This is a genomic window from Streptomyces sp. NPDC097107 (genome assembly GCF_044762405.1).
Lineage (GTDB): Bacteria > Actinomycetota > Actinomycetes > Streptomycetales > Streptomycetaceae > Streptomyces > Streptomyces thinghirensis.
This window is the reverse complement of record NZ_JBIWEF010000009.1, coordinates 170,413-226,024: the sequence shown is the minus strand read 5'-3', so window position 1 is coordinate 226,024 and position 55,612 is coordinate 170,413. Positions and strand designations below refer to the sequence as shown.

Here is a 55,612-nt window from a genome sequence, read left to right as displayed (position 1 = left end):
TACACGTCCCAGTACTGCTCGGCGAGGTCGTCGGGGCCGACGGACGACCGGCAACTCCGCGCGTGCCAGAACCCGCGACCCCGGCAAGATCCAAACGACACCCCTAGGCGCGCAGCAGCCGTTGGGTGATCTCCCGGTACTGCCGCAGCGCGATCCGGAGTTCTTCGGCCTGCGTCTCGGGGTCGCGGTCCTGCCAGCTCTCATGAAGGGCACGGCGTCGTTCCGCGAGGGCGTTCGCGAGGTGGGCGGCGGCGTCGTCGAAGGCGCCCTCCGCTTCTTCCAGCGCCTGAAGCGGAGTGTCGGCGAAGGTGTTCATGGCCTGGCGGAGGCGCCGGAGGACCGCGTCCCGCTCGTCCGACGGCAAGAGCGCGCCCGGCGCCGCGGACCGGTGTTCGGGGTGGCGCGGGGGCTGATCCGACGGCTGCTGTGCGCGCGTCTGGTCGTACATCATCGAGTGCCGCTTTCCTGGGTTGCTTGGATCACCGGTTCCCCGGAGCGGCCTCGCTCTGCGCCGTACTGGTAGTCAACGCCCGATGGCGGTGTGTGTCAACGCGGTGACTTCCGGACGCCCTGGTCAGCGCTGGGTGAGGGATTGGGGGTAGTCGGTGATGATGCCGTCGACGCCGAGGGTGGTCATTTTGCGTATGGTGCCGGGTTCGTTGACGGTCCAGACGTTGATGTCCATGCCGAGTTGGTGGATGCGGTCGACGAGGTTCTGGTCGGTGACGGTGTGTTGGGGGTTGACCTGGTCGGCCCAGGTGCTGAGTTCGAGGAGTTCGGTGTCGGTGGGGCGGTCGGCGTCGAGGAGTCCGATGGGGATGTCGGGCAGGTGGGTGTGGAATTCGTGGGCGTCGTCGGTCTGGAAGGACTGGACGGCGAGTTGTTGGCGGGCGAGTGCGCGGCGGACGTAGCGTGGCTTGTTCTGCAGGTGGTTGGCGAGGTCGGTGGCGATGCCGGTGTAGTGGCCGCAGGGGCTGATTTCGGCGAGGAGTCCGGTGCGGGTGTTGTTGATGCGGGAGATGACGTGGTCGATGGTGATGAGGGGTTCGCCGGTGTAGTCGTGGTGGAACCAGGAGCCGGCGTCGAGTCGGCGGAGTTCTGTCCAGGTGAAGTCGGAGACGCGGTAGCGGGGGCGGTCGGGGTAGACCTCTTCGATGTCGGTGGTGCGTTCCATGGTGCAGTCGTGGAAGTTGACGAGTTTGCCGTCCTTGGTGCGTTGGACGTCGATTTCGACGAAGTCGGCGCGTTGGTCGATGGCGAGGTCGATGGCGGCGGCGGTGTTCTCCGGTGCCATGCCGGATGATCCGCGGTGCGCGATGGCGTCGGGCCGGTCGTCTGCGTGCGCGGTCGTCGATGCCGCCGCGGCCAGGGCCAGACCGCTCAGCACGGCCACCACGACACCGACGCGCCTGTTGTTCGCATGCTTCACTGCAGCCTCCCGCGTTCGAATGACTCCCTGGAGGCTGTCGGACGGTGGTTACGGGAAACCTGCCGCGGCCTGGCGGCACCGGAATCAGCCGGTGGACCGTAACGGCTAACCGGCTGATCCGAGGCCGAAGGGACGATTACGCGCATTCGCGTCCGTCCCTCCGCACGAACGGGACGACGCGAAAGGGGCGTTGATCAGCGGGCGAGGTGATCAACTGCGACGGCACCCGTCACCCGCCGAGGATGCCCTCGGGCAGCAGCGACTGCGGGGACGTGGCCGGGTGGCCCACCTCGAGCGACCCGAGGAGACTGTCCAGGAGAGGCCCGCCGGGGACCCCGGCGGACGGGCCGGGCACGGGGGATGCCTCAGCGGCAGGTGCGGACGCCAGGAGAGCAGTGGCCATGACGGAGACACAGGCAAGCTTCTTGATCATGTCCGCCTTAACGAATGACAGCCCGCGGAGCAACGCTCGCCGTCAGCCGACTGCCCCAGTCGGGCTACTCGGGACTCGATCGGGCCGGCACCGGCACCCTGGCCCCCCCCGATCCTCACCGGTACTTACCTTCGGGGTAATCGACCGGTCTCCCCTCCCCGGACAGGATCAAGTGCGTCGACCGGAACCCCCGCACCCCCGCGGACCCCGGCAGGACCAGCCGCAGCAGCGAGGAGAGCAGCATGTCCGTCAAGCCCACCGTCACCACGTCGAGTTCCGCCGGCGCCGCGAGTTCGGTGGCCGAGGCCACCCGGGCCGTGGTGCAGGACTTCCTTGCCGCCCGCATGGCCGGGGACACCGGGCGGCTCGTCGACCTCTTCGCCGGCGAAGTCGACTGGCTGCTCGCCGACAACCCCGCCGTTCCGTGGATCCGGCCGCGGTCCACGGCCGCCGAATGCGCCGCCCAGTTCACGGAGTTGATGGAGCACACCGTGCCCGAGGACGCGCGTGCCTCACTCGACACCTTTCTCGTCGACGGCACCGACGCCGTCCTGATGGGGCACCTGTCGGGGACCGTACGAGCGACGGGCAAGTCCTTCGAGGGCCCGTTCGCCCTCCACCTCACCGTCGAGGACGGCCGGATCACCCGCCACCACCTCTACGAGAACAGCCTCTCCATCGCCGAGGCCTGCGCCCCGTAGGGTGTGCCCCGCCGGTTCCCTCAGCCTTCTCCAGCCGTCGGCCCGACGTGGTCCCCCAGGTCGGGATCGTCGTCGGCACCCGTCGAGTACTCGGCAGCGAGGGTCCGCGCCCCCCGACGCCGCGAGAACCCTGGCCGTGATGCGCTCGACGTCGCCACGCTCGGCCTCGGGGAGCGGACCGTGCCGGTGCAGTGCGAGGGCGCCGGGGGCGTCGCCGCGTCGTTCGGCGAGGGAGCCGAGTTCGGCGTGGATCTCCTCCGCCGCGAAGCCGTGTACGGCCGTCCGGACCTTGTGACGGAGCTCGGCGGCCGGCGATGAGGTCACCGGTCAGGAGGGGGCGACCCCGCCGAGCCCGGTGACCGGCCGGCGGCGGCCGTCCGGGCGTGCCTTCACCGCCCACCGGCGTGAACTGGAAGTGATGGCTCCGGCCCACGGCTTCGGAACCGGCCCCGGCGCGGCGGAGGTCCACGACCCGGCCCTGCTGGGCACCGGCTACGCGCCCTCACCGGGTTCCTGCGCTCCGCGGCCCTGCTCGCCTCGGTGGGTACCGCCCCCGAGCCGTTCGCCCGCCGGCTCCCCGCCGACTGCACGGCATGGCCGAGTTCCTGCCGGAACTGGCGCGTGAGGCCGGAACGGCGTCGTACACGGACGGACTCTCCACGGTCGACCTGAACCGGGCCGGCGTCGACAGCCTGATCGGCCTCAGCAGATACGCCGGGACGGCCTCCGACGTCCATGAGCCGCTGAAGGTCCTGCTGGACAGGCGGTCGGTGGACGGCCACGGGCAGGACAGCCTCCGGCGTGTACGAGCTGCCGGGAGGCGCACGTCGCGCTCCCGGCGCCGAGCCGGCCGGCAGCGGCGCAAGCGGCCGCCCGGGCCCCTGGCCGCGCCCCGAGGCTTAGCGGCGTGGGTACCTGGAAACGACTACTCCCGAACGGTCGTCGCAACGACGGTCGGCCGACACGGGGAGGGGTCTTTCGTGGATGTGCCCTTATATCTGAGGCCGCGGGTGGATCCACCGCTCGCCTCACTGCTGGGGGCCGCACCATTCCTGCACTCGCTCGTCGACGCGCTCGGCTCTCCACTCAACGTGCTGCTCCCCGAGTCGGTCGCCGCGAACGCCGAGCGCTTCCGGGCCGTCTACCGTCGCCACCATCTGGCCGGGCGCGTCTACTTCGCGCACAAGGCGAACCGGTCCAGCGCCCTGGTGCGGAGACTGGCCGCCGAGGCACCGGCCGCCGTCGGCGTCGACGTCGCCTCGCTGGACGAACTGCGGCACGCCCTGAGCTGCGGCTTCACCGGGGACCGTGTCATGGCCACCGGTCCCAAGGACAGGGAGTTCCTCTGGCTGGCGGCCCGCGCGGGCGCGACGGTGAACCTGGACTCGATCCGCGAGCTGGAACAACTCGCCGGCCTGGTACGGAAGTACGGCCTCCCACGGGTCGACGTGCTGGCGCGCCTGTCCGGATTCGAGTCGGCCGCCGAGCACGGGGGAGCGGGCACCCGGATGCTGTCGCGCCGCAGTCGCTTCGGCACCCCCGCCGGGGAGGCGGAGGAGCTTCTGGCGGCCGTCGAACGGCACGCGGACGCCGTGGAACTGACGGGTCTCGCCTATCACTTGGACACCACGGGTCTGGAGGAGAAGGGCCGGGCCCTGGAGCAGTGCGTGCTGCTCATGGACCGGTGCCGGGCCCGGGGCCTGGCACCTCGCGCGGTCGACATCGGCGGCGGATTCGGCGTCGGCTACGTCGCCGACGCCGAGGAGTGGGAACGCTGGACGACCGCGCTCAGTGAGGCGGTCCTCGGTGGCCGCCCGCCCCTGACCTGGCGCGGCCACGGTTACGGGCTGCGCAACGAGGGCGGCACGGTGCGCGGGTCCGTCGCGCTGTACCCCGGCCACCGCCCCGACGCCGGCCCCGGCTACCTCGACGAACTCCTCTCGCTCCCCGCACCGGTGCTGGGCCGGGGGCCCGGCCCCCTTCTGCTGGAGCACCTCCACGATCTCCACATCGAACCCGGCCGTTCCCTGGTCGACCAGTGCGGGCTGTCGCTGGCCCGCGTGCTGGACGTGCGCCGCACGGGGGAGGACTCGGCGCCCTACCTGGTGCGCCTCGGGATGAACGCCGGGGACGTGAGCCTGGAGGAGCACGGAGTCCTCGTGGACCCCGTACTGCTGCCGCGCGGCGAACCGGAGAAGGACGACGAGGGGCCGGTCGGCGTCCACCTCGTCGGCAACCTCTGCCTTGAGGCCGATCTGATCACCCGTCGCCTGGTGTTCCTCCCCAGGCTGCCGCGCGCCGGTGACCTGCTGGCCTTCGTCAACACCGCCGGGTACGCGATGGACTTCCACGCCCACCAGGCGCAGCGGCAGCCCCTCGCGCGGACGGTGGCGGTGGAGAAGGAGGGTGACTTCTGGCGCTGGTGCCTGGACGAGGACTACTGGCCGATCACACACCCGGGGGGAACGCCCGCATGAGGTACGACAGCATCACGGAGGCCATCGGCAACACACCGCTGGTGCGCATCGACCCCGCCGTGCACGGGCTGCGCAACATCGACCTCTACGCGAAGCTGGAGATGCTCAACCCGTTCGGCTCCGTCAAGGACCGGCCCGCCTGGCACATGGCGCGCCCCCACCTGGTGGACGCGGCCGAGGGGGAGGGGACGGTGGTGGAACTCTCCAGCGGGAACACGGCCAAGGCGCTCGCCCTGCTGGCGGGCATGCACGGGATGCGGTTCAAGAGCGTCACCAACCGGATGCGCGTACCGGAGGTCAAGGAGCTGCTCCTGCTCCTCGGCGCCGAGATCGAGGAGCTGCCGGGGCGCAGCGAGTGCCTCGACCCGACCGACACGGACGATCCGCTGACCCACTTCCACCGGACCCTCTCGGAGCCGGGAAGCACGTACCTGCACACCGACCAGTACTTCAACCCGCGCAACGTCGAGGCCCACGCGGAGGGCACCGGGCCGGAGATAGTCAAGGACCTGGACGGGCGGGCGCCGGACTGGTTCGTCGCCTGCGTGGGCACGGCCGGTTCGTCGACCGGTGTCGCAAGGGTGCTGCGCGAGCACGACCCGGAGGTGCGGGTACTCGGCCTGGTCGCCCACAAGTCGGACTTCATCCCCGGCATCCGCACCATCGACGAGGTCCACCAGGTGGGCCTGTTCGATCCGGCGACGTACGACACGATCGAGTCCGTCACCTCGGGCGAGGCCATCGACGGGATGCTCACCCTCATCCGCCGCTGCGGACTGCTGACGGGACCGACCGGGGGCGCCGCCTACCAGGGCGCGGTGCGGCATCTGGGAGATGCCGACGCCGCGTTGGAGGGGTCGGGCCGCCGGGAGACCGCCGTGTTCATCGTGTGTGACCGGGCGGAGAGCTACCTGAGTTACGTCCGGGCACGCCGCCCCGGGTTGCTCGGCAGGGCGAGCCGCGGGCCCACCCTCGCGACGCTCACCGAGGAAGAGGTGCGGGCAGGCGGCCGGTCCGCGACCGTGGGCGAGGCCCGCCGCCGGCTCGCGGAGGGCGATCCCCGCCCGCTCGTCGTCGACCTGCGCAGCCCGCACGCCTACGCCGCCCTGCACATCGAGGGCTCGGTCAACATCGTCGACGAACTGTTCGAGGAGCTCGTCCGCGGCGGGCTCCCCTTCGCCAAGCGGACGCCGGTACTGCTGGCCTGTCCCGTCGGCGAGAGGTCACTGCGCTACGCCGCCCTGCTGACCCGCATGGGACACCCCGACGTGCGAAGCCTGGCCGGCGGAATCGTCGCCTGGCGGGACGCGGGCGCACCGCTGGTGCGGGAATGAACGCGGCGCTCTGGCAGCGGGAACTGAGGGAGCAGTTCCCCATCGTCACCGCCCATCCGGAGTCGGCCTACCTCGACAGCGCGGCGACGTCACAGAAGCCGCGGGCCGTGCTGGAGGCCGTCCAGACCTACCTCACGACGTCGAACGCCAACGCGGGCCGCGGCACCTACCCCTGGGCCAACCGGACCACGGAGCTGGTGGAGGGGGCCCGGGACCGGGTCAAGGAGTTCCTCGGCGACCCGGAGCCGGACCACTCCACCGTGCACTTCACCAGCGGGACCACCGAGGGCCTGCGCACCGTCGCCCGTGACTGGCTCGTGCCGCACCTCAACGACGGCGACGAGATACTCGTGCCGTTCGCCGACCACCGGGCCAACCTGGACCCCTGGGTCGAAGCGCAGCGGCTGCTGGCCGACCGCGGCATCCGCGTACACCTGCGCGCCCTGCCGTACCAGGCGGTCTCGGGCGACTACGACCACCGCGCCCTCGGCGACCTCGTCGGCCCGCGGACCCGCTTCGTGGCCGCCACGCACATCCACCACGTCTACGGCGGTGACATGAACGTGGACCGCATCCGCGCGGCGGTCGGCCCGGACGTGCCGATCTGCCTGGACGCGGCGCAGAGCGTCGGTCATCTGCCCGTCGACCTGGCCGATCCCGCGCTCGACGTCGACTTCGTGGTCTTCTCGGGGCACAAGGCGATGGCCCTGCCCGGTTCGGGAGCGGTGTGGGCGCGCAACGCACGGGGGCCCGCCTTCCGGCCGGCCGGCTGGCAGGGCACGCCCAACACGGTGGGCATCGTGTCGCTGAGGGCGGCACTCGACTGGCTCGACATGGCCGGTCGCGACCGGATCGCAAGCTGGACGGCCGGCCTCACGACCCGGCTGACCGACCGGCTGAGGCACCTCGACCCGTACGAGATCCTCGGCTGCCCCACCAGTCTGGCCGCCGACTCCGCGCTCCCCGCGGCCCAGCGCCGCCACGGCATCGTCACCTTCCGGCACCAGGACATCCCGTCCGACGACCTCGGGTTCATCCTCTACAGCCACGGCTTCATGGTGCGGGCCGACAGCCTCTGCCAGGCCGGCGCGGGCGAGAAGGACGGATCGGTGCGGGTGAGCCTGCACGTCTACAACACGGTGGAGGAAATCGACCGTCTGCTCACCGTACTGGCGTCATTGGCGTGAAGGACGAGCGATACGGCAAGTGATAACCGTTTCCACCTGTAGATTCGGTCGCGTCCACTACGGGTGAGGAACGGAAGAGGTGGCGCGACGAGATGGGCATCAGCATGGCGGTGGCCAGGACATGGGTGGAGCGCTGGGAGCGACAGCAGCAGCGCTACGCCGTGGACCGCGAGGAGCGCTTCACGGTGATCACGGATGTCGTCGAGTACGTCACGGCCGGCCGTCCGCGGCCGCTCCTGCTCGACCTCGGCTGCGGCCCGGGCTCCCTGGCCGCCAGACTCGTGGACCGGCTGCCGGACGCGGAGATCGTCGCCGCCGACATGGACCCCCTGCTGCTGGAACTGGGACGGACCCACCATGCGAACGCCGCCCGCTACGTCGACACCGTGATCGGCGCCGACGGCTGGACCGACGCCCTCGGGCTGGAGCGCCCCCTGGACGCCGCCGTCTCCACGACGGCCCTGCACTACCTCCCCGAGCCGGTACTGCTGGACACGTACCGCCGTCTCGCCGCGCTGCTGCGCTTTGGCGGTGTACTCGTCAACGGCGACCACTTCCCGCCCGGCGGGGCACCGTGCTCGGACATCACCGGCTACGTGGGCCGCCGCCGCGCCGAACGGACGGGTGGCCACGCCCACGAGGACTGGCAGGAGTGGTGGACCGCGGCGGCCCGGGACCCCGAGCTGGCCGACCTGCTCGCCGAGCGCGCCCAGCGCCACGCGGCCCACGGGGGGAGCGGGGCCGGGGAGGATCTCGCGGTGGACCGCCACACCGAATTGCTGCGCCGGGCGGGTTTCCGCCACGTCGCGCCGGTCTGGCAGTTCGGCGACAGTGCCGTCCTGGTGGCGGTCAAGGGCGACTGAGCCCCAGCCGGTTCACAGGGCGAGGCTCATCAGGATCTCGTCACGGTCGTCACCGGGCGCCACGCGCAGCGCACCCGGCCATCGGCCGACCTCGGTCCAGCCGGCCCTGCGGTAGAAGTCCTCGAGCCCCAGACCGGCCCGCGCGGTGAGCCGCAGCCGTTCCATGCCCATCTCGTCGCGGGCGATCTCCGGGAGACGGCGCATCAGCGCGGCGCCGACGGCCATGCCGCGGAAACGGACGTGCGTCTGAAGGTGGTTCACCGTTCCGCAGTGCGCGACAAGAGGGTGCGGCTCGCGGCGCAGGAGTACCCAGCCCGCGATTGCGCCGTCGACGGTGGCGAGGAGGATCCGGCTGCGCTGCGGAGCGAGCCCCCGGACGATCTCGTCCAGCGCCGGCTCGACCTCCGGCGAGGGCACCGGCGGCAGTGAACAGCCCGTGGGGATGACCGCGCCCCCGGCGTTGATGACCGCGGTCCAGCAGTCCCGCAGATCCCGACGGAGGGCCGCCGTGGCGTCCTGCGCCCGGACGATCTGCGCGAACACGGGTGCACGCACTGCCCCGTGAGCTGTCACGTACGCCAGTTTGCCAGGCCACTCGCCGGCCGCCGAAGATCATGAAACGCCCGAACACACCTGCACGCTGAGGTCAGTGGGTGTTGGCCTTCGGCGCGCCGCCGTGCGCATGCTGACCCGCCGGGCTTGCGATCGGCGGCTCCGTGGCGCACCGACGACGCCCGTCCCGGCGGGAACTGCCGCGCTGGGCGGGAAAATGCCGGGCCGATACGGCGAGGGGAGGCGAGGGGGCCCGCGCCGGTACGATCCGTCCGCATGCTGCCGTTGCGCCCGTCTTGCGCCTTGTCCCGCTCCCCGCCTTCCCCGCACGCTCGCGTCCATGGGGGATACACACGAACCGAGCCGCTTCCCGGTACCCGGCCCCGACAGCCACCGGCAGCCGCCCGTCGACGCCGTACGGCCCTGGGAGAGCGCCGACAGGGGGCAGGCCGCCCGAGACGGCGCCACCGGGCCCGAACCGCCGGCCCGGCCGGTCTGTCCGCACTGCGGCCTGGTCGGCGAACGCCGTCCCACCTACACCGGCCGGCACGTCCTGCTCGAGCCCCTGCCCGCCATGCCCGCTCACCTCGTCCCCGGCGGCCACCGCTGGCACATCGACTCCGGCGGGCAGGCCTGGAACAGCGGTCCGAACGAGCCTCCGCCCGGCACCACGTGCCGCGTCCCCCACCAACTCGCCTGCCCGGGCCTCACCCTGGACGAGATCAAGCCGTGGTGGTGGCTGGCGGCGGTGCGTGAGGAGAACGCCCGCCGGGCACGGCGGCAGGCGGACGAGGACGGCTCCCCCGGGGCGCTGCCCGACGCGGGCTGACAGGAGGCGATCGTCACCGGCGGCGTCGTCCTCCCCGGCCGGCCGCGCGATGCGGGGAGCCCTGGCCCGCGCCGTCGCCTCCGCGCTCGGTATCGACACCGTGCTGCACGCCGGGCCGGGACACGCCGCCCACCTGCCGGCCCGCGCCGACCACGAGGGCGCCCACCTGACAGCTCGGCTCGGCCGACCCGCCTCCGGCGGCACGACCTCCTGCTTCCGGATCACCCCCGTCGGCCTCCGGTGTCCAACGAGCCTCCGCATCCACGCGCAAGCTAGCCCAACCAGGTCACATCCCCGCCCAACCCTCCCTCGGCCGGTGCGTCCACATGACCGGCGCGGGCCCCTCGGACGATGTTGGTGCCAGGTGTGCCGCGCCGTAGGGCTGCGTCGGCACCGGACAGGTACGAGTGAGGGAGCCTGCGATGCCGGAACTGTTCATCGACGGCGAGTGGACGGGTGCCGTGGGCGGCGCGCGGTGGGACGTGATCAACCCCTTCGACGCGTCCGTCATCCAGCAGGTGGACGACGCCGACGAGGCGGACGTCGACCTGGCCGTACGGGCCGCCCGGCGGGCCTTCGACCGGGGCGACTGGCCGTCGGCACCCACCCGGGAGCGGGCCGACGTGCTGCTCAGGGTGTCGCGGTTCCTCCTGCGCGACCAGGAGGAGATCGCCCATGTCGAGTCCCTCGACACCGGCAAGACGCTCGCCGAGGCACGCATCGACGTCGAGGACGTCTCGAACGCGTTCCGCTACTTCGCCGAGATCGCCGACAAGGACGGCGGCCGGGTGGTCGACGTCGGCCCGGACGTGCTCAGCCGGGTCACCTACCATCCCCTCGGCGTCTGCGCCCTCATCGCGCCGTGGAACTACCCGCTGCTCCAGGCCTCCTGGAAAGTGGCCCCGGCCCTGGCGGCGGGCAACACCTTCGTGCTCAAGCCCAGCGAGACGACACCGCTGTCCACGATCCACATGATCCGGCTGATCGCGGAGGCGGGAGCGCCGCCCGGCGTCGCGAACCTGGTCCTGGGGCCCGGCGGCACCGTGGGCGCGGCGATGTCCTCCCACCCCGAGGTGGACCTGGTCTCCTTCACGGGTGGCCTGGCCACCGGGCGCCGGATCATGGAGGCGTGCGCGCCGGGCGTGAAGAACCTCGCCCTGGAGCTCGGCGGCAAGAACCCCAACGTGGTCTTCGCCGACTGCGACTTCGACGCGGCCGTCGACCACGCCCTGGAGGCCTCGTTCCTGCATTCGGGACAGGTCTGCTCGGCCGGCTCGCGGCTGCTCGTGGAGGACGGCCTGCACGACCGGTTCGTGGAGCGGCTGGCCACCCGCGCGCAGTCCATCCGGCTCGGCAGCGGGCTCGAACCGGCGACCGAGAGCGGGCCGCTCAGCTCCGCGGAACACCGGGCGAAGGTCGAGAAGTACCTGGAGATCGCCCGCGACGAGGGCGCCCGCCTGGTCTGCGGCGGCCGCCGCCCCGACGACCCCGAGCTGTCCCGCGGATTCTTCCTGCTGCCCACCGTCTACGCCGACTGCGACCGCTCCATGCGCATCGTGCAGGAGGAGGTCTTCGGTCCGGTCGTCACCGTGGAGCGCTTCCGCACCGAGGACGAGGCCGTCGAACTGGCCAACGACACCCGCTACGGCCTGGCCGGCGGCGTGTGGACGAACGACGCGAGCCGAGCCCAGCGGGTCGCCGGCAGGCTGCGGCACGGCACGATCTGGATCAACGACTTCCACCCCTACGTGCCGCAGGCCGAGTGGGGCGGCTTCGGCCGTTCCGGCTTCGGCCGGGAACTGGGGCCCACCGGCCTGCGCGAATACCAGGAGGCCAAGCACATCTACCAGAACCTGAGGCCGGCTCCCTCCGGCTGGTTCAAGGGCTGAGCGGGCAGGGCGAGAGAGAAGGCGACGCCATGGACGACGAGACGACGACCTACGACTACGTGATCATCGGCGGCGGTACGGCCGGCTGCGTACTGGCCGCCCGGCTGAGCGAGGACCCGGCCTGCCGCGTGTGCGTGGTGGAGGGCGGACCCAGCGATGTCGGCGACGAACGGATCCTGCGGCTCCGGAACTGGATCAACCTGCTCGGCTCCGAGTTCGACTACGGCTACACCACCGAGGAACAGCCCCGCGGCAACTCGCACATCCTGCACTCCCGCGCCCGCGTTCTCGGCGGCTGCTCCTCGCACAACACGCTGATCAGCTTCCTTCCGTTCCCGCAGGACCTGGCCGAGTGGGCGGAGCGCGGCTGCACCGGCTGGGAGCCGGAGACGATCCTGCCGTACCGGACACGGCTGCAGAACACGATCGTGCCCGTCGGCGCCGCCGACCGGAACGCGATCGCCGAGGACTTCGTCACGGCGGCGACCACCCGGCTCGGTGTGCCGGTCGTCGAGGACTTCAACGCCCGCCCCTTCACCGACGGTGCCGGCTTCTTCTCCGTCGCCTACGACCCGCAGACCAACACCCGCTCGTCCGCCTCCGTCGCCTACCTGCACCCCGTACTGGACCGCCCGAACCTGACGCTGCGCCTGGAGACCTGGGCATACCGGCTGACGCCCGACAGCGAGGGCCGTTTCACCCGCGTCCAGGTCCGCAACCCAGACGGCTCCCTCTCGACACTGGAGGCCGACGCCGAGGTGCTGCTGTGCGCCGGAGCGATCGACACGCCCCGGCTGCTCATGCTCTCCGGCATCGGCCCGGCCGACCGACTGCGGGACCTGGGCATCGAGGTCCGCGCCGACCTGCCGGGGGTGGGCGAGAACCTGCTGGACCACCCCGAGTCGGTGATGGTGTGGGAGACCCGTGAACCACTGCCGCCCAACTCGGCCATGGACTCCGACGCCGGGCTCTTCCTGCGCCGCGATCCGGCGGGAGGTCCGCGCCCGGACCTGATGTTCCACTTCTACCAGGTGCCGTTCACCACCAACACCGAACGGCTGGGCTACCCCGTCCCCGAGCACGGCGTCTGCATGACCCCGAACGTGCCACGCGCCCGGTCCGTCGGCCGCATGTGGCTGCGCAGCGCCGACCCGGACGTCAAACCGGCCCTGGACTTCCGCTACTTCACCGACCCGGACGGGCACGACGAGCGCACCATCGTCGAAGGCCTGCGGATCGCCCGCGAGGTGGCGTCCACCGCCCCGTTCAGCGACTGGCTGCTGCGGGAGGTGGCGCCGGGTCCGGACGTTCTTTCGGACGCCGACCTGTCCGAGTACGGACGCCGCGCCGCACACACCGTCTATCATCCGGCCGGGACCTGCCGGATGGGCGCCGAGGACGATCCCATGGCGGTGCTCGATCCTCAGCTGCGGCTGCGTGGCCACGACGGGCTGCGAATCGTGGACGCGTCCGTCTTCCCCACCATGCCGACCATCAACCCTATGGTCACCGTACTGCTCGCCGCCGAACGAGCGGCTGACCTCATCACCGCCCGGCCGGCCCCACGCCCGCCGGCCGTGGACGGGTAGGCCCCATGACGATTCCCGGAACGCCGGGCGGCCCCTCGGACGCCGACCACGGGCTCCAGTACGAGGATCAGGGCCCCGCGCGCCGAGGGCACGCACCTGACGCCGCGAGGCCCGCCCTCCGCGCGGACGGCGGGAGTTTGACGACAGGACCTAGCGGGCGCGGGCCCGCGACCTGATGAGGAACGGGTTCGCGACCGGCCTGCCCTCGCCTCGTCTCCGGGCCGCGGGTCAGGACGACTCGCGCACCACCAGCTCGGTCGGCAGGGTCATTTGCTGCCGGGACGCGCCGTGCTGCGTGATGTCGGTGAGGATCCGGGCCATGGTCCGGCCCAGTTCCTCCACCGGCTGACGGACCGTCGTCAAAGGCGGGTTGGTGTGGCGGGCGAGGACGGAATCCTCGAAGCCCACCACGGCGACATCACCAGGAACCCGTCGCTTCTGCCGGCGGAGCTCGGCCAGGGCGCCGACCGCCATGAGATCGGAGGCGGCGAAGACGGCGTCGAGGTCCGGGGCGCGTTCAAGAAGCAAACGCATGGCGCGGCCCCCGCCCTCCTCCGTGAAGTCACCCGCCTCCACCAGGAGTTCCCTCGCGGGCACCCCTGCTTCCCCGTGCGCGGCGCGCCAGCCCGCGAGTCGGCTGCGGCCGACGTCCATGTCCAGGGGGCCGGTGATCGTGGCGATCCGCCGCCTGCCGCTGCCCAGCAGGTGCCGGACCGCCGCGGTGGCCCCACCGGCGTTGTCGGCGTTGACGTAGCTCAGCCGCTCGCCCGCGTCGCGGCGGCCGGCCAGCACGGTGGGCAGGCCCATCTCCTCCAGCATGCCCGGCAGCCGGTCCTCGGAGTGCACGGAGACCAGCAGGACGCCGTCCACGCGGCGGGTCGCCACCGACTCGGTCAGCTGGTCCCGCTCGGCCTGGTCGCGGACGAGCATCAGCTGCAACTGGGTCCGGCTCTCCGCGAGAGCGCCGCTGACGCCCCGGATCAGTGCGGCGAAGAACGGTTCCGAGCCGAGCCGGCTCTCCGACTCCGGGATCACCAGGGCCACGGCGTTGGTGCGGTTGGTCACCAGACCGCGGGCGACCGAGTTGGGGACGTAGTTCAGCTCCTTGATGGCTGCGAGGACCCTGGCGCGTGCGTCGGCACTGACCAGTTCCGAGCCGTTGACGACACGCGAGACCGTGGTGCGGCCCACCCCGGCGTGGGCGGCGACCGTTTTGATCGTGGGACGGCGGTTGCCGGTCATGCACTCCCCCCTCGGCGGCCGCGGCGACCGTGCCTGCCGCGGAGGTGACCTGCGGCAATTCTTGCAGACGCGGCCGCCGGCAGAGCACCCCCCGAGGCTCGAAGAACGAGGGCGAGGCTCGGAGTCCACCGGCAACTTGTGTTCAAGTCATTGACAGATGGGCGCGCTCCCACGAGTCTTCGATGCGCCGGTGGGAACGTGCCCACCGACGTGCCCACCGAATTTGGGCACGTTCCCAAACCTGTCAGAGCCGCTGTAGTCGTCGCTGTGGTCATCGCAGAACCCGTCACGCCGATGTGTCAGCGCCGTCGCTAGGAGGAGATCCATGGGCAGTCTCGGTTTGTTGCGCACAAGGGCGGTGGCGGCGGTCGCGGCCGCCGGCGCGCTGGCACTCGTCGTGGGCTGCAGCAGCAGTGACGACTCGGTCACCGGTGGCGGCAAGGAGGACGGCAAGACCACCATCACGATGGGCCTGTACGGCGTGATGGGCATCAAGGAGACCGGCCTTCTCGAGCAGTACGAGAAGGAGAACCCCGATGTCGACATCAAGGCCGAGATCGCCGGTGACGAGCAGACGTACTACACCGCGCTGCAGACCAGGCTCGCCGCGGGCAAGGGCCTGAAGGACATCCAGGGCATAGAGATCGGCCGGGCCAAGGAGATCACCGAGACCCAGGCGGACCAGTTCGCGGACTTCTCCGAGATGTCGGGGACCGACCACTTCCTGCCCTGGAAGGAGTCCCAGATCAGTACCGAGGACGGCAAGGTGCTGGGCCTGGGCACCGACATCGGCCCGATGGCCGTCTGCTACCGCAAGGACTACTTCGAGAAGGCGGGCCTGCCCACCGACCGTGAGGAGGTCGCCAAGCTGTGGGAGGGCGACTGGAAGAAGTACGTCGAGGTCGGCCGCACCTTCAAGAAGGGCTTCAAGGGTGACGACGTGGCCTACATGGACGCGGCCAGCGGCCTGTTCAACGCCATGGTCTACGGCTACCCCGAGCAGTACTACAACGACCAGGGCGAGCTGATCTACGACAAGAACCCGGCCGTCAAGGAGGCGTGGAGCCTCGCCGCCGACGCCGCGGAGGACGAGCTGACGGCCAAGCTCCGTCAGTTCCAGCCGGGCTGGGACCCGGGTCTGGCCAACGGCACGTTCGCCACCGCCGTGTGCCCGGCCTGGATGCTCAGCCACATCAGCGAGAAGGCCGGTGCGGCGAACAAGGGCAAGTGGGACGTGGCCAAGGCCCCCAAGGGCGCGAACTGGGGCGGTTCCTTCCTCGGTGTGGTCGAGCAGAGCCCGGTGAAGGAGGAGGCCAAGAAGCTCGTCGCCTGGCTGACCGCGCCGGAGCAGCAGGCCCACATCTTCAAGGAGATCGGCAACATCCCGTCCTCGCTCCAGGCCCTGGACAGCGTCGACGTGAAGGGCGCCAAGTCGGAGTACTTCAGCGACGCGCCGATCGGCCAGATCTTCGGCGCCGCGGCCCAGGAGATCCCGGACAAGCAGGTCCTGGGACGCAAGGACGGGACGATCAAGGACACCTTCTCCCAGGGGCTGGTCCTGATCGAGCAGCAGGACACCCCGCGTGACGAGGCGTGGGACACCACCGCGGAGCGCATCCAGAAGGCGGTCGGCTGACCCACCGCCTCTGCGGCCCTCCGGGCCCGCCGGCGCCCTGCCGGCGGGCCCGGGGCCCGGCTCACACATCCGCTTTTCAGGAAGGAAGTCCGGTGGCCACCTCCACCACCAAGGCCCTGGCCGGGGACGAGCCTCCAGGTCCGTCCCCCAGGACGGGCGGCGAGGGCACCGCCCGGCGGCGCGGCGCGCTGCTGCACCGGCTGGACATCAAGGGCGCCCCGTACGCGTTCGTCGCGCCGTTCTTCGTCGTCTTCGCCGCGTTCAGTTTCTACCCGCTCGTCTACACCTCGTGGATCTCCCTGCACGACGTGGAACTGGCCACCCTCGACGTGATGGAGTGGGTGGCGTTCGACAACTACGTCGAGCTCTGGGGAGACTCCCGGTTCTGGAACGCGCTGCGGAACACCATCACCATCGGCGTCATCTCCACGGTGCCGCAGCTGATGATGGCGCTCGGCCTGGCCCACCTGCTCAACTACCGGATGCGGGCCTCGCTGTTCTTCCGCGTCGCCTCGCTCGTCCCCTACGCCACCTCGGTGGCGGCCGCCGCCCTCGTGTTCACCATGATCTTCGAACGCGACTTCGGCATGATCAACTGGGCGCTCGGAACGGTCGGCATCGACCCGGTGAACTGGGAGGCCGACAAGTGGCCCGCCCAGGCCGCGATCTCCACCATCGTCATCTGGCGCTGGACCGGCTACAACGCCCTGCTCTACCTGGCCGCCATGCAGGCCATCCCCGCCGACCGGTACGAGGCGGCCTCCCTCGACGGCGCGTCCCGGTGGCAGCAGTTCACCCACGTCACCGTCCCCGGGATCCGCTCCACCATCGTCTTCACCATCGTGCTCTCCACGATCGGCGCCACCCAGCTTTTCGGTGAGCCGCTGATCTTCGGCCAGGGACCCAACGGCATCACCGGTGGCGCGGACAACCAGTACCAGACGCTCGGCCTGCTGCTGTACGAGGAGGGCTGGAAGAACTACCAGATGGGCCGCTCGGCGACCGTCGCCTGGGCGATGTTCATGCTGCTCGTCCTCGTCTTCGTGGCCCAGCGCCTGATCAAGCGCCTGCGTTCCCGTACGTCCTGACCTGGAGTCGCCATGACCACCCAAAGCCTCCCGGCCCGGACGGACGCCCCGGCCCGGACCTCCGCCGACAAGCCGGCCGGCCGCGGCGGCCGCCGGCTGCTGCGCCAGGGCGCCGGCCGCCAGCACCACGCGGGCCCGCTCGCCTACGTCCTGCTCGCCATCATGGCGGTCCTGTCGATCTTCCCGCTCTACTGGACGATGGTGGCCGCCTCCACCGACAACACCCGGGTGAGCCAGACCCCGCCGCCGTTCCTGCCCGGCCCCAACCTGTTCAGCAACCTCGCCCGGGCCTGGGACGAGGCGGCGATGGGCAAGGCCATGGTCAACAGCCTCATCGTGGCCGGGGTGATCGCCCTGTCCACGGTGATGTTCGCGACGCTGGCCGGGTTCGCCTTCGCCAAGCTGCGCTTCAAGGGCCGCAACGCCCTGCTCATGCTGGTGATCGGCACCATGATGGTGCCGCCCCAACTCGGTGTCGTACCGCTGTTCATGATGATGTCCGAGCTGGGCTGGTCGCAGCAGTTGCCCGCCGTCATCTTCCCCACGCTGGTGAGCGCGGTCGGGGTCTTCTTCATGCGGCAGTACCTGTCGGAGGCGCTGCCGGACGAACTCGTCGAGGCCGGCCGCGTGGACGGGGCGCACTCGCTGCGCATCTTCTGGAGCATCGTGCTGCCCGTCGCGCGGCCCGCGATGGCGGTCCTGTTCATGATCACGTTTGTGCACGCGTGGAACGACTTCTTCTGGCCCTTCGTGGTGCTCGACATGACCAACCCGACGGTCCCCGTCGCGCTCACCCAGCTCAGCGCCGGATACGTCCGGGACCAGTCGCTGATCATGGCGGGCGCGCTGCTCGGCACCCTGCCGCTGCTGCTGATGTTCATCGTCTTCGGCCGCCAGATCGTCAGCGGCATCATGGCGGGCGCCGTCAAGGGCTGACCCGCCACCGTGCGGCCCGGCACCGAGCCGTCGGGCCCGCACCGCGATCCCCACCTCTCCAGGCGTTCGCGCGCCCGCGAACACCCCTCCCAGAAAGGACTTACGTGGTCACCGCAGCACAGCAGACCGCGTCCGCCCCGGACGCCGCCCGTACCTTCCCCAAGGGCTTCCTCTGGGGCTCCGCGACCGCCTCTTACCAGATCGAGGGGGCCGCCGCGGAGGACGGCCGTACGCCGTCCATCTGGGACACCTACGCCCGCACCCCCGGCCGGGTCCGCAACGGCGACACCGGTGACATCGCCACCGACCACTACCACCGCTGGCGGGAGGACGTCGCCCTGATGGCCGAGCTCGGGCTCGGCGCCTACCGCTTCTCGCTCGCCTGGACCCGTGTCCAGCCCACCGGCCGCGGCCCCGCCGTGCAGAAGGGCCTGGACTTCTACCGGCGCCTCGCCGACGACCTGCTGGAGAAGGGCATCCAGCCCGTAGCCACCCTCTACCACTGGGACCTGCCGCAGGAGTTGGAGGACGCCGGGGGCTGGCCCGAGCGTGCCACGGCCGAGCGGTTCGCCGAGTACGCGGCCCTCGCCGCGGACGCCCTCGGCGACCGGGTGAAGACCTGGACCACTCTCAACGAGCCCTGGTGCAGCGCCTTCCTCGGCTACGGCTCCGGCGTGCACGCCCCCGGCCGCACCGACCCGGTCGCCGCCCTGCGCGCCGCCCACCACCTCAACCTGGCGCACGGCCTGGCCGTTCAGGCACTGCGCGACCGGGTCCGCGCCGACGCCCAGTGCTCGGTCACCCTCAACATCCACCACGTCCGCCCGCTCACCGGCAGCGACGCCGACGCCGACGCGGTCCGCCGCATCGACGCGCTCGCCAACCGGGTCTTCACCGGCCCGATGCTGCAGGGCGCCTACCCGGAGGACCTGTTCAAGGACACCGCCGCGCTGACCGACTGGTCCTTCGTCCAGGACGACGACCTGCGGCGGATCCACCAGCCGCTGGACTTCCTCGGCGTCAACTACTACACGCCCACCCTCGTCTCCGAGGCCGACGGCAGCGGCACCCACACCTCCGACGGACACGGCAGGAGCACCCACACCCCATGGCCGGGGGCCGAGCGGGTCGCTTTCCACCAGCCGCCCGGCGACACCACCGCCATGGGCTGGGCCGTCGACCCCACCGGCCTGTACGACCTGCTGACCCGGCTGGCGTCCGACTTCCCGCGGCTGCCGCTGGTCATCACCGAGAACGGGGCGGCCTTCGACGACTACGCCGACCCCTCGGGACAGGTCAACGACCCCGCCCGCATCGCCTACGTACGCGACCACCTGGCCGCCGTGCACCGGGCCATCGTGGACGGCGTGGATGTGCGTGGCTACTTCCTGTGGTCCCTGCTGGACAACTTCGAGTGGGCCCACGGCTACGGCAGGCGCTTCGGCGCGGTCTACGTGGACTACCCGACCGGCACGCGCATCCCCAAGGCCAGCGCCCGCTGGTACTCCGAGGTCGCCCGCACCGGCGTCCTGCCCGGCGCCTGACCCATGGGTCCGCCCCCGCCCGCTGCGCCGACGCAGCGGGCGGGGGCGGACCGGCCACCGGTTCCTCAGCTCAGCGGGTCCAGCGTGAGCTGGGCCTGGGCCGGGTTGCCGTCGTGCACCAGCGACTCGTGGTGGCCGACGTCGTCGAAGGCGAAGGCGTACGCCTTTCCGTCGGCCATCCTGTCGTGGATGATCCGGGCGTAGTGGTTGGTCACGGGCTCCTTGTAGAAGTTGGCTGCCGAGGCGTCGGGCTGGTTGGGGTTGCTCAGCAGGGTGGAGCGGTTGAAGCCGGCGCACAGCGTCCGCGAGATGGGCCCGCGTACCTGGTCGTTGGGGGCGTCCAGGAGCTTGTGACAGCCGAAGACGCTGGAGGCGTCGGGCTTCTGGAAGCTCGTGACGACGGCCCCGGCGCTGTTGGTGAAGTTCATGGCACCGCCCGAAACGCGCCCGGAGTACTTGGTGCCCGGCTGGTCCGCGAACGGCGTGACGGTGAGCGTGGCGGACGTGTACTTCTGCCAGACGCGGTTGATGTAGTCGTCCATGACCGACGCGGGCAGCGCACCGGTCTCCAGCCCGTACAGCGGCGACAGAGCCCGCAGGACGGTGCCGTCGGACCGGGTCTGGATCAGCCCGCCCCAGCCGGGCTGCGCCCGCAGCGCGTTGAACACCGCGTTGTAGCCGCCGGCCTTGAGCCGTCCGGCGGCGGCCACACTGCCGTCGGCGCGCTGCACGCCGACGGTGTAGGGCGCGGAGAACATGTCGACCTGGGTGCTGTTGAGCCACAGCCCGGAGTCGTTGAGCGTGTACTCGGACCAGTTGAACAGGATATTGCGGTTGGGGTCGCTCGGGTTCTGCACGGCCGGTTGCACCAGGCCGCCCGTGGTCAGCCGGAAGTCGAGCTTCTGGCCGTACGAGAAGTAGATGCGTCCCGACAGCTTGGGGATGCGGATCGTCTTGGTCTGCCCGGCGGCGGGTCCGGGGATGGACGCGTCGGGGGCGGGGGCCGGGGGGTTGCCGCCGGCGGGCCAGGCGTGGAAGGTGCCGTTCGCATCGGCCCAGCCCTGCCGGCCCGTCGTCAGCGAGGTGCCCAGGTTGTAGATGTGAACCGGTTCGCCGCGGCTCGAGTTGTTGGTGATCTTCAGTGGGATGGTGGCGGGCACCGCGGCGTCCGCGGGCGGTGCGGCGCCGAACGTGAGCAGGGCGCCGGCCAGGCCCGTGGCCATGGCCACGGCGAGCAGACGGTGTTTGAGGCTTGAGAGCACTCTCCACCTCCGTGCGGGTGTGGGGGGATTGGTCCGTACCGATTGTGAGAGCGCTCTCAGCGTTACGCTGGGACGCGTTCATGTCAATGAGGGCGGAGTGGGGAATCGTGGCCGTCGCCTGCGACGGGCCGCGCCGAGTACCGCGGAGGTTCCGGGCGCGTCCCGTTCGGAGCGCCGCGGAGGTTCCGAGCGGCACCCGTCAGTGGCGCCGGCGGGCGTTGAGCCGGGCGGCCTGGCGTGTCAGGTGGGCGCGCTCGGCGAGGTTGGGCGCCTTCTGGGCCGCCTCGGCGTACAGCCGAGCCGCGGTCACCAGGTCGCCGTCGCGCTCGTGGAGGTACGCCGCCACCGCGGTGTGGCGGGGCAGGGAGTCGTCCAGACCCGCGAGCGCCGCCAGGCCGGCGCGCGGCCCGTCGGCCTCACCGACGGCCACCGCGCGGTTGAGCCGGACGACCGGGTTGTCGGTGAGGCGCGCGAGTTCGTCGTACCACTCGACGATCTGCACCCAGTCGGTCTCCCCGGCGGTGGGCGCGTCCGCGTGGAGCGCCGCGACGGCGGCCTGGGCCTGGAACTCGCCCAGCCGGTCGCGGGCGAGGGCCGCCTGCAGTATCCCGACGCCTTCGGCGATCGACTCCGTGTCCCACCGACCGCGGTCCTGCTCGGCGAGCGGCACCAGACTGCCGTCGGGCGCGGTCCGGGCGGCGCGCCGGGCGTGGTGGAGCAGCATCAGGGCGAGCAGCCCCGCCACCTCGGGGTGGTCGATCGCGGCCGCGAGCTGCCGGGTCAGCCGGATGGCCTCGGCGGCGAGGTCGACGTCGCCGGAGTAGCCCTCGTTGAAGACCAGGTACAGGACGCGCAGCACCGTGGCAACGTCGCCGGGCCGGTCGAACCGCACCCCGGAGACGGTGCGCTTGGCCCGGCTGATGCGCTGCGCCATGGTCGCCTCCGGCACCAGGTAGGCCTGAGCGATCTGACGGGTGGTCAGCCCGCCGACGGCGCGCAGCGTCAGGGCGACCGCGGACGACGGCGTCAGCGACGGGTGGGCACACAGGAAGTAGAGCTGGAGCGTGTCGTCCGCCTGGGGCGCGGGCCCGGGCTCCGGTTCCTCGCCGACGAGGTCCTCACGCCGGCGGCGGGCGGTGTCCGCCCGGGTCGCGTCCAGGAACCGGCGCCAGGCCACGGTGACCAGCCAGCCCTTCGCATCCCGGGGCGGGTCGGCCGGCCAGACGCGGACCGCCTCGACCAGTGCGTCCTGTACGGCGTCCTCGGCCGCCGCGAAGTCGGCTCCGCGGCGGACGAGGATGGCGAGCACGCTCGGCGTGAGGCTCCGGAGCAGGGCCTCGTTCATCAGAGTCGTCACTCCGTGATGGTGGGGGTCACGCCGTAGAACGGGCGCAGTTCCAGCCACTCGTGGATCGGCTTGCCGCCCGCACCGGGGGCGGCCGACAGCTCCCCGGCCAACTCGACGGCGCGCTCGTAGCTGTCGACGTCGATGATCATCCAGCCTGCGATGAGGTCCTTGGTCTCCGCGAACGGGCCGTCGGTGACCGGCGGGCGCCCCTCACCGTCGTAGCGGACCCAGGCTCCCTCGGGGGCTAGCGCCTGACCGTCGACGAACTCGCCGGTCTTCTCCAGCCGGGCCGCGAAGTCGTTCATGTACTGCATGTGCGCCGAGATCTCCTCCGGGCTCCACTGGTCCATCGGCACGTTGCTGACCGGAGCCGGGGCGCCGCGGTAGTGCTTGAGCAGCAGGTACTTGGCCATGGTGTTCTCCTCGGCGGTGCTTGTCGCGACCCATTGTGGTCGCGCTCACCCCTGGGACGGAGCCGATCACGGGTTCTCGACATCGCCGACGAGATTGTTTCGCCCGGCATCCCGGAGACCTGTGGTGGCCGCGGGACCGGAGGGCACCGGCCGTCCCGACCGGCGCCCCACGAGGGCCGTGCGGCCGGACCGCCTGCACGGTGGGGGGCGGTTGCGGTCCGCATACCGAAGGCGGTCGGCGGCGCGGCGGCGGCCCTGCCGGGCCCTCAGCCGGTACGGCCCGACGCCGGGCCGGTGCGCGGAGCACCTTCCTCATGGGCGGGCTGCCGTGATCGAATGCCGGCGTGGCAGCCGGGAGGCGTTCGCGAAGGGGGAGCGGCATGGCTGAGGACACGGGCGCGGGCGGCGGATGCAAGGCCTGCGACCTCATGCTCGGCAGGGCACCGCTGCCGGGCGGTAGCGTGCTGCGGACCGGGTCATGGGTGGTTGAGCACTGCGTCGGACCGCTCGGCCTGGGCACCTTGGTGGTCAAGCCGGCCCGGCACGTGCTGCACGTGGCCGAGTTGACGGCGCAGGAGTCCGGCGAGCTGGGCCCCCTGCTGCAGCGGGTCGGCGCGGCCGTCACCGAGGTGATGGCCCCGGAGCAGGTGTACGTGTGTCTGTGGTCGCACGCCGGCGGGGTGCCCGGTCACATCCACTTCGTCGTACAGCCCGTGGGCGCACGGGACATGGCCCGGTTCGCCGCCTTCGGCCCCGCGCTGCAGGTGGCCATGGGGGAGGCGGGGTGTTTCCCCGAGGCGGCGGACGTGCGGCGGGTATGCGACCGACTCAGGGAAGTACTCGGTTGAGCTCGTTCGGCCCGCTCCCGCGCGCCCGGTCGGCGAGCACCTGGTAGCGACGTACCCCTGCGGGTCCTCGTGGTGCCGCCTCGGGCCACAGGCAGTCCAGGACCGAGGCGGACGGAGCGAAGAGCGAGGACGGCACCGCGTCGCGGTCGAACCAGTCCCAGCGCACGATCTTGTCCGGCTCGGTGACCCGGGGCGTTCCCGCGGCGCGCCGGGTGACGGCCGCGGCCGTCACCCGGGTCAGCCCGCCCAGACCGTCGACCAGGACAGCCACCACTCGTACGTCCGCCGCCGGTACCGCGAGTCCGGTCTCCTCCGCCAGTTCACGGGCGGCGGCCGTCTCGAAGTCCTCGCCGGTGTCGACCTTGCCACCGGGGAGTTCCCAGCGGCCATCGTGGCCGAGGCCGAGCAGGACCCGTCCGGTGGGATCCAGGACGGCGAGGCCGACGCCGGTCAGGCTGTGGGAGGCGGGGCGGGCGCGCTCGGGGCGCTCGGGGCCGGGTGTGCAGGAGTTCACCAGGCCATTCCACACCGCGGGGGCCCGCGGGAGCCACCGTACTCGCGGTCTGCTCCGTGGGTCAGCGCTGGGTGAGGGATTGGGGGTAGTCGGTGATGATGCCGTCGACGCCGAGGGTGGTCATTTTGCGTATGGTGCCGGGTTCGTTGACGGTCCAGACGTTGATGTCCATGCCGAGTTGGTGGATGCGGTCGACGAGGTTCTGGTCGGTGACGGTGTGTTGGGGGTTGATCTGGTCGGCCCAGGTGCTGAGTTCGAGGAGTTCGGTGTCGGTGGGGCGGTCGGCGTCGAGGAGTCCGATGGGGATGTCGGGCAGGTGGGTGTGGAATTCGTGGGCGTCGTCGGTCTGGAAGGACTGGACGGCGAGTTGTTGGCGGGCGAGTGCGCGGCGGACGTAGCGTGGCTTGTTCTGCAGGTGGTTGGCGAGGTCGGTGGCGATGCCGGTGTAGTGGCCGCAGGGGCTGATTTCGGCGAGGAGTCCGGTGCGGGTGTTGTTGATGCGGGAGATGACGTGGTCGATGGTGATGAGGGGTTCGCCGGTGTAGTCGTGGTGGAACCAGGAGCCGGCGTCGAGTCTGCGGAGTTCTGTCCAGGTGAAGTCGGAGACGCGGTAGCGGGGGCGGTCGGGGTAGACCTCTTCGATGTCGGTGGTGCGTTCCATGGTGCAGTCGTGGAAGTTGACGAGTTTGCCGTCCTTGGTGCGTTGGACGTCGATTTCGACGAAGTCGGCGCGTTGGTCGATGGCGAGGTCGATGGCGGCGGCGGTGTTCTCCGGTGCCATGCCGGATGATCCGCGGTGCGCGATGGCGTCGGGCCGGTCGTCGGGCCGGTCGTCTGCGTGCGCGGTCGTCGATGCCGCCGCGGCCAGGGCCAGACCGCTCAGCACGGCCACCACGACACCGACACGTCTGTTGCCCACTTGCCTCACTACGGCCTCCCAGCCTCTCGAGACGATCGACCAACCGGCGGACTGGAGCGGTACATCGGCTGTCCGAGGACGGGGAACGTCCCGTCAGGCGTCGCCCCCGGCAGACCCGGCCCCCGACTGCTGCCCGGCCGGCGCAGGAGTGGGCAGGGCATCGAGGACGGCGGCGGCCAGTGCCACGGGGTCGCCCGACGCTCGGACGGGGTAGCGGTCGCGCTGCTGGTTCCAGGCGTTCTCGAGCGCGAACCAGTCGATGGCCACCGGCGCCCGGCCGGTGGCCAGCGCGGTGTCGAGGGAGTCGAGGTACGTCGTCCAGCGCATCGCGTAGAAGTCGGAGACCAGCCCGGCCCACTCCCGGTTCGCGTAGTCCCGCAGGCCCCCCGAGTCGCTGCCGGAGCGGTGGCCCCAGGTGGTGAGGATGGAGCGGGCGTCGAACTCGGCAGCGGCCTTCTCCGTCCTCGTGCGGCCCCAGGACTTGGCGTCCTCCAGCCACGGGCCGAGGAGGAACCGGGTGTCGGTGGCGAGCAGCCGGTCCAGCAGCGCCAGGTCGCTCTTCCACTCGGCGGCCCGCTCACGGAAGCCGGGCAGATCCTTGGCGTCGTAGGCGGCCTTGATCTGCGGGAGCAGGGTCCGGCTGCGGTTGGCCAGGGCCTGACGGGCGACGTCGACCAGGTCGAAGCGGTAGGCGTCGGTGGTACGCAGTGCCGGTGCGACCTGGAGCAGCTCGGCCAGCGCCCGGTGCACCGTGCTCGGGTCGTAACGCATCGCACCGGGGCTCCAGCTGGCCGCGTTGGTGGCCGTCAGCCGGGGGCGGGCGGTGAAGAGGCTGTCCTGGGACTCGCTCCAGGTCCCGGACGGCGTGCTGTACGGGCCGCTGCGCAGCAGTTCCCACGCCCGGGCGGCGTGCGGGTCGGCACCGCCGTAGCGGCGTTCCGCGTACGCGTCGAACCATGCTCGGTGGTCCAGCGGGTCCGTACGCCAGGCCAGTTCGGTGAACAGCTCGTAGGCGACCGGGTTGCCGCCGGTGCCTTCCGGCATATAGGCGATGCCCGAGAGTGAGCTGCCGGGCTCGGTGCGCCACTGGTCGAAACGCTCGGCCCAGACGGCGGTGTTGGCGCCGACGGTGGTGTGGCCGCCGAAGTTGGGGATCGTGCCGAACGCGTAGGGCGCGCCGTGCCAGGTGGCCTCCCGGTCGAGGGCGTCGTAGCGGTCGGACAGTCCGTCGACGATGAGCAGCTTGCTCTTGTCGACGGCGTCGATGATCTGCGTCGAGGGATTGTTCTGCCAGCCGATCAGGGTCCACACGGCGCCGGGCCGCGCGGTCTGGAGAGCGGTCATCACCGCTTGGGCCGCGTCCCGGACAGGCACGTTCCCCGGCCGTCCGCCCTCGTGCAGGAGGTCCATCTTGTACATGGTGGACTCGCCGAACAGCTCGCGCTGGTGGCGGTAGAACGAGGCGGCGACCCTGGGGAACGCCTCGCTGCGCGGGTCGAGCCAGTCGGGCCGCTCGAACCCGACCCAGTCGCCCTGCGGGACGACCGGTCCGGTGGGGTTCCGCCCGGTGAACCGCGGAGGCACGGTGCCGTAGTAGCCCGGCAGTACGGGAGTCATACCGAGTTGGCGCAGCCGGTTCGCGATCCTGCGGCCGAGGTCTGCCCGCTGCTGGATGAGTCGCTCGGAGACGGGGCCGCCGAAGCCGGACATGTTCTGCATCAGCCACCACGGCTGGTGCGACGGACCGGGGATCCAGGATCTCAGTTCCTCCTCGGAGTAGCCGAACTCCTGGAGCGTCTCGTAGTAGACGGCGTCGGCGCCCATCTGGACGAAGACCTCGTTCACACCGTGCAGGGCGAGGAGGTCGATCTGCTTCTCGTAGGACGCCCAGTCGCGGTAGGCACCGGAATAGCCGTCGTCGGTGTCGTTGAGCGCGAAGCGGTGCGGGACCGAAGCGTGCTTGCGGATGGTGCCCGTGGGCGCGGGCAGGGTGCGGGGCAGCCTCGCCGTGCTCCGCCCGGGCCAACCGATGTCCACCTTGGCCGTGTACTTGAGATACCAGTTGACGCCGCTGAGGATCACGGCGGGACTGGTGCCCCGTACGCGCACGTGGCCCGCGCGGCCGGAGACGCTGAAGTAGTCCCCTGACGCCGGGCGACTCACCGGGACGAGGCTGAACTGCGAGACATGGCGCGGCAACAGCCGGGCGAGCACTGCCTTGGCGGGGTGGGTGGCGAAGGCCGGCTCGCCCGGTGGGGAGGAGGCGGCTGCCGGGGAGGTGGAGGCGGGGCTCAGGGCCGTGGTGAGAAGGACGAGGGCAGTGGCTGCGTACAGGGCAGCCCAGGCTCTGAGGCTTCTCACTGGTCACCTCGAATGGGAGTGAGCGACGGGGTGTTGGTGAATATGGGGGTCGGCGGGTCACCAGTCAAGGCGGCACCCCCGGGCGTACGTCGCTCTTCGGCCACGAGCGTTCGGCCGGCCGGCGTCAGTGTCCACGAGCCGTCGCCCTCGCTCTGCCGCCGGTCCGGCCCGCCAGGACCGCGCCGCTGCCGGCGGTGCAGAGGTGGACGGTGACGCCGACCGCGAATCCGCCAGGCATCCAGCCGAGCAGACCGGCGACGCCAGTGCCGTACGGTCACGAGGCCCGTCCGGTCACCGGCTGCGCGGCGCCCGGAACGGTGTCGCCGCGGCGGAGCAGGCCCGACAGGGACAGGGAGCCCGGTCCGAAGAAGACCAGCAGCAGGAACCCCCAGCAGAACAGCGCCGGGGACAGGCCGCCGTTCTGCAGGGGGAAGAGGCCGTCCTGCTGGTGCTCGGTGAAGTAGGCGAAGGCCATGGTCCCCGAGCTGAGGAACGCCGCGCCGCGCGTTGCCGCGCCGATGAGCACCAGGGCACCGGCGACCAGTTCGATCACTCCGGCGTACCAAAAGGGCCAGTCACCCGCAGGGCTGGCCGGCCGGTCCAGCAGCCCGAAGACCGTGGCAGCGCCCTCGCTGGTGAACAGCAGGCCCAGGACGATGCGGAACAGTCCGAGAACCAGGGGCTGCTGCCTGGCCAGCCGGTCGTTCAGGCGTGCGGTGCTCATCGGTGCGCTCTCCTCGAATCGGTCGGTGCGTCCTCGGGCGACGCGGGCCGGGAGAGCGAGAGCCCTCCCGTACGACCTACGTGCGCGCGAGGTGTTCGACTCAGAGAACGGCGTCGTTGGTGACGGCCACCTCAGTGACGGCCACCTCAGTGACATGCTCGCCACGAATCACGATGCTGAGCGTGCTTCTTCCATCGATCTCCAGCTGTTCGCGGGCCGCTGTCGGCGGCCTCCGGTAGCTGGTGTCGGAACAGGCGAATTCTACGACCGCACGCCCCGCCGAACGTGCCCCTGGCCGTGGTCGAGCCGGTCGGCCAGGTCGGCCAGGCCGTCGGCGTGCAGGTCGAAGCGGTCCGAGGAGGCGGGCGGTTCGCCGACGGGACGGGCGACGTAGGCGGTGCGCAGGCCGAGCTCCTGTGCCGCGCGCAGGTCCCAGGCGTGGGCCGCGACCATCAGGAGCCGTTCCGGCGGTCGTCCGGAGACGGTGACGGCGAGTTGGTAGACCGCCGGGTCCGGCTTGTACGTCCGGGCGTCTTCGGCGGACAGGGCCTGATGCCAGCGCAGTCCGGCGTGGGCGTTGAGCTCCAGCAGCGCCGCCCGGCCGGCGTTGGAGAGCCCGATCAGCGGGAACCGTTCGGCGAGCCGGGCGAGGCCCGCCACGGTGTCGGGCCACGGCGCGAGCCTGCGACCCGACTCGGCCAGCGCCGCCACGGCCGTCGGGTCGCCGACCCCGACGGCATCGGCGACGAGCCGGGCGGCCTCCAGGTCGAGCACGTCGCTCGTGACGTAGGGGCGGGCGCCGGCGACGATACGACGCTGCTCGCGGTCGACGTGCCGCTGCCACAGCGAGAGAAGCTGTTCGGCCCGGGCGTCGTCGAGAGACGGGTCGAGCGTACGGATGCCGGCGCGGACACCGCCGGGTTCGTCGACGAGAGTGCCGAGCACGTCGAACACGAGGGCATCGATCTCCAGGTCTGGCATGTGAGCGTCTCCTGTACGAAGCAGGGGCGGAAGAGTGGCTGTGAGGCGAACCCTCAGCGGGGAGTCCGAGAGCACGGTGAACCGGCTGACGACAGACGAGGAAACAATCAGTGGGGCGCTCCGTCGGCTACGGTACGGGGCCGAGGTCACCCCGGAGGACGGTCTGGATGATCGGGGGCCGGCCCCAGAGGGCCAGGAGTTCGTTGACGACGGTGCTGGCGGATGTCACCTCCCGGTCACCGTCACCGTGCACCTTGACGGCGGCGGCCGACAGACCGCGCGGGACGGCGTCCGCGTCCAGGAGGACGCGCCATTCCTCCGGGCCGATCTCCAGGTACTCCAGGGCGGTGAGTTCGCCGATCTCCAGCGGATCGGCGAGCGTACGGGGACAGGCGACCAGGGTCCTCAGCCGGGGCAGTCCGATGACCGGGGAGAGGCTGAGCGGCTCGGCGTCCCACACGCCGATGGACAGCACCTCCAGGCCGGGGTGCGCGGCGGCCTCGATGCCGGGCGGGCTTCGGATGTTGACGTGGGCATGCGGACGATGCGTTCTGTGTTCATGAGGGTGACTCCTTCGCGTCGCAGAAACGGAAGAGGCACCGGACAACGGGACCGCGTGGTCGTCAGCCAGAGGCAAGGACGTCGGAACGTCACAAGAAGCCACCGACGGACCGTTTCCGGTCGCCGGTGGGAGAGAAGAAGGTCAGGCGGCGGCAACCGGCGACGGGTTCGCCTGGGAGGTCGCGACCGTGGTCCGGTAGTACGACTTGATAGGCAAGTGGCTGCTTGCCTATCCTGTGGGCGTGGCCGATGACCTTTTCAAAGCCCTGGCCGACCCCACCCGCCGTACCATCCTCGACGAGCTGGCCGAGAAGTCCGGACAGACACTGTTCGAGATCTGCTCGAGACTGAGCATGAAGCATCAGCTCGCCATCTCGCGCCAGGCGATCTCCCAGCACCTCGCCGTGCTGGAGGCAGCCGGGCTCGTCGAGACCAGGCGGGAGGGCCGCTACAAGTTCCACGAGCTGAACACGGCCCCGCTGCGGCGGATCGCCGAGCGATGGCTTGTGCCCGACACGTCCCCACCGGAAGAGAGCAACCCATGAAGATCCACCTGACCAGTGTTTTCGTGGAGGACCAGGCCAAGGCCATGCGCTTCTACACCGAGGTCCTCGGTTTCGTGAAGAAGCACGACGTGCCGGTGGGGGAGCGGGACCGGTGGCTGACCGTGGTCTCGCCCGACGAGCCCGGCGGCGTCGAACTCCTCCTGGAGCCCGCCGGCCACCCGGCCGTCAAGGCCTACCGCGACGCGCTCGTCGAGGACGGCATCCCGCTGGCCCAGTTCGCCGTCGACGATGTGCAGGCGGAGTACGAGCGCCTGCGTGGCCTGGGGGTCCACTTCACGCAGGAGCCCTTGGAGATGGGTCCTGTCACCACCGCCGTCTTCGACGACACCTGCGGCAATCTCATCCAGATCGCGACTGAGCCGCGGTGAGCGGGCTTCCGGCCGCAGTGCCGGATCAGGCGGCCTGAGCCGCTTCGTGCCTCCAGAAGCCCGAGAAGGTGATGCGGTCCTTCGGCAACCCCAGGCGGTGCAGGTGCCTGCGGCCCTCCGTGGCCAGGGTCGACTCGCCGACCACGAACGCGTACCCCGTCGCATCGGTGGAGGCGAGCCGTCGCAGCTCACGGAGCGCGGCGGCGCCGGGCACCGAGCTGCTGTCCTGGCGTACGGCGCAGGAGACGGTCACGCCGGCCGGGCCGTCCAGCACGCGTCTGTCATCCGCGGTGGGGACCTCCTGGATGAGCCGTCCGACGGTCCCGCCGGGCAGGGAGCGCAGAATGCCCGCCGCGGCGGGCAACCCGGTCTCGTCAGCCACGATGGTGACCTGGGAGGCATCGTGCGGGCAGTCGAAGAGGGTGCCTTGGCCGAGCACGGCGAGGGCGTCTCCGGGGGCGGCCCGGCAGGCCCAGATCGCGGCTCTGCCCTCGATCTCGCCCCCGGGACCGCGATGCACGACGAAATCGACGTCCATCTCCGCCGCCTGCCGACGGAAGTCGGCCACGGAGTAGTTGGCGCAGCGCGGCCGTTCGTGCTCGGGGATGGCGAGGTAGGGCTGCCACCACTGGGAGCCGGTGTACTCCGGTAGCCGGAGGCGCCGTTGACGGGGGAGCTGGAGGAACAGACGGAACCAATGGTCGTACCCGAGCCACGGAAACTCGGCGAGTTCCGATCCGGCGACGGTCACCCGCTGCATGGACGGGGAGACGCGTTCCGTGCGCACGACACGGGCGCGGAACATTCCGGGTTGCTGAGGCATGGGCCGACGGACCTTCGCCGTGCAGGCCAGGCTGACCTGAGTTGGACTCGGAAGCCTCTCGCCCCGGTCGGTGCGGCTTCGGTATGCCTGTTGCCGAGGCGAATGAGAGACTTGGAGCGTCCGGCTTCTAGAGGCGCCGCCGCGAGGACAGGCGGATCGGATGGCCCGGGAGTGGTCGATGTTCCGCAAGCGTCCCGCACCTGACGGTGAAGAGTTGCTGGCCAGGCTGGCATCGCTGACCACTCAGGCACGGGAGCTGGCCGAGCTGCGCCGGTCCCAGGTGGAACTGGCGGTCGCGCTGCAACGCGACATGCTTCCCGCGAGTCTGCCCACGGTCCCCGGCTTTCACCTCGCCGCCTGCTATTCACCCGCCTACGCCGGACTCAACGTGGGCGGAGACTGGTACGACGCCTTCGTACTCCCCGACGGCCGTATCGGCCTCTCCGTCGGAGACGTCCAGGGCCACGCCATCGACGCGGCCGCCCTCATGGGGCAGATCCGCGTGGGCCTGCGGGCGCTCGCCTCCGTGACGAGTGAGCCCGGCGACCTGCTCGCCCGTACGAACGACCTGCTTCTCTCCCTGAACAAGGACCTCTTCGCCACCTGCACCTTCATGCGCTTCGACCCTGCCACCGGCGTCCTGGAGAGCGCGCGGGCCGGGCACATTCCCTGCGTATGGGCCACGGCCGACGGCAGGGCGGAGGTCTCCGAGGACGAAGGAGGGCCACCGCTGGGCGTCCTCAAGGGCACCGAATATCCGGTGACCCGGTACCGGCTCACCACGGGCGGAGTCTTCGTCCTGCTCACGGACGGCGTGGTGGAAGGGCCTTCCCTGAGCGTCGACGAAGGGCTCGCGAGGGTCGTGCGGCTGGCAGGCGTTGCCGCGGTCGAGGGCATGGAGGCGCACTCGCTGGCGGCCGCCGTGCTCCGGAACGCCGAACTGGTGGGTCACGAGGACGACGCGGCCGTGCTCGTCGTCGGCCATGACGGACGTGCTGTTACGCCGTAGGGCGGGGCAAGGCGCGGCTCGCCTCGCTGATGCGTCGGCGTCGGTGTCTGATGGCTGCTGTGGTGGGTATCCGTGCTTGGCCGCGACCGGTCGTCCTTGTCTGCGAGACGCTGCTCGTCGCCGTCTGCTACTACGCGGCGGGACGCCTGGGGCTCTCGCAGCAACTGGTCGCGGACGGCGCGGTGGTCACCCCCATCTGGCCGCCCACCGGCGTCGCAGTGGCCTGCCTGCTGCTCTTCGGACTGCGGTGCGTGCCCGGCATCGCCGTCGGCGCCCTGCTGGTGGTCGCCTCTCTGACCGCTCCCCGTCTGTCCGCCGCCGGGATCGTGCTCGGCAACACCCTCGCGCCCGTGTGCGCCTGTCTGATGCTGCGCGCGGTGGGATTCCGCGCGAGTCTGAGCCGCTTGCGCGACGGCCTGACGCTCGTGTTCCTGGGGGCGATGACAGCCATGCTGATCAGTTCGGGCGCGGGCGTCGGCACACTCGTCCTCACGAACAAACTCGCCGAGGACGCCTTCTGGCTCGTCTGGCTGGCCTGGTGGGTGGGTGACGCGATGGGCGTCGTGATCGTCACTCCGCTGCTGCTTCTGCTGCACCGGGCCCGCTGGCCGCCCCCGTCCGGTCGCTGGGGCGAGGCGGCGGGGCTCGCGCTCGTCGTGTGCGTTCTGGTGCCACGGGTGACGTACAGCTCGGTCAGCGTCCTGTTCCTGGTGTATCCGCTGCTGATCTGGGCCGCGTTGCGTTTCCAGCTGGCGGGCGGCATGCCGTGCGCCCTGTTCGCCTCCGTGATGGCCACCGTCGCGGCCAGGGAAGAGGCCGGTTCCTTCGCCAGGCTGACCGACATCGAGACGATGATGAAGCTTCAGGCGTTCAACGGAACCCTGGGTCTGACCGCGCTCCTGCTGTCCTCCGTGATCAGCGAACAGATCAACACCAGACGGTCCGTGGAACGGGCCTGCCAGGAACTGGTCGGGGCGTTGCAGCATCTGAACGCCGGGGGCCCCGGGAACACGGGGTCGTCCGGCGGAGGCGTCCGGTGAGTGAGGACCGTGGGCAAGAAGGGTCAGCGGTCGCCCAGGACCCGCCTGGCGGCCTCGGCCTCCGCCGCCGACGGGGACAACTCGTCGAGGGTGTCGAGATCGGTGTCCGCCCGGAGCTCCCGTTCCCAGTCCCCCGCCAGCCGTTCCTGCTCCTCACGAGGCTTCGCACTGACGGCATCCCGGTGATCCGGGTCCAGAGCCGCCAGGAAGCGTCCAACCGGGTCCGTCGGCATGGCCGTGCTCCTAATCGTGGGGAAGGGCGCCGCTTCCGGCCCAGGATGGCCGACCGGGTCCGCGAGGACCGCTCGACACGGCCTCCGGCCATCCTTATGGCCCCGCGGACGCCCCGGCGGCGGGAAACGACAGGCATCGCCGTGCGGGGTGGTGAAGCGCCGGACGGGTGCAGGCATTCGGGCCACATTCACTTCGCCTGTTTTCGGTCTGTGACTCTCCGGTAGCGAACGGCACGGCGTCGCCGCGTCGCGCTGTCCGCCGGCCGCCCGGACCCACCAATCGCGATGTGAACAGCTCTCGGGCGAGGTCGGCACCGAGTCCTGCCGCACGATCCCACGTGGGCCACCGACGTGTTCCGGCCCGATTCCGCGGGGGCCGTCCCTTGCCGACGGCGCTCAGAGCGGCGTGTTGCCGACGGTGGCGACCGGGTGTGATCGAGTTGTGTGCTTCTTGTGCGGCTCCCGGGGGCAGACGGCTGGGGACCGGTAGGGGGACGAGCCCGGCGGCCCGCGGCGGCCGGGGAAACCAGGGGGTTGTACATGGTCCGCGTTCTTGTGGTGCACGACGCGACGCTGCTGCGGTCGGCACTGGTGCAACTGCTGCGGTCGGCCGACGGACTCGACGTCTCCTCCATGCCGTCCCGCGGGGACGGCCCGGACGCCAACGACTTACCCGCGGACGTGTGTGTGGTCGACGGGGACTGTCTGGAGGGGCCGCCCGGCGAGACCGGCCGAGTGCCCGTCTGGGACCGGTGCGGGCCGCGGCTGGTCGTCCTCGCGGCTCCGGAGCGGCCGGGAGTGCTGCGCAGGGCGTTCGACGCCGGAGCGCTCGGCTTCGTGGACAAGGACGCCTCGTCGCAGCGGCTGATCGCCGCGGTGCACATGGTAGCCAAGGGAGAACGGTTCCTCGACGAGCGGCTCACCGTCGCACTGCTGCGGGCATCCGAGATGCCACTGACCGCCCGTGAGCTGAGCGTCCTGTTCCAGGCGTCGCAGGGGGCGTCCGTCGCCGAGATCGCCGCCTGCCTCCATCTGTCCCGGGGGACCGTCCGCAACTACATGGCCAGTGCGATCCGTAGAGTCGGGGCGCGCAATCGCGTGGACGCGATTCGCATCGTCCAGGGCGCCGGCTGGATGTGACGGCGGGGGGCACGCGGACGCGGGGGCACGGCTCGCGGGTCAGCCTCCCGTTCGGCTCCAGTGCCCCACCAGGTCGCGGTAGAGGGACGACCGCTCAAGCAGCTCCCGGTGGGTGCCGTGGGCTGCCCGGACGCCGTCCAGCACCAGAACCCGGTCGGCCCGGACCGCGGACGACATGCGGTGCGCCACGACGAGCAGTGTTCCCGGACGCCGGGCGAGCGCCTCCTCGGCGCGCGCCTCGGACGCCGCGTCGAGATGGCAGGTCGCCTCGTCGAGCAGGAGCAGCCGAGCCGTGGACAGGTGAGCGCGCGCCAGGACGATCAGCTGGCGCTCGCCCTGCGAGAGGTCGTCGGGTCTCAGCGGCGCGTCGATCCCACCCAGGCGCTCGACCAGAGGAGCGGCCCCGAGATCCCGGACGGCGGCCTCGATGTCGCTCGTGGCGGCGTCCGGCCGCAGGTAGGCGAGGTTGTCCCGGACCGTACCGGTGAAGACGTACGCCTGCTGGGGCACCAGGACGCGCAGCGCGGCCAGCTCCGCCGCCCCCCGGCCGGCGACCGTCCGGCCGGTCACCCGCACCACACCGCTCCACGGCGCGCACGTCCCGGCGATGAGACGGGCGAGGGTCGACTTGCCGATGCCGCTGGGACCGACGACGGCCAGGTGCTCGCCTTCCTCGACGCGCAGGTCGAGCGCGTCGAGGACCGGCTCCGCCCGGGCGCCGTAGCCGACGGTCACCCCGCGCAGTTCCACCGCGGGAACCCGCTGTGACGGCGCGGGAATCGGCGGGAGCGGGGAGCGGACCGGGGGGCGTGGCAGCTCGGGCGGCTGCGCAGGTGCCGCCGCTACGGCGGGGGGCGGCCCCGCCTGAGGCACGGTGAACCGGTCCAGGACCACGAGCAGCCGGGTTCCCGCGGCGCCGATCGCGGTCATGAGGGTGTGCAGGGCGGGCAGCAGGGCCTGGGCGAGGTAGGTGAACGCCCCGAGCAGAGCGCCGGTCGTGACACCCCTGCCGCGCAGCCACGGCACGGCGACCAGCAGGAGCAGTACGGGCAGCTGACCCGCCACACCGAGGGCGAGGGTGCGCACCGCGGCCCAGCGGGCGAGGACACGGGACGTGGCGGCGGCGTCCGCGATGAGCCGTGCTCCGCTTCGTGCCGTCTCCGCCTGTGTACCGCAGGCGGTGATGTCACGCAGCGCCCCGCGGGCACGCGTGGTGTGATCGCCCAGTGCCTCGTCCGCGTCGAGAGCACGGCGCTGCGCCGCCGCCATGGGCCGCAGCGTCAGCAGGAAGAGGGTCAGTCCACCGGCGAGCGGCGGCAGGACCACCACGAGAAGCGCCGGGTCCAGCGTGAACAGTCCCGCCAGGGCTCCGGCCGCGGTGAAGACGAACGAGCGCAAGGTGAGGACGAGCCCGGCGAAGCTGTCCCGCACGATCTCGACCTGGTTGGTGAGCCGTGAGACGGCGGCGCGGTCCCCGCCACCGGGACGGGCCAGGGAACGGGCCATGGACTGGTCGACCGCCCGCCGCACCAGCTGGTCGCGCAGTGGTTCCGTCAGTCCGGCCAGCTCGGCGAAGACGCCCCTGATCACGGGTGCGCCGAGTACCACGGCGAGGGCGGCCACCCCGAGCCAGCCGAGACCCGTGAGGGTGTCACCGGCGAGGAACCCCCGGTCGACGGCCTGCGCCACGCCGTAGCCGACCAGGAAGGTCTGTGCCGACTCGGCCAGCGACCATGCCGCGAGCCGTGCGAGGACCGTTCTGCGGGCGGCCAGGAAGCGGCGGGCGGACGGCCCGAGCCGTCGCAGGGTCCCCGACTCGCGCCGCGGCTCCGCCGCGGGTCCTTGGCCGGTGGCTGTCACGGTCGCGCCCCTTCGCGCGGAAGGCCGGCCCGCCCGTGACGGGGCCCGCCCGGGGAGTCCTCGGCGGATACCGGCCCGACACCGTTCTCACCCGTGCCGAACACCGCCCGGTAGGCCGCCTCCTCCCACAGCCGCCGATGGCTGCCGACCGCCCGTACCCGGCCGTCGTCCAGCCAGATCACGAGATCCGCCCGGGCCGCGACCGACGGGCGGTGGGCCACGACCAGCCGTGTGGCGCCGCGTGGTGAGCGGCGCTGCGCCTGTTCCACCGCGTGTTCCGTGGCGGTGTCGAGGCTGGAGGTGGCGTCGTCCATCACCAGCAGCCGGCCCGCGTGGGCGAAGGCCCGCGCCAGTCCGAGGCGTTGGTACTCGCCGCCGGACAGGTGCGTGTCGGCGAGCCGGGTGTCGTAGGCCTGCGGGAGGCGGCGTACGAAGGCTTCGGCGTCCGCGAGGCGAACAGCCGCCTGAACCTGGTGGGGTGACACGGCGCGCGGCCCGGCCGCCACCGCCTCGGCGACGGTGCGATCGCCCAGGACGGGACGCGCGAAGGCGAAGCCGACCTCGGCACGTAGACAGGAGCGGGTCAGAAGCCCGAGAGGTGTGCCGTCCAGCAGGACCTGGCCCCGGTCGGGATCGATGAGCCGGCCGGCGACGGCGGCCAGGACGGACTTGCCCGCGCCGCTGCGTCCCACGACCGCGGCGGTCAGACCGCCCGGCACCACCACGTGGTCCGCCCGCAGGACTTCCGTCCCGTCCCGCAGGACCCGTACGTCGCGCAGTTCGAGGGTGCCCGGGCCCGCCGGGGGCAGTGTCCGGGTTCCGTAGGCCAGGGCGGGCAGCCGTTCCAGCGTCGCGGTGCGCTCCCGCGCCCTGCGGCCCCGGACCAGTGCGCCGACGAGCGTGGCGGCCCCGCCGAACCCCGCGGCCAACTGCGCGTACCGGCAGACCGCGAGCAGTTCGCCGACGCTGAGGGCCCCGGCGCCGAGCCGCAGGCCGCCCACCGCGGTGGCGGCCACCGTCAGCAGCGGGACGAGGACACCGCCGGTGGCCAGCGCCCTGCCGTGCAGCGTCCACATGCGTGCGCCCAGCGTGCCGAGCTCGGCCAACGGACCGAGAACGCGCTCGCGTTCACGTGCGGCGGTGCCGGCCGCGGCGATGGTCTCCGCGCCCGCCATGGTCTCCAGCAGCCGGGACGCGATGTCCGACTGCACCCGCTGATAGGCGCCGACCGAAGCACCCGTGTCCCGCGCGAACGCCCGCAGCACCAGGGCGAGGAACGGAAGTCCGACCAGCACGCAGACGGCGACCCACACGTCGACGACGGCCAGTGCGACGAGCGCGCCGGCCGGGGTGAGGAGCGAGGCCGCGAGCGCGGCCCTGGCGGCCGGCGCGGCGCCCGCGTCGGAGGCGTTTAGGGTCAGCCGGGTCGCGACGTCGCCGGGGGAATGGGGCCGGGCCAGATCCGGCACGGCGTGCAGCAGACCTCTGAGGGCGCGAGAGCGGATCGAGGCCGTCCAGTCGGCGGTGCACCGGCCGGTGAGCAGTGCGGTGAGACCGTCGAGGAGTATCTCGCCGACGAGCAGTGCGGCGCTCGCCAGGAGCCAGGGGCCGGCGGCGCCGTCGTGCAGCAGCAGATCCAGTGTGCGGCCCAGGACGAGGGGCTGGACGACGGCGACCGCTGCGGCCGCCACCGAGCACACCAGGACCAGCAGTTCGGGCATCCGCCCTGGTCCGGTGCCGGGTGAGCCGGGCGAGTGGTGCCCCTGACGCATCGGCCGCCGCCGGCCCGGGTCCCTTCGCACCAGCTGCCCTCCTCGTGGTCGGCGCCGCCACGGGCGGCGACGGAGTGCGGTACCGGCGCCCGGCGGTGGCCGGGGCGCCGGTACCGCAGCGCGTCGGCCCGCCGCGTTGAGCGCGGCGGGCCGACGCGGACGTCAGTTACACGTCGTGACGCTGAGGCTGCTGTCGCCGCAGAGGAGCAGGCTCGCGCGGCTGCCGGTCTCCACGTCGCCCATGGCCTCTTCCTTGGGGGTCTCCATCGACTGCAGCTCGAACAGGTTCATGTTCGTTTCCCTTCGTAGGACTACGGGTGCTTTTTTCACGACCCCTGATGGGGCCGGCTCATGGGCCGCGGCACTCGCCGCGGCGGTGGGAGGAACGGCAGACCGGCGGGCCGGTCGCCGTGTACGGACGCGACGCCCAGCAGGCATCCGGCCGTCCCGGTGGAGAGGTCCATGGACAGGCGCATCATCTGCTCGCCGGGGAAGGCGAGATGACCGCGGTAGGACATGGCGTGCCAGGTCAGCGCGTCGATCTGGCGCCGGACGGCCTCGGGGCCGGTGCCCGGCCCGGTGGCGGTCGTACGGCCGAGGTACAGCACCATGCCGGCCACGCCGCGGTAGAGCCCCGGCTGGGCGTAGAACATGGCCTGTGCCGCGCGCACGATCTCCTCCCGTGCCTGCTCGAACTGCTCGTCGGCGCGGTGCGCCAGGTAGTCGTCGAGCACCATGCCGATGCCCACGCTGCCCGCGCCGAGGTACGGCATCGTGCGCCAGCCCTCGTCCACCTGGAGCGCGCCTCCCGCGCCGCGGACGCAGCGCGCGAGGTCCTGGCGCAGCGCGGCGCCCGCGAGGTCGAGCAGGCCGCTGTCGCCGGTGCGTTCGTACAGCCGCAGGGACAGCAGGGCGCTGCCCGTGGCGCCGTACAGGAGTCCGGCTCGATTCCGGCGTTCGGACCCTCGGTCCGGTGGGTCGGCCGGTAGGCACCGGGCGCTCAGTTCGGCACACCGCATGGCCGCGTCACGCAGGGCACAGTCGCCGGTGGAGGCGGCCAGGGAGTCAAGCGCCAGGCCCACTCCGGCCGTTCCGCTGTGGAGGTCGGTGGCGAGAGTGTCGAGGGGATGCTCGAGGAGCAGCCGCGTGAGATCCAGCGCCCTGCCCCGGTGGCCGAGGTGGTCAAGGGTCCAGGCGACTCCCGCGATCCCGTCGTGGAAGCCGAGCGGCATCCCCGAGGGGAGTTCCTTGGTCCGGTCGAGCAGCCACTGCTCCTCGCTCTCGTCGCGCTCCGCCCCACTCTCGGTCAGGGCGTACAGCACGCCGGCCGCTCCGTAGCCGAACGAGAGTCCTCCGCCGGCGGTGGCGAACTGAGCCACGTCGCCGGGGAAGAGACGGTCCTCGCGCGACGGAGTGGCCGACGCGCGGATGGCCGCCGTCATCGCGTCCCGGCTGCGGGGCCAGTCGCCCGGCGCCACGGGAACGAAGTCCTCGGTGGTGGGCCGTGCCGCCGGACGCCGGTCGCGAGAGTCGGCGATCTCGTCGAGCGCCGCGTCGAGGAAGGCGCGCTCCACGGGGAACTGCCGCGCCACCACGTCGGCCAGGTGCTCCGCCTTGCGCCGGTCCAGGGCCAGCAGACTGGTCAGCGGCAGGAACAGGGCCAGGCGCAGACAGGCCAGCGCGTACCGGTCCACGGCGGTGCCCCGCCGGCTGGAAGGGGCCACGAAACCGGGGTGGGCGACCGTCTGCCGGCCCGGTTCGTCGACGCGGTGGGCGGCCTCGAAGTCCAGCAGGGCCACCCGCCCGTCGTCGCGGATCATGATGTTGAAGAGGTGCAGGTCGTTGAAGACGACGCCCCGCGCGTGCACCTCCTCGACGGCCCGCTCGACCTGGGCGTGGACGTCGAGTGCCCACTCGGTGTACTCGGTCAGCCGCCGTTCGCCGGGGTCCGCCTCGATGAGCGGGTGCCGCCGGGCGAAGAAGGTGTTGAGGGGCTTGCCGTCGAGGTACTCCAGCACCAGGAAGTGGTGCTCCCCGACGGCGAAGCTGTCCAGCACCTCGGGCGTGCAGGACAGGCCCGAAAGCTGTTCGAGGGCCCGGCGTTCGCGATGCAGCCGGGTCACCGCGTCGGCACCGTCGGCCGCCAGGCCGGCGTACGGACGGGCCTCCTTGAGGACCACCACCTCGCCGGTACGGGTGTCCCGTGCCCGGTAGACACCGCCGCCGTTGGAGAAGTGGAGTGCCGACTCGACGGTGTACGGGATGTCGGCCAGGGTCACCGTCGCCCGCGCGTCGACGTGGGACTGGAGGAAGGCGGGCACGCTCACCCAGTCGGGGACACGGAAGACCGGGCCGCGGAAGTCGGGGACGAGTACTCCCTCGGGGTTCGCGACGGCCGGTCTCAGTTCCCCGCTCTCGTCGTAGCAGTTGCGGCGGGTGAAGCTGCCGTAGCGCACGTGCACCGGGCCGTCCCCGATCCTGAGATCGCTCAGGATGTGCGGTCCGGGCTCGCCGTCCAGCAGAGCGGCCAACTCGCCCACGAGGCGCTCGAACTGGTCCTCGTCCGCCGGGTACACGGTGACGAACTTGCCGCTGCCCGCCCGGTCCGCGTACTTGGCGTTGCGCTGGTGCAGCAGGTAGCGGCTCGGCACGAACTTGAAGGCGATGCCACGCTCGACGCAGTGGTGCCGTACGCGCTCCAGGACGGACTCGGCGTTGTCCAGGCAGGCGGAGACGTGGATCTTCCAGCCCTGCGCCGGCAGTACGGCGTCCAGCGGGCGCAGAGCGAGCCAGTCGCCGCTCTCCCCGCGCTGCCATCCCGCCGGTACGGGCAGGGTGGCCGCCGCGTACCGGGTGCCCGCCGATCGGGTGCCGGGGCCGGTGCGGTGCGGCGCGTCGTAGAAGTGCGGATCCGCGTCGCAGTAGACGGCGTAGCCCTTGTTCACGCCTGCTCCCTTCACCTGGTCGGTGCCGGGCACGACGCTGTCACGCCCTGCCATGTCCCGGACAGTCACCGCTGTCACGTCTCCGACGTGCGGAACGCACAGGTAACTTCGCCGGCCGGGTGCTCGGGGAGGCGGCAGGGGCGCCGGGCGGCCGTCGCTTCGCGTGGCCGACCCGGCCGTGCGGCGGGCTCCGGGCCGCCCAGGGGAGGGGTGGCCCGGAGCCCGTGTCGGACGGGGGAGCGGGTGGTCAGAACTGGAGCGACCAGGCGTTGACGTACCCCGTGTCGTTCCGCGGCGGTGTGTGGTGACGATGTCGTGGCGGCGCAGCACCCGGTGGCACCGGGCGACGTCCCAGCGCGCCCCCAGCCTCCGGTACTGCTCGATCACAGGATCGTGCGTACGGCTGCCTGTTGCCGCCCGGACCCGTCCCGTTCCGCCGCCTCCGAGCCGGGCAGGAGACACCGCGCTGCGGCCTCGGCGGTCCGAGCCGTGTCGGCGACCTGCGCGTGGAACTGGTCGCCCCCTACGGCACCGGGTATCCGCTCAAGGACTACGACAGCAACGACAGCTCGGACAACGTGCAGGCCACCTACGCCGTGAACGCCTCCGCCGAGACGGCCGACGGCACGTGGAAGCTGCGCGTGAACGACGACTGGGTCGTCTCGGCCACGGCGATCAACTGCCCCCGCGCGAACAGGAGGTGGCCCGGCTCGTCCTCCAGGGACGAGCCGACCGCGACATCGCCGAAAACCGGTGCTGTCCACCCGGACCGTGGAACACCACGTGGCGCGCATCATGCGCAGGCTCAACGTCAGCTCCCGCACGGACATCGCCGTGGGGCGGTGACGGGGACGGCCGGGGCACCGGTCAGGCCGTCACGACGTCCCCCGGGCCGCCGTGGCCGCCGTGGCCGTCGAGGGAGATGTCCAGCTGCTCGGCCACGCCGGTGAGGGCGGCTCCCAGCGGGAGCGCGACCCGGGTGAGGGCGTGCCGGTCGCCCCGCGTCGGGTCCCGGTTGACGATCAGTACCGGCTTCCCGTCCTGGGCCGCCTGGCGGACGAACCGGAGCCCGGACATCACCGTCAGCGAGGACCCCAGTACCAGCAGGGAGGAAGAGTCGCGGACCAGCTCGCGGCAGCGCTCGACCCGCCGCGGCGGAACGGCTTCGCCGAAGAACACCACGTCCGGTTTGAGGACGCCGCCGCAGACGGCGCAGGGCAGCACACGGAAGTCCCCGACCTGTTCGTCGGTGAGGTCGGCGTCACCGTCGGGGTTGATCCCCGCGGCCACCGGATCGAAGCCCGGATTCGCCTCCTCGAGCCGCCGGGCGAGTACCCGGCGCGGGCTGAAGGTACCGCAGGACAGGCAGACGACCCGGTCCAGGCTTCCGTGGAGTTCCACGACGCCCTCGCTGCCGGCTGCCTGGTGCAGGCCGTCGACGTTCTGGGTGATCACACCGCTGAGCAGGCCGTGCCGTGCGAACGCGGCGACGGCCCGGTGCCCGGCGTTGGGGCGGGCGCGGCCGAAGGTGCGCCAGCCGAGGTGGCTGCGCGCCCAGTAGCGGCGTCGAGCCTGGGGATCGGCGGTGAAGTCCTGGTAGGTCATCGGGACGTGCCGGCTCAGGCTGCCGCCCTCACCCCGGTAGTCGGGGATGCCCGACTCGGTGGAGATGCCCGCCCCGCTGAGCACCAGCACGCCGCCGCTGCTCAGCGCGTCGGCGACCGGCTCCGGGTCGGTGGTGCCCGGCGGCAGGTCCTCGGCAGGAGTCCAGCTCAGAGTGGGGCGCATGCGCATGCCGCCAGGGTACGGAACGGGCTGCCCGCAGTCCGGCCGGCCGGCGCCGTGGAGCCGCGGCACCCCCGGACCCACGGACCGGACCACAATCACGGCAGTGGCGTGCCACCGGTCGCGTTCAGGATCTCCGCCGTGACGTAGCCGGCCTCCTGCGAGGCGAGATAGACGTACGCCGGTGCCAGCTCGGCCGGTTGCGCGGGACGGCCCAGGGGGCTCTGCTTGCCGAACTCGGCGGTGTCCGGCAGCGTCGCCGGGATCAGCGGAGTCCACACCGGCCCCGGCGCCACCGCGTTCACCCGGATGCCGCGCTCCGCGACCATCTGGGCCAGCCCTTGGGTGAAGGTCACGATCGCGCCCTTGGTCGTCGCGTAGTCCAGCAGGTGCGGGCTGGGCTTGTACGCCTGGACCGAGGTGGTGTTGATGACGCTGCCGCCCTCGGGAATGTGCGGCAGGGCGAACTTCGTCAGCCAGAACATGCCGTAGAGGTTCGTCCGCACGACCCGGTCGAACTGCTCCGTCGTGATCGCCTCGATGCCGTCCGGCTGGGCCATCTGGTAGGCCGCGTTGTTCACCAGGACGTCGATACCGCCGAACTCCGCCACGGCCCGCTCGATCAAGGCCCGGCAGTTCTCCTCCTCACGGATGTCGCAGGAGACGGCGACGGCCTTCCGCCCGGCGTCCTCCACCAGGCGGGAGGTCTCCCGTGCCTCGTCCTGTTCCTCGGCGAGGTGGGTGAACAGCACATCGGCACCCTCGCGCGCGAAGGCCAGGGCCACCGCTCGGCCGATGCCGGAGTCACCGCCGGTGACGACGGTCCTGCGGCCCACCAGACGGCCCGACCCGCGGTAGGACTCCTCACCGTGGTCGGGCGGCGGGTCCATCGGCCCGGTCCAGCCCGGGTGCGGCTGGTCCTGCGAGGCGAAGCCGGGGCGGGGGTACTGCTCGGTCGGATTCTGCTGGTCATGCTGGTCGTCCGCCACGTCTGCCTCCTGTGTCTCGCGGTGCGCGGTCAGCGACCGTGTTCCCTGGCCGGTCCGTCCGAAAAGCCCCTTCATTTGCGAGTGACACGTCCGCCGACCGCGCGCGCGAGGTCAGCAGGGAGGGACGCCGGGCAGCTCGAAGACGGTGCCGCGGGCACACCGTTCCCCACGTGGGGCACGGACGTGAGCGTCCGGCAGCAGCCGTCGACGGACTCCGCCCGGGTGGCGCGCCTGCCCGGACCGGCGTCCGTCCGCGTGGCCTGCCAGGTCCGCGGCGGACTCGTGGAGTACGACGGCTACAGCAACGATGCCTGGTCATACCTGCCGGACCACGGCGGTCACCTCTCCAACATCTTCATCGACGTCACTGACGCCTGGCTCCCTGGAGTGCCCACATGCTGACCCCTTCCACCCGGCGCCGGAGCTTCGCCGCGTGCCGCAGAACACGGTCCTCGCGCGCACTGAGCGGCACGGCCTGCCTGCTCGCCCTCGCCGGGTGGGCACTGGCCACGGCTCCGGCCGCCGGTGCCCCCGTCGCGTCCACCTCGGACTCCTGGCGCCCGGACCTGACCCGGACCGGCGCCGACGACGTCAACGTCGAGTACGCCGCCGGCGCCCTGCGGGTGCGGGACGGCTCCGTCAGCCCCGCCTCCCTGGGCCGGCGCGGTGGCTACGCCTCCGCCGTGCTGGAGGCGCACCGCGTGGACCGGCCGGTGAACCGGGTCACCGTGGACCTCGACGCGACGGTGCCCGAGGCGGCGAGCGTGGAGGTCGACGTGCGGGGCCGGACGGCCGGCGGAACCTGGACCGAGTGGCGTCAGGCGGTGACCGGCACCGCGGTGGAACTGCCGCGCGACGTCGTCGATGTCCAGGCCCGGCTCACCCTGTGGAACGCCGAGGGCGGGGCCACAGCGGTCGTGAGAGCCCTGACGCTGACAGCGGGCGACACGGGAAGCGCCCTCGCGGGCCCCACGCCGAAGGTGGCCTCCGCCTTCTCGGCCCGGGTCTTCGCCACTCGCGAGGGGCTGGTCGGGCACACCACGGCCAACGGCCACGTCATCCGCGAGAACGACCACTTCGTGGCGCTCCCCTCGCGAAGGGCCCTGTCGCCCAAGGGCAGCGCCCAGTACTCGGTGCAGGTGTGCGGGCCGGCCCGCTGCGAGACGGCGCCGGTGTGGGACGTCGGCCCGTGGAACACGCACGACGACCACTGGAACCCCTCCGCGCAGCGGGAGCAGTGGAAGGACCTGCCGCGGGGCCTGCCCCAGGCGCAGGCGGCCTACGAGAACGGCTACAACGGGGGCCGTGACGAGTTCGGCCGGCAGGTCGCCAATCCGGCCGGCATCGACCTGGCCGACGGAACCTTCTACAACGTCGGCCTCGACGACAACGGCTGGGTGACCGTCACCTACCTGTGGACCGACGGCGGCGGCGACACCACGTCGTTCCCGACGTGGGACACCGACGTGAGCGTCCGGCAGCAGGCGACGACCACCTCCACCCGCGTGGCGAGCCTGCCCGGCCCCACCACCGTGCGGGTGAGGTGCCAGGTCCACGGCCAGCTCGTGTACTACGCCGGCTACAGCAACGACGGGTGGTCCTACCTGCCCGACTACGGCGGTTACGTCTCCAACATCTTCGTCGACGTCGCCGAATCCTGGCTCCCGGGCGTGCCCACCTGCTGAGTCCGCGGGGGGCATCCGCGGGCGACCGGCGGCGCTGCCGGGGCGGCTCCCACCGCGGGAGCCGCCCCGTCCAGCAGCGCACACCCCAGCGCGGTGCGGCGGTGCAGCACCCGGTTGCCCTCGCGGCGGGTCGCCACCAGCCCCGCCTCACGCAGCACGGCCGCGTGCCGGCTCGCCGTGGACGGAGCCAGGCGCAGCGCCGTGGCCAGGGCCGTCGTCGTCATCGGGATCTCCAGTGCCTCCAGGACATGGGCCCGGGAAGCACCGATCAGCTGGGCGACGGACGGTTTGGCCGCACCGGCACGCAACGGTCTCGTCGAGACCCGGGACCGCGATGTCGACGAGGGCATGGAGCTGCTGCGCCGAAGCCTCGCCAGGGCCGGGCGAACACCCGAGGAGACCTGCGCGGATGTGCTGGCGACGCCGCCGTCCCGGCCGTCCGACGACGACGTGGCCCTCCTGGTGGCCGGCACCCGCGTAATCGACCCGTCCAGGATCTCCGCCTGGTACGTGGAGCGGGACCCGGCCGCCCTCTCCCGTATCCGCCGCGAGGTCACCGACCGGCTCGCCGAGTGGGGCCTGGACGAGGAGGCCTTCGTGACGGAGCTGATCCTCGGCGAACTGCTGACCAACGCGGTGCGCTACGGCACCGATCCCGTCCGGGTCCGGCTGCTCCGCGGCCGGGCCCTCGTCTGCGAGGGCCCCGACGGCAGCCGCACCGCACCTGCGCTACGCGGCCACGACCGACGAGGGCGGCCGCGGCCTGTTCCTCGTGGCCCAGCCGGCCGACCGCTGGGGAACCCGCTACACCGAGACCGGAAAGGTCATCTGGTCGGCGCAGACGCTTTCGCCTTCGCCGCGTCCGCCGCTGCCGGTCGCACCACCGACGTGAGACAGACGGCGGCGGCCGGCCCGGGCACGTCCGGGCCGGCCACCGTCTCGTGAGCCGCTACGACAACGGCTCGATCCAGATGTCGCGGTACCGCACCTTGTTGCCGTGGTCCTGAAGGCGGAGCGCACCCGCCGTCGGCCCCTCCTGAACGCCCCCGGCGGTCGCGCCGCTGAGCGCCACGTCCTTGTGGACGGTCACGCCGTTCCACACCACCGTCACGCGCGCGTCCTGCGTCTTGACGCCCTGGTCGTCGAAGCGCGCCGCGCGGAAGGTGATGTCGTACGTCTGCCAGGTGCCCGGCGGGCGGGCGGCGTTGGCGTCGGCTGCCTTCTGCTGGTAGATCGCGGCGGCCTCGTTGTCCGCGGGCGTGGTGTCACCGAACGAGTCCAGGATCTGGATCTCGTAGCGGTCCTGGAGGTAGATGCCGCTGTTGGCCCGGTCCTGGCCCGTGACGTCCGGGGGCAGCTCCGGCAGCCAGAACTCGGCGTGGAGCTTGAAGTCACCGAACGCCTGCTTCGTGCGCAGGTCACCGCAGCACACCTCCATCCCGCCGTCCGTCAGCGGCCACTGCGCGGTGCGGCCGTCCGTCTGCTGCCAGGCCGCGCGGTCGGCGCCGTCGAACAGGACGACGCGCTCACCCTCGGGATGGACACTGATCATGTCGAGATTGACGTGCCCGGTGTCGCCCTCGTCCACTCGGTAGGTGATGGTGTTGGCGCCCTTGCGCAGCCTCAGCGACTCGGTCCGCGTGGACCAGTCGTCCCAGCCGCCCGTACTGAGCAGGCTCGACTGCTTCACCTTCCTGCCGTCCACGTACACGCTCACCGTCTTGGTGCCGGTGAAGGGGTTCGGCCCGTTCGCGTACCGCAGGGCCACGTCGTAGGCGCCCTTCTTCTCCACGTCGACGGTGAACGAGGTGGCCGCGCCCCGGGTGCCGTAGCCGTCCACGAAGCCGCTGCCGGAGTAGCCCGTGTGATCGGTGTTGACGCCGGCGCCGCCGGAGCGCTGCGCCTCCTCCGCCTCGTACGACGTCGTCGGGGGCTGCTTGCCCGGCATGGCGTTGAGCGTGTACCAGGCCTCGGTGCTCCACAGCGTCTCACCCTCGGCCGAGCTGAACGGACGTGGTGAGCGGACGTGCACCACACGGCCGGGCTTGAGCCCCGCGATCCGCAGCGTGACCTTCTTCCGGTCCCCGGACAGCCGCGCGGAGGTCACGGCGAGGGTCTCCTCGTCGACCTTGGGGCCGCCGTAGGCCGGTGTCGGCACGTAGCGCCACTGCTCGACCCGGTAGCTCTCGGCGAGCTTGTCCGCCGTCTCCTGGGACAGCGGCTGGGTGTACTCCAGCTCGAAACCGCCCCGCTCGGCGCGCATGGCCCGGATGTCGAACGCCTTGCCGCCGTTCGGGGCGAGCTTCTGCAGACCGTGGGACAGCTTGCCCTCCTGGCCCCAGTTGCCCCCGGCGCCCAGGCCGCCCGCGTAGATCGCGCCGTCCGGGCCCTGGGTGATGCGGTTGACGCCCGCCTCCAGGCCCTGGGTGTGGCGGAAGACCGCACCCTGGTCCGTGCCCTTCACCTTCTCCAGGAAGGCGCGCTGCAGTCCGCCGTAGGTCACGTCGCCGAACAGCATCTGGCCGGCGTACGGGCCCTTCTTCAACAGGATCGGGGTGCTGGGGGAGTTGGCGATCTCGTTCTGCGGCAGCCACAGCACCGGTTCGGTCACCGGCTGGTCGTCGAACGGGCCGGCCGGGTTGGTGTAGTGGTTGAAGAAGCGGTCGGGTTTGATGCGGACCAGCTTCGACGCCGGGAGCCAGCCGCCCTGGTTGTCGGCGACGAAGAGGTCGCCGCCGGGGCCCCAGCCGATGCCGTTCGGGGTGCGCAGGCCTCCGGCGAGGTAGGTCACCTTGCCGGTCTTCTTGTTCACCTTGATCGTGGTGCCCCGGTTCGGCGCCGGCTGCGGGTCCGTCGTCGCGCCGCCGTAGTTGATCGCGACGGAGAGGTTGAGGTAGAAGTGCCCGTCGCGGTAGAGCAGGCCGAAGGCGAACTCGTGGAAGTTGCCGCCGTACGGCCAGGTCGCCACGGTGCGCCGCGCGTCGGTGACGTCGTCGCCGTCGGTGTCGCGCAGCTCGGTGAGTTCGTGCTTCTGCGACACGTACAGGGACCCGTCGAGGGCCTTGATGCCCATGGGCTCCTTGAGGCCGCTCGCGACCTTCTTCGCCGTCACCTTGTCGGGGCCGGTCGCGCCGGTGACGTTGTCGAGGAGGTACACCTCGCCCTCGGTCTTGTCGGTGCCGCCCCACGTGGTGATGGCCATCCGGCCGTCCGGCAGCCAGTCCATGCCGGTGACCTGGGGTTCGAAGCCGTCGGGCCGCAGGTCCGTCAGCGTGTAGTCGGGGTGCACGCCGTCCAGGGGCAGCCCGTCGCCGGGCGTGTCGGTGCCGCTCTCGCACTGCTTGCGGCCGGGGGCCGTGACCCGTACGACGTCGGCGTCGGTGCTCAGGGCGGAGTTCGGCACGAGGGTGAAGTCCGCCGCGCCGGGCGGCTTCCACTCCAGCCTCACCTGCTGGTCGTTCGTGCGGTCGAAGTGATCGACGCGCAGTGCGTGGTGACCGGCCGTCAGTGTCGTCGTGCCGTCCTTGGGCTCGGCCGCGTGGAGGCCGTCGTGATCGATGACCGTCCGGTCGTCGATGGTCAGGCGCGAGCCGTCGTCGCTGGTCAGCCGGAAGGTGTAGGCCCCGTCCCCGGGGGCCTCGAGGTTCGCGATCACCTGCGAGACGAAGTTGTCACCGATACCGAAGTCCTCGGCCGTGGAGAAGTCGATGACGGGCATCAACCTGTCGACGTTCGGGGTCTGTCCGGGCTTGAGCACGCAGATCTCGTCCATCGGCTGTCCGATGTCGAAGACGCGCAGTGTGACGCCCGGTTCCTGCGGCGGCAGGTCGTCGGCGGCGCCGGCGGGCGCGGAAGTGAAGCAGCCGAACAGGAACGAGACGGCGACCAGACCGGCCAGCCGTCCGCGAATTCTGGAGCGGGACCGTGAACTCATGCATCCTCCCCGGGGGTGACGCGTGGTGTGCGCGAGATGCCTGAAGACGACCGGGCGTCGGTTACCATAGGAGCCTTTTGCTCGCCGCGTCTATAAGTTTGTCATCAGTGAGTACAAACTTCGTTCGTCGACGGGTGAAGAACGCGGGTCCCGGGCCGGGTTCACACTTCCGCGAACATAGTGGCCGCGCGGCAGGGGCCTCAGCGACCGGGCAGGCTCGAACCGCGGACGACCAGCTCGGGCTGGAACACCACGTGCTGGTGACGGTGCTCATCCGCCCGGTCGCCGGCTTCCTGGAGAAGCAGGCCGGCGGCCATGGCACCCATGGCGCGGGCGGGCTGGCGGACGGAGGTCAGCGGTACGGTCGCCGCGGCGGCGAACTCGATGTCGTCGTACCCGACGATGGCCAGGTCGCCGGGGACCTCGACCCCGGCCGTGTACATGAACTGGAGCACGCCGAGGGCCAGCAGGTCGTTGGCGCAGAAGACGGCGGTGGGCCGCTGGGCCAGACCCAGCAGTCTGGCACCCGCGTCGCGTCCGGCGGGCACGTCGAGGCGTTCGGTGGGGATCTCCTGCAACGCCGTGGGGGGCAGGCCGGCCTGGGCGATGGCTTCCAGCGCCCCGGTCCGGCGGTCCCGCACCTGCCTCAGATGGTGCGGTCCGCTGACATAGGCGAGGGAACCGTGCCCGGCGCCGGTGAGGTGACGGATCGCCAGGGCACCGCCGGTGACGTCGTCGACCGAGACGGAGCAGCCCTCCGCGTCGTCGGCCACCCGGTCCACCAGAACGTAGGGGATACCGTGCCGGCGGAAGTCGCCCAGACTGCGCCCACTCGGGTCGGCAGGGGTGACCAGTACCCCGCGCACCCGCTGCTCGGCGAAGAGTTCGAGGTACTCCGCCTCCTTCCGCGCACTCTGCGCGCTGTTGCACAGGGTGACGGCGAGTCCCGCGTCCCGGGCCGTGCGTTCGGCTCCCTGGGCCAGGTCGACGAAGAACGGATTGCCCATGTCGAGGACGAGTAGCGCCATGACACGGCTGCGGCCCGCCCGCAGTTGCCGGGCGGACTCACTGCGCACGTAACCCAGTCGCGCGATCACCTGCTCCACATGACGTCGCGTCCGCTGCGAGACCCGTCCGGGCCGGTTGAGCACGTTGGAGACCGTGCCCACGGAGACGCCGGCCTCCCGTGCCACGTCCTTGATGCCGACCGTCGGCGTGGAGTGCGTCATGTGTGTTCCCTGCTGTTCTGCCCCCGCCCATCGGGCCGGGCCGGGGAAGCATTCGTCCTGCGAAGCCGGGGCTCCGGGTCAGGCCAGGTGGAAGACCTCGGTGAGGGGACGCATGGCGGCATCGGGTGCCTGTCCGTCCAGTGCTTCGAAGAACCCCGCCATCTCGGCCTGCCAGCGCGTGTTCACCTCGGTCGCGTCCATGGCCGCCCGGGCCGCCTCGAAGTCGTCGGTCTCCAGGTAGCCGACGAGCAGGCCGTCCTCCCGAAGGAAGAGGGAGTAGTTGCGCCAGCCGGCTCGGGAGAGCGCGGCGAGCATGTCGGCCCACACGTCCTTGTGGCGCTCGCGGTACTCGGCGACCATCTCGGAGCGGACTTTGAGAAGAAAACAGACGCGCTGCATCGGATCACCCTGTTGCCGAGCGTGGGGCCCCGACGATGCCGGGGCCCCACGAGTGTCGTACGGATCAGAAGTCGTACTGGTCGATGTTGGCCTTGCCGAAGACGGTCGGCTCACCCGGCGAGACCACACCGTCCGCGCCGATGGTCATGGTGCCGAGGTCGCCGGCGCTGAAGGTCTCGCCCTCCGTGCCGGTGATCTGCCCGGATTCGAGGGCGACCGCGACGTGGGCGGCGAGTGCGCCGAGCTTGGCCGGCTCCCACAGCTCGAACTCCTCGACGGTGCCGTTCTTGACGTAGGCGCGCATGTCGTTCGGGGTGCCGAGTCCCGTGAGCTTGACCTTGCCCTTGTACTTGGAGCCGGACAGGTACTGGGCGGCCGCCTTGATGCCGACGGTGGTGGGGGAGATGATGCCCTTCAGGTTCGGGTACTCCTGCAGCAGGCCCTGCGTCTGCTGGAACGACTTCTGGGCGTCGTCGTCGCCGTAGGCGGTCTTGACGAGCTTGATGTCCTTGTAGGCGGGCTTCTTCAGCTCCTCCTTCATGACGTCGATCCAGGTGTTCTGGTTCGTCGCGGTCTGCGCCGCGGACAGGATCGCGATCTCGCCCTTGCCGCCGATCTGCTTCGCCAGCAGCTCGACCTGGGTGCGCCCGAGGTCCTCGGCGGAGGCCGGGGAGATGAACACCTGACGGCAGTCCTTGTTGGTGTCGGAGTCGTAGGTGACGACACTGACGCCGTTGCGCATGGCCTGCTTGAGTGCGGTGCACAGGGCGCCGGGGTCCTGCGCGGAGACGGCCATGGCGTCGACCTGCTGCTGGGTCAGGGTGTTGACGTAGCTGACCTGGCCGGCGGTGTCGGTGCCGCTGCTGGTGCCGACCTCCTTGTAGGTGGAGCCCAGTTCCTTGAGCGCCTTCTCGCCGCCCTTGTCGGCGGTGGTGAAGTACGGGTTGTTGACCTGCTTTGGCAGGAAGGCGACGGTGAGGCCCTTCTTGGTCTCCGCGTCGGGGTCGGCCTTGCCGGCGGCCGCGCCGCCGTTGTCCTTGGACGCGTCGTCCTTGGTGGTGCCGCCGCAGGCGGTGGCGCCGAGCGCGAGTGCGGTAACGGTGGCGAGCGCGAGGGTCAGGCGGCGTGATCTGGCGGTGGTGCCGGGCATGGGCGGTCCTTTACCTGTGAGGGTGTGAGGGAGCGAGGGGAGGGCCGCAGAGGAGTCGGCAGCGAGGGACTACGGGGAAGGGGCCGTCAGCGGTGGGGAGGCGGCCGTTCTCCCTCTGGCCCGTGCCTGGGAGATCCGGCGGCCGATCCGCGGGGCGAGAACGGAGATCACCAGGAGGACGCCGGTCGCCACGGTCTGGGACTGGGCGGAGACGTTCAGCAGGCTCATGACGTTCTGCATCGTGCCCAGCAGGAACACACCGGCGATGGCGCCGCCGAGCGTGCCCTTGCCGCCGTCGAAGTCGATGCCGCCGAGCAGCACCGCGGCGATCACGGACAGTTCCAGTCCGGTGGCGTTGTCGTAGCGGGCGCTGGCGTAGTGCAACGTCCAGAAGACACCGGTGAGAGCGGAGATCACGCCCGTGGACACGAACATGGCCAGCTTGAGCCGCTTGACGCGGACACCGGTGAAGCGGGCGGCCTCCTCACAGGCGCCGATGGCGAACAGCGACCGGCCGAAGCGCGTGGCGTGCAGCACGACGACGGCGATCGCCAGCAGGATGACGAACGGGACGACGGCGTACGGGAGGAACGTGTCCCCGAACCGGCCGGCACCGAAGTCCAGGTACTGAACGGGGAAGTCGGTCACGGAGTCGGAGCCGAGCACGATCTGCGCGATGCCCCGGTAGGCGCCGAGCGTGCCGATGGTGACGGCCAGCGAGGGCAGTCCCAGCCGGGTGACGAGCAGGCCGTTGACCAGGCCGCACACCACGCCGAGCAGAACACAGAGCGGGATGATCGTCTCGATCGCCATGCCGGCGTTCCACAGCGCGCCCATCACGGCACTGGAGAGACCGGCCGTGGAGGCAACCGAGAGGTCCACCTCGCCGGAGACCACGAGCATCGCCATCGGCAGGGCGATCAGGGCGATGGGCAGGGTGTTGCCGATGAGGAACGACACGTTCAGGGCGTTGCCGAAGTTCTCCACGAGGGAGAACGAACAGATCAGCAGGACGACCAGCAGAACGCCGACCGAGGTGTCCCAGCGCACCGCGCCGCCGAGACGGGAGAGCGCGCGAGACTTGACGGTGATGTCAGGCATGGCGGGCACTCCTCGACTGTGCGGCCTTCTTGCGCAGGGCTCCGGAGACTCTGAGCGCCAGAACCCGGTCGACGGCGATGGCGAGCAGCAGCAGGAAGCCGTTGATGGCGGTGACCCAGACCGAACTCACCCCGAGGGCCGGGAGCACGCCGTTGATGGAGGTCAGCAGTACGGCGCCGAGTGCGGCGCCGTACACGGTGCCCGATCCCCCGGTGAAGGCGACGCCGCCGACGACGACGGCGCTCACCACGACGAGCTCGTACCCGTTGCCGGTGTTGGAGTCGACGTTGCCGAACCTGGCGAGGTACAGGGCGCCGGCGAGTCCGGCGAGCGCCCCGCAGACCACGTAGGCCGTCATGATGCGGGCCCGGATCGGGACACCGGCGAGCCGGGCGGCCTCCGGGTTGGACCCCAGGGCGTACATGTCCCGTCCGCTGCGGTAGTTGCGGAGGTAGTAGGCCACGACGACCAGGACGGCCAGAGTGAGCAGTGCGAGGTAGGGGACCACCCGGATGCCGTCGCTGCCGAAGTCCACGAAGCCGTCGGGCAGGGCGCTCGCCGTGATCTGGCGGGAGCCGACCCAGATCGAGTCGATGCCGCGGACGATGTAGAGGGTACCCAGCGTCACCACCAGTGCCGGCACCTTGCCCAGACTCACCAGTGCGCCGTTGACCACGCCGAACAGCGCGCCGACCCCCACGGCCAGCAGGACGGCGACGAGCGGGTGGCCGCCGTCCTTGAGGTGGAGCCCCGCGGCGAAGGCGGAGATGCCCAGCACGGAGCCGACCGACAGGTCGACGTTGCGGGTGATCACCACCATCGCCTGGCCGATCGCGACCAGCACGAGGATGGTCGCGTTCAGCATCAGGTCCCTGATGCCCTGCTGCGAGAGGAACTCGGAGTTGGCCAGCTGGGTCGCGCCGAGCATCACCACCAGCACCGCGATCACGGCCAGTTCGCGGGCCTTGAACATCCTGTCCATGAGCCGCCGCGCGGCGACGGACTCGGGCGCGACCTCGGGCCGCACCGGCTCGACGGTCGTGGTCATGCCGCCTTCCTTCCTCGGTCGGTGCGGCCGGTCGCGGCTGCCATCACGCTCTCCTCGGTCGCTTCCGCCCGGGGGATCTCCGCGGTCAGCCGGCCCTCGTGCATCACCAGGACCCGGTCGGCCATGCCGAGGATCTCCGGCAGGTCGGACGAGATCATCAGCACCGCCACCCCGTCGGCGGCGAGCGAGGACAGCAGACGGTGCACCTCCGCCTTCGTCCCCACGTCGATACCGCGGGTCGGCTCGTCCACGATCAGCACCTGGGGGGCCGTGGCGAGCCATTTGGCCAGTACGACCTTCTGCTGGTTGCCGCCCGAGAGCGTCCCCACGACGTCGGCCAGGCGTGCGTACTTCACCTGGAGCCTCGTCGCCCAGTCCACGGCGCGGCTGCGCTCCGCCCGCCGGTTCATCAGCCCGGCCCGGGAGGTGGCCGCGAACCCGGTGAGGCCGATGTTCCGCTCGATGGACATGTCCATGACCAAGCCCTGGGCGCGGCGGTCCTCGGGCACCAGGGCGAGTCCGGCGGCCATGGCCAGGCTCGGCGCTCCCGGCGGAAGCTTCCGGCCGAGCACCTCGACCTCACCGCCGTCGAACCGGTCGACGCCGAAGACCGCGCGGGCCACTTCACTGCGGCCCGCCCCGACCAGACCGGCCAGGCCGAGGATCTCGCCGCGCCGGACGTCGAAGGAGACGTCGGTGAACACTCCTTCGCGCGTCAGCCGGCGCACGCTGAGGGCGACCTCGCCGATCCGGGTCTGCTGCCTGGGGTAGAGCTCCTCCAGATCGCGGCCGACCATGCGGCGCACCAGACCGTCCTCGTCGAGGTCGGACAGGGGTTCACTGGCGATCCGGGCGCCGTCCCGAAGGGTGGTGACC

General features: G+C 71.5%; 51 protein-coding genes and 3 pseudogenes (1 of these 54 cut by a window edge). 24 read left to right on the top strand and 30 right to left on the bottom strand.

Going from position 1 to position 55,612, the window contains the following annotated elements:
* Window positions 1-103 precede the first annotated feature (103 nt).
* The 3 genes from ACIQ1J_RS22820 to ACIQ1J_RS22810 form a co-directional block, all read right to left on the bottom strand.
* Complete coding sequence (locus ACIQ1J_RS22820; protein WP_403559695.1) at window positions 104-448, bottom strand: hypothetical protein; 345 nt, start codon at window positions 446-448, stop codon at window positions 104-106.
* Window positions 449-574: 126 nt separating this feature from the next.
* Window positions 575-1,429 carry a glycerophosphodiester phosphodiesterase gene (locus tag ACIQ1J_RS22815; RefSeq protein WP_403559306.1) on the bottom strand — a complete coding sequence of 285 codons (855 nt, stop codon included), beginning with the start codon at window positions 1,427-1,429 and terminating at the stop codon, window positions 575-577.
* 229 nt (window positions 1,430-1,658) lie between these two features.
* Complete coding sequence (locus ACIQ1J_RS22810; RefSeq protein WP_210961304.1) at window positions 1,659-1,862, bottom strand: hypothetical protein; 204 nt, start codon at window positions 1,860-1,862, stop codon at window positions 1,659-1,661.
* Between the two features lie 242 nt (window positions 1,863-2,104).
* Between ACIQ1J_RS22810 and ACIQ1J_RS22805 the strand changes: the two genes are divergently transcribed.
* The 6 genes and pseudogenes from ACIQ1J_RS22805 (at window position 2,105) to ACIQ1J_RS22780 (ending at window position 8,424) form a co-directional block, all read left to right on the top strand.
* Window positions 2,105-2,563: a nuclear transport factor 2 family protein gene (locus ACIQ1J_RS22805; RefSeq protein WP_403559303.1), complete on the top strand. Its 459-nt coding sequence runs from the start codon at window positions 2,105-2,107 to the stop codon at window positions 2,561-2,563.
* 593 nt (window positions 2,564-3,156) lie between these two features.
* Window positions 3,157-3,309, top strand: a pseudogene (locus ACIQ1J_RS22800) (NAD(P)-dependent oxidoreductase); the annotation flags it as partial.
* Window positions 3,310-3,573: 264 nt separating this feature from the next.
* A complete protein-coding gene (locus ACIQ1J_RS22795) occupies window positions 3,574-5,040 on the top strand; it encodes a Y4yA family PLP-dependent enzyme (RefSeq protein WP_403559692.1) in 1,467 nt (488 codons plus the stop codon).
* Window positions 5,037-6,374: a pyridoxal-phosphate dependent enzyme gene (locus tag ACIQ1J_RS22790; RefSeq protein ID WP_403559300.1), complete on the top strand. Its 1,338-nt coding sequence runs from the start codon at window positions 5,037-5,039 to the stop codon at window positions 6,372-6,374. The genes ACIQ1J_RS22795 and ACIQ1J_RS22790 overlap by 4 nt, the downstream gene beginning before the upstream one ends.
* Window positions 6,371-7,561 (top strand): aminotransferase class V-fold PLP-dependent enzyme, encoded by a 1,191-nt coding sequence (locus tag ACIQ1J_RS22785; RefSeq protein WP_403559298.1) that lies wholly within the window; start codon window positions 6,371-6,373, stop codon window positions 7,559-7,561. Before ACIQ1J_RS22790 ends, ACIQ1J_RS22785 begins: the two co-directional genes overlap by 4 nt.
* A 92-nt stretch (window positions 7,562-7,653) precedes the next feature.
* Window positions 7,654-8,424, top strand: a complete 771-nt coding sequence (locus ACIQ1J_RS22780; protein ID WP_403559294.1) for a class I SAM-dependent methyltransferase — start codon at window positions 7,654-7,656, stop codon at window positions 8,422-8,424.
* Between the two features lie 12 nt (window positions 8,425-8,436).
* Here the strand turns inward: ACIQ1J_RS22780 and ACIQ1J_RS22775 are convergent, their stop codons facing one another.
* On the bottom strand, window positions 8,437-8,967 hold the full coding sequence (locus ACIQ1J_RS22775) for a GNAT family N-acetyltransferase (protein ID WP_403559292.1): 531 nt from the start codon (window positions 8,965-8,967) through the stop codon (window positions 8,437-8,439).
* 349 nt (window positions 8,968-9,316) lie between these two features.
* Here ACIQ1J_RS22775 and ACIQ1J_RS22770 point away from each other — a divergent pair, with 349 nt between their 5' ends.
* The 3 genes from ACIQ1J_RS22770 to ACIQ1J_RS22760 all read left to right on the top strand — a co-directional run bounded on the left by ACIQ1J_RS22770 (window position 9,317) and on the right by ACIQ1J_RS22760 (window position 13,283).
* Complete coding sequence (locus ACIQ1J_RS22770; RefSeq protein ID WP_403559289.1) at window positions 9,317-9,805, top strand: DUF6083 domain-containing protein; 489 nt, start codon at window positions 9,317-9,319, stop codon at window positions 9,803-9,805.
* A gap of 422 nt (window positions 9,806-10,227) precedes the next feature.
* Window positions 10,228-11,694, top strand: coding sequence for an aldehyde dehydrogenase family protein (locus ACIQ1J_RS22765; RefSeq protein ID WP_210961312.1), 1,467 nt, complete (start codon window positions 10,228-10,230; stop codon window positions 11,692-11,694).
* 29 nt (window positions 11,695-11,723) lie between these two features.
* The gene (locus ACIQ1J_RS22760) at window positions 11,724-13,283 is read left to right on the top strand and encodes a GMC family oxidoreductase (protein ID WP_403559286.1); all 1,560 of its coding nucleotides are present in this window, start codon (window positions 11,724-11,726) and stop codon (window positions 13,281-13,283) included.
* 228 nt (window positions 13,284-13,511) lie between these two features.
* Here the strand turns inward: ACIQ1J_RS22760 and ACIQ1J_RS22755 are convergent, their stop codons facing one another.
* Window positions 13,512-14,525 carry a LacI family DNA-binding transcriptional regulator gene (locus tag ACIQ1J_RS22755; RefSeq protein WP_210961314.1) on the bottom strand — a complete coding sequence of 338 codons (1,014 nt, stop codon included), beginning with the start codon at window positions 14,523-14,525 and terminating at the stop codon, window positions 13,512-13,514.
* Between the two features lie 325 nt (window positions 14,526-14,850).
* On the opposite strand from ACIQ1J_RS22755, the gene ACIQ1J_RS22750 reads away from it, so the two are divergent.
* From ACIQ1J_RS22750 to ACIQ1J_RS22735, 4 genes are all read left to right on the top strand, one after another.
* Window positions 14,851-16,161 carry an ABC transporter substrate-binding protein gene (locus ACIQ1J_RS22750; protein ID WP_403559282.1) on the top strand — a complete coding sequence of 437 codons (1,311 nt, stop codon included), beginning with the start codon at window positions 14,851-14,853 and terminating at the stop codon, window positions 16,159-16,161.
* A 92-nt stretch (window positions 16,162-16,253) separates the two neighbouring features.
* Entirely contained in the window at window positions 16,254-17,249 is a 996-nt protein-coding gene (locus tag ACIQ1J_RS22745) for a carbohydrate ABC transporter permease (protein WP_403559279.1), read from the top strand.
* Window positions 17,250-17,261: 12 nt separating this feature from the next.
* Window positions 17,262-18,185 (top strand): carbohydrate ABC transporter permease, encoded by a 924-nt coding sequence (locus tag ACIQ1J_RS22740; RefSeq protein WP_403559276.1) that lies wholly within the window; start codon window positions 17,262-17,264, stop codon window positions 18,183-18,185.
* 104 nt (window positions 18,186-18,289) lie between these two features.
* Entirely contained in the window at window positions 18,290-19,729 is a 1,440-nt protein-coding gene (locus ACIQ1J_RS22735) for a GH1 family beta-glucosidase (protein ID WP_403559273.1), read from the top strand.
* A gap of 65 nt (window positions 19,730-19,794) precedes the next feature.
* Here ACIQ1J_RS22735 and ACIQ1J_RS22730 read toward each other — a convergent pair whose 3' ends face one another.
* The 3 genes from ACIQ1J_RS22730 to ACIQ1J_RS22720 form a co-directional block, all read right to left on the bottom strand.
* Entirely contained in the window at window positions 19,795-20,991 is a 1,197-nt protein-coding gene (locus tag ACIQ1J_RS22730; RefSeq protein WP_403559270.1) for a glycoside hydrolase family 64 protein, read from the bottom strand.
* Window positions 20,992-21,190: 199 nt separating this feature from the next.
* The gene (locus tag ACIQ1J_RS22725; RefSeq protein WP_403559689.1) at window positions 21,191-22,336 is read right to left on the bottom strand and encodes an RNA polymerase sigma factor; all 1,146 of its coding nucleotides are present in this window, start codon (window positions 22,334-22,336) and stop codon (window positions 21,191-21,193) included.
* Window positions 22,337-22,344: 8 nt separating this feature from the next.
* Window positions 22,345-22,752 carry a YciI family protein gene (locus ACIQ1J_RS22720; RefSeq protein WP_403559267.1) on the bottom strand — a complete coding sequence of 136 codons (408 nt, stop codon included), beginning with the start codon at window positions 22,750-22,752 and terminating at the stop codon, window positions 22,345-22,347.
* 380 nt (window positions 22,753-23,132) lie between these two features.
* On the opposite strand from ACIQ1J_RS22720, the gene ACIQ1J_RS22715 reads away from it, so the two are divergent.
* Window positions 23,133-23,600 (top strand): HIT family protein, encoded by a 468-nt coding sequence (locus tag ACIQ1J_RS22715; protein ID WP_403559264.1) that lies wholly within the window; start codon window positions 23,133-23,135, stop codon window positions 23,598-23,600.
* Here the strand turns inward: ACIQ1J_RS22715 and ACIQ1J_RS22710 are convergent.
* From ACIQ1J_RS22710 to ACIQ1J_RS22685, 6 genes are all read right to left on the bottom strand, one after another.
* Window positions 23,581-24,114 (bottom strand): NUDIX hydrolase, encoded by a 534-nt coding sequence (locus ACIQ1J_RS22710; RefSeq protein WP_403559261.1) that lies wholly within the window; start codon window positions 24,112-24,114, stop codon window positions 23,581-23,583. The genes ACIQ1J_RS22715 and ACIQ1J_RS22710 overlap by 20 nt on opposite strands.
* 61 nt (window positions 24,115-24,175) lie before the next feature.
* Complete coding sequence (locus tag ACIQ1J_RS22705; protein WP_403559258.1) at window positions 24,176-25,033, bottom strand: glycerophosphodiester phosphodiesterase; 858 nt, start codon at window positions 25,031-25,033, stop codon at window positions 24,176-24,178.
* A gap of 93 nt (window positions 25,034-25,126) precedes the next feature.
* A complete protein-coding gene (locus ACIQ1J_RS22700; RefSeq protein ID WP_403559255.1) occupies window positions 25,127-27,394 on the bottom strand; it encodes an alpha-N-acetylglucosaminidase in 2,268 nt (755 codons plus the stop codon).
* A 274-nt stretch (window positions 27,395-27,668) separates the two neighbouring features.
* Window positions 27,669-28,118: a DoxX family protein gene (locus ACIQ1J_RS22695; RefSeq protein WP_403559253.1), complete on the bottom strand. Its 450-nt coding sequence runs from the start codon at window positions 28,116-28,118 to the stop codon at window positions 27,669-27,671.
* A 261-nt stretch (window positions 28,119-28,379) separates the two neighbouring features.
* A complete protein-coding gene (locus ACIQ1J_RS22690) occupies window positions 28,380-29,099 on the bottom strand; it encodes a haloacid dehalogenase type II (protein WP_403559250.1) in 720 nt (239 codons plus the stop codon).
* Window positions 29,100-29,226: 127 nt separating this feature from the next.
* On the bottom strand, window positions 29,227-29,574 hold the full coding sequence (locus tag ACIQ1J_RS22685; RefSeq protein ID WP_403559247.1) for a hypothetical protein: 348 nt from the start codon (window positions 29,572-29,574) through the stop codon (window positions 29,227-29,229).
* 328 nt (window positions 29,575-29,902) lie between these two features.
* Between ACIQ1J_RS22685 and ACIQ1J_RS22680 the strand changes: the two genes are divergently transcribed.
* Complete coding sequence (locus tag ACIQ1J_RS22680; protein WP_403559244.1) at window positions 29,903-30,205, top strand: ArsR/SmtB family transcription factor; 303 nt, start codon at window positions 29,903-29,905, stop codon at window positions 30,203-30,205.
* Window positions 30,202-30,594 carry a VOC family protein gene (locus ACIQ1J_RS22675; protein WP_403559241.1) on the top strand — a complete coding sequence of 131 codons (393 nt, stop codon included), beginning with the start codon at window positions 30,202-30,204 and terminating at the stop codon, window positions 30,592-30,594. Before ACIQ1J_RS22680 ends, ACIQ1J_RS22675 begins: the two co-directional genes overlap by 4 nt.
* Window positions 30,595-30,619: 25 nt before the next feature.
* On the opposite strand, the gene ACIQ1J_RS22670 is transcribed toward ACIQ1J_RS22675, so the two are convergent.
* Window positions 30,620-31,417, bottom strand: coding sequence for a siderophore-interacting protein (locus ACIQ1J_RS22670; RefSeq protein WP_403559238.1), 798 nt, complete (start codon window positions 31,415-31,417; stop codon window positions 30,620-30,622).
* Window positions 31,418-31,595: 178 nt separating this feature from the next.
* Here ACIQ1J_RS22670 and ACIQ1J_RS22665 point away from each other — a divergent pair, with 178 nt between their 5' ends.
* Entirely contained in the window at window positions 31,596-32,426 is an 831-nt protein-coding gene (locus ACIQ1J_RS22665) for a PP2C family protein-serine/threonine phosphatase (RefSeq protein ID WP_403559235.1), read from the top strand.
* Between the two features lie 50 nt (window positions 32,427-32,476).
* Window positions 32,477-33,466 carry an MASE1 domain-containing protein gene (locus ACIQ1J_RS22660; protein WP_403559232.1) on the top strand — a complete coding sequence of 330 codons (990 nt, stop codon included), beginning with the start codon at window positions 32,477-32,479 and terminating at the stop codon, window positions 33,464-33,466.
* 23 nt (window positions 33,467-33,489) lie between these two features.
* On the opposite strand, the gene ACIQ1J_RS22655 is transcribed toward ACIQ1J_RS22660, so the two are convergent.
* Window positions 33,490-33,699: a hypothetical protein gene (locus ACIQ1J_RS22655; protein ID WP_403559229.1), complete on the bottom strand. Its 210-nt coding sequence runs from the start codon at window positions 33,697-33,699 to the stop codon at window positions 33,490-33,492.
* A gap of 540 nt (window positions 33,700-34,239) precedes the next feature.
* On the opposite strand from ACIQ1J_RS22655, the gene ACIQ1J_RS22650 reads away from it, so the two are divergent.
* The gene (locus ACIQ1J_RS22650; RefSeq protein ID WP_403559227.1) at window positions 34,240-34,839 is read left to right on the top strand and encodes a LuxR C-terminal-related transcriptional regulator; all 600 of its coding nucleotides are present in this window, start codon (window positions 34,240-34,242) and stop codon (window positions 34,837-34,839) included.
* 39 nt (window positions 34,840-34,878) lie between these two features.
* Here the strand turns inward: ACIQ1J_RS22650 and ACIQ1J_RS22645 are convergent, their stop codons facing one another.
* The 4 genes from ACIQ1J_RS22645 to lanKC all read right to left on the bottom strand — a co-directional run bounded on the left by ACIQ1J_RS22645 (window position 34,879) and on the right by lanKC (window position 41,416).
* The gene (locus tag ACIQ1J_RS22645) at window positions 34,879-36,699 is read right to left on the bottom strand and encodes an ATP-binding cassette domain-containing protein (protein WP_403559224.1); all 1,821 of its coding nucleotides are present in this window, start codon (window positions 36,697-36,699) and stop codon (window positions 34,879-34,881) included.
* Window positions 36,696-38,420, bottom strand: coding sequence for an ABC transporter transmembrane domain-containing protein (locus tag ACIQ1J_RS22640; protein WP_403559221.1), 1,725 nt, complete (start codon window positions 38,418-38,420; stop codon window positions 36,696-36,698). Before ACIQ1J_RS22640 ends, ACIQ1J_RS22645 begins: the two co-directional genes overlap by 4 nt.
* A 213-nt stretch (window positions 38,421-38,633) precedes the next feature.
* Complete coding sequence (locus ACIQ1J_RS22635) at window positions 38,634-38,762, bottom strand: SapB/AmfS family lanthipeptide (RefSeq protein ID WP_121750866.1); 129 nt, start codon at window positions 38,760-38,762, stop codon at window positions 38,634-38,636.
* A gap of 35 nt (window positions 38,763-38,797) precedes the next feature.
* Entirely contained in the window at window positions 38,798-41,416 is a 2,619-nt protein-coding gene (gene lanKC, locus ACIQ1J_RS22630; RefSeq protein ID WP_403559686.1) for a class III lanthionine synthetase LanKC, read from the bottom strand.
* Between the two features lie 506 nt (window positions 41,417-41,922).
* Here lanKC and ACIQ1J_RS22625 point away from each other — a divergent pair.
* Window positions 41,923-42,015: pseudogene (locus tag ACIQ1J_RS22625) on the top strand (hypothetical protein); the annotation flags it as partial.
* A 154-nt stretch (window positions 42,016-42,169) separates the two neighbouring features.
* Window positions 42,170-42,262 (top strand): LuxR C-terminal-related transcriptional regulator, encoded by a 93-nt coding sequence (locus ACIQ1J_RS22620; protein ID WP_403559217.1) that lies wholly within the window; start codon window positions 42,170-42,172, stop codon window positions 42,260-42,262.
* A gap of 21 nt (window positions 42,263-42,283) precedes the next feature.
* On the opposite strand, the gene ACIQ1J_RS22615 is transcribed toward ACIQ1J_RS22620, so the two are convergent.
* Window positions 42,284-43,210, bottom strand: coding sequence for an NAD-dependent protein deacetylase (locus ACIQ1J_RS22615; protein ID WP_210961335.1), 927 nt, complete (start codon window positions 43,208-43,210; stop codon window positions 42,284-42,286).
* Between the two features lie 89 nt (window positions 43,211-43,299).
* Window positions 43,300-44,190, bottom strand: coding sequence for an SDR family oxidoreductase (locus tag ACIQ1J_RS22610; RefSeq protein WP_403559214.1), 891 nt, complete (start codon window positions 44,188-44,190; stop codon window positions 43,300-43,302).
* Between the two features lie 183 nt (window positions 44,191-44,373).
* On the opposite strand from ACIQ1J_RS22610, the gene ACIQ1J_RS22605 reads away from it, so the two are divergent.
* Entirely contained in the window at window positions 44,374-44,592 is a 219-nt protein-coding gene (locus ACIQ1J_RS22605; protein ID WP_403559211.1) for a hypothetical protein, read from the top strand.
* Entirely contained in the window at window positions 44,586-45,875 is a 1,290-nt protein-coding gene (locus tag ACIQ1J_RS22600; RefSeq protein WP_403559208.1) for a hypothetical protein, read from the top strand. Before ACIQ1J_RS22605 ends, ACIQ1J_RS22600 begins: the two co-directional genes overlap by 7 nt.
* Here the strand turns inward: ACIQ1J_RS22600 and ACIQ1J_RS22595 are convergent.
* Window positions 45,812-46,099 carry a winged helix-turn-helix domain-containing protein gene (locus tag ACIQ1J_RS22595; protein ID WP_403559205.1) on the bottom strand — a complete coding sequence of 96 codons (288 nt, stop codon included), beginning with the start codon at window positions 46,097-46,099 and terminating at the stop codon, window positions 45,812-45,814. The two genes, ACIQ1J_RS22600 and ACIQ1J_RS22595, sit on opposite strands and share 64 nt — an antisense overlap.
* Before the next feature lie 82 nt (window positions 46,100-46,181).
* Here ACIQ1J_RS22595 and ACIQ1J_RS22590 point away from each other — a divergent pair.
* Window positions 46,182-46,767, top strand: a pseudogene (locus ACIQ1J_RS22590) (ATP-binding protein); the annotation flags it as partial.
* A gap of 57 nt (window positions 46,768-46,824) precedes the next feature.
* Here ACIQ1J_RS22590 and ACIQ1J_RS22585 read toward each other — a convergent pair.
* The 7 genes from ACIQ1J_RS22585 to ACIQ1J_RS22555 all read right to left on the bottom strand — a co-directional run.
* Window positions 46,825-49,809 carry a family 16 glycoside hydrolase gene (locus ACIQ1J_RS22585; RefSeq protein WP_403559202.1) on the bottom strand — a complete coding sequence of 995 codons (2,985 nt, stop codon included), beginning with the start codon at window positions 49,807-49,809 and terminating at the stop codon, window positions 46,825-46,827.
* Window positions 49,810-50,009: 200 nt separating this feature from the next.
* The gene (locus ACIQ1J_RS22580; RefSeq protein ID WP_403559199.1) at window positions 50,010-51,038 is read right to left on the bottom strand and encodes a LacI family DNA-binding transcriptional regulator; all 1,029 of its coding nucleotides are present in this window, start codon (window positions 51,036-51,038) and stop codon (window positions 50,010-50,012) included.
* Between the two features lie 78 nt (window positions 51,039-51,116).
* Window positions 51,117-51,437, bottom strand: a complete 321-nt coding sequence (locus tag ACIQ1J_RS22575) for an L-rhamnose mutarotase (RefSeq protein WP_403559196.1) — start codon at window positions 51,435-51,437, stop codon at window positions 51,117-51,119.
* A 64-nt stretch (window positions 51,438-51,501) separates the two neighbouring features.
* Window positions 51,502-52,587, bottom strand: a complete 1,086-nt coding sequence (gene rhaS / locus ACIQ1J_RS22570) for a rhamnose ABC transporter substrate-binding protein (RefSeq protein WP_403559194.1) — start codon at window positions 52,585-52,587, stop codon at window positions 51,502-51,504.
* Between the two features lie 69 nt (window positions 52,588-52,656).
* Window positions 52,657-53,688 carry an ABC transporter permease gene (locus ACIQ1J_RS22565; protein WP_403559192.1) on the bottom strand — a complete coding sequence of 344 codons (1,032 nt, stop codon included), beginning with the start codon at window positions 53,686-53,688 and terminating at the stop codon, window positions 52,657-52,659.
* Window positions 53,681-54,736 carry an ABC transporter permease gene (locus tag ACIQ1J_RS22560; protein WP_403559189.1) on the bottom strand — a complete coding sequence of 352 codons (1,056 nt, stop codon included), beginning with the start codon at window positions 54,734-54,736 and terminating at the stop codon, window positions 53,681-53,683. Before ACIQ1J_RS22560 ends, ACIQ1J_RS22565 begins: the two co-directional genes overlap by 8 nt.
* Window positions 54,733-55,612, bottom strand: partial view of a sugar ABC transporter ATP-binding protein gene (locus tag ACIQ1J_RS22555; RefSeq protein WP_403559187.1) — the 3' portion only. Its footprint extends 650 nt past the window's final position; 880 of the gene's 1,530 nt are visible here — the last part of the coding sequence; the start codon falls outside the window, past its right edge; its stop codon occupies window positions 54,733-54,735. The genes ACIQ1J_RS22560 and ACIQ1J_RS22555 overlap by 4 nt, the downstream gene beginning before the upstream one ends.

Bases quoted from the DNA above. Each gene is read 5' to 3' on its own strand.
- rhaS (WP_403559194.1), bottom strand. From the start codon at position 52,587: ATGCCCGGCACCACCGCCAGATCACGCCGCCTGACCCTCGCGCTCGCC.
- ACIQ1J_RS22780 (WP_403559294.1), top strand. From the start codon at position 7,654: ATGGGCATCAGCATGGCGGTGGCCAGGACATGGGTGGAGCGCTGGGAG.
- ACIQ1J_RS22740 (WP_403559276.1), top strand. From the start codon at position 17,262: ATGACCACCCAAAGCCTCCCGGCCCGGACGGACGCCCCGGCCCGGACC.
- ACIQ1J_RS22615 (WP_210961335.1), bottom strand. From the start codon at position 43,210: ATGCGCATGCGCCCCACTCTGAGCTGGACTCCTGCCGAGGACCTGCCG.
- ACIQ1J_RS22805 (WP_403559303.1), top strand. From the start codon at position 2,105: ATGTCCGTCAAGCCCACCGTCACCACGTCGAGTTCCGCCGGCGCCGCG.
- ACIQ1J_RS22690 (WP_403559250.1), bottom strand. From the start codon at position 29,099: ATGCCAGACCTGGAGATCGATGCCCTCGTGTTCGACGTGCTCGGCACT.
- ACIQ1J_RS22810 (WP_210961304.1), bottom strand. From the start codon at position 1,862: ATGATCAAGAAGCTTGCCTGTGTCTCCGTCATGGCCACTGCTCTCCTG.
- ACIQ1J_RS22600 (WP_403559208.1), top strand. From the start codon at position 44,586: ATGCTGACCCCTTCCACCCGGCGCCGGAGCTTCGCCGCGTGCCGCAGA.
- ACIQ1J_RS22765 (WP_210961312.1), top strand. From the start codon at position 10,228: ATGCCGGAACTGTTCATCGACGGCGAGTGGACGGGTGCCGTGGGCGGC.
- ACIQ1J_RS22820 (WP_403559695.1), bottom strand. From the start codon at position 448: ATGTACGACCAGACGCGCGCACAGCAGCCGTCGGATCAGCCCCCGCGC.
- ACIQ1J_RS22755 (WP_210961314.1), bottom strand. From the start codon at position 14,525: ATGACCGGCAACCGCCGTCCCACGATCAAAACGGTCGCCGCCCACGCC.
- ACIQ1J_RS22650 (WP_403559227.1), top strand. From the start codon at position 34,240: ATGGTCCGCGTTCTTGTGGTGCACGACGCGACGCTGCTGCGGTCGGCA.
- ACIQ1J_RS22715 (WP_403559264.1), top strand. From the start codon at position 23,133: ATGGCTGAGGACACGGGCGCGGGCGGCGGATGCAAGGCCTGCGACCTC.
- ACIQ1J_RS22660 (WP_403559232.1), top strand. From the start codon at position 32,477: ATGGCTGCTGTGGTGGGTATCCGTGCTTGGCCGCGACCGGTCGTCCTT.
- ACIQ1J_RS22575 (WP_403559196.1), bottom strand. From the start codon at position 51,437: ATGCAGCGCGTCTGTTTTCTTCTCAAAGTCCGCTCCGAGATGGTCGCC.
- ACIQ1J_RS22635 (WP_121750866.1), bottom strand. From the start codon at position 38,762: ATGAACCTGTTCGAGCTGCAGTCGATGGAGACCCCCAAGGAAGAGGCC.
- ACIQ1J_RS22565 (WP_403559192.1), bottom strand. From the start codon at position 53,688: ATGCCTGACATCACCGTCAAGTCTCGCGCGCTCTCCCGTCTCGGCGGC.
- ACIQ1J_RS22720 (WP_403559267.1), bottom strand. From the start codon at position 22,752: ATGGCCAAGTACCTGCTGCTCAAGCACTACCGCGGCGCCCCGGCTCCG.
- ACIQ1J_RS22585 (WP_403559202.1), bottom strand. From the start codon at position 49,809: ATGAGTTCACGGTCCCGCTCCAGAATTCGCGGACGGCTGGCCGGTCTG.
- ACIQ1J_RS22750 (WP_403559282.1), top strand. From the start codon at position 14,851: ATGGGCAGTCTCGGTTTGTTGCGCACAAGGGCGGTGGCGGCGGTCGCG.
- ACIQ1J_RS22695 (WP_403559253.1), bottom strand. From the start codon at position 28,118: ATGAGCACCGCACGCCTGAACGACCGGCTGGCCAGGCAGCAGCCCCTG.
- ACIQ1J_RS22770 (WP_403559289.1), top strand. From the start codon at position 9,317: ATGGGGGATACACACGAACCGAGCCGCTTCCCGGTACCCGGCCCCGAC.
- ACIQ1J_RS22595 (WP_403559205.1), bottom strand. From the start codon at position 46,099: ATGACGACGACGGCCCTGGCCACGGCGCTGCGCCTGGCTCCGTCCACG.
- ACIQ1J_RS22580 (WP_403559199.1), bottom strand. From the start codon at position 51,038: ATGACGCACTCCACGCCGACGGTCGGCATCAAGGACGTGGCACGGGAG.
- ACIQ1J_RS22670 (WP_403559238.1), bottom strand. From the start codon at position 31,417: ATGCCTCAGCAACCCGGAATGTTCCGCGCCCGTGTCGTGCGCACGGAA.
- ACIQ1J_RS22640 (WP_403559221.1), bottom strand. From the start codon at position 38,420: ATGCCCGAACTGCTGGTCCTGGTGTGCTCGGTGGCGGCCGCAGCGGTC.
- ACIQ1J_RS22790 (WP_403559300.1), top strand. From the start codon at position 5,037: ATGAGGTACGACAGCATCACGGAGGCCATCGGCAACACACCGCTGGTG.
- ACIQ1J_RS22655 (WP_403559229.1), bottom strand. From the start codon at position 33,699: ATGCCGACGGACCCGGTTGGACGCTTCCTGGCGGCTCTGGACCCGGAT.
- ACIQ1J_RS22665 (WP_403559235.1), top strand. From the start codon at position 31,596: ATGTTCCGCAAGCGTCCCGCACCTGACGGTGAAGAGTTGCTGGCCAGG.
- ACIQ1J_RS22785 (WP_403559298.1), top strand. From the start codon at position 6,371: ATGAACGCGGCGCTCTGGCAGCGGGAACTGAGGGAGCAGTTCCCCATC.
- ACIQ1J_RS22560 (WP_403559189.1), bottom strand. From the start codon at position 54,736: ATGACCACGACCGTCGAGCCGGTGCGGCCCGAGGTCGCGCCCGAGTCC.
- ACIQ1J_RS22675 (WP_403559241.1), top strand. From the start codon at position 30,202: ATGAAGATCCACCTGACCAGTGTTTTCGTGGAGGACCAGGCCAAGGCC.
- ACIQ1J_RS22760 (WP_403559286.1), top strand. From the start codon at position 11,724: ATGGACGACGAGACGACGACCTACGACTACGTGATCATCGGCGGCGGT.
- ACIQ1J_RS22725 (WP_403559689.1), bottom strand. From the start codon at position 22,336: ATGAACGAGGCCCTGCTCCGGAGCCTCACGCCGAGCGTGCTCGCCATC.